Consider the following 55,712-nt stretch of genomic DNA (forward strand, 5'->3'; position numbering starts at 1 on the left):
AGGAACGGACGCTTCCTTTGTACTCACCCTCTCGGGCTTTCCTCCGGGCGCTTCCCTTCGGCATTTCGTGTTTCCAACTCTACCAGATCCGTTTTCCGTTCCGTTCCCGGTTCGGATTTCATTTCCGGTGGCCGTTGAAGGGCCTTGCCTTTCGGCGTGTCCACTACGTTAGCGGATTTCCCTGGCAACTCATAATCGAGTTCCGCGGATTCGAATTTCGGCATGCGGACATGCGAAACAGGACCCCGCTGAGGGGAAGTCGTAGGTAGTGGTTGGCCGCTTCCGGCTGCTGGCTGAATGCCGTACCCGGGTCAAGCGGCTCGGGCTACGTTACGGAAGCACCAACGCCGCGTCAAGTTCGGTGACGTCGAGGTGAATGAGCCCGATAGGGGCTGACCGTAGGGTCGTTGGCCGTCCAGAAGCGCCAGGGGTGCACGCTCCCCTCACCGCCCACTCCTGTACGAGGGCCGCTCCTGACCTGGTCGGGATCCGTAGGTATGCCTGCCAGGACGGTGAGCGGGGCGTCCGTGCCCGCGCAGACGTCGGTTCCGTCGAGGCTGCGGTCCACGTCCAGGGCCGTGGCTAGGCGGGCAGGGCCTTTGGCCAGTTCCTTGTCGTTGCGGGCCGAGAGTCGTCGTTGACGGGTGAGTTCCGCGCCCTCGGTGATCTCGCCGGCTCGCAGCAGCACCGCGCTCGCCAAGCCCTCCGGGCCGCACACCAGGTTCATGCAGTGCCACATGCCGTACGTGAAGTAGACGTACACATGGCCGGGCGGGCCGAACATCACGCCGTTGCGGGCCGTGCGACCGCGATAGGCATGGGAGCCGGGGTCCACCTCCCCCGCGTACGCCTCGACCTCTGTGATGCGCAGCTCGATCGGGCCGTCCGGGGTGTTGCGGACGAGGATGCGACCGAGCAGGTCGGGGGCCACTTCGAGAACGGGGCGGTCGAAGAAGGCTCGGGGCAGGGGCGTACGGTCAGGGGCCGCGATCATGCCGCACGAGGGTAGTGCACCGAACGTGTACGGGTTTGGCGTGGAGGGTGGCCTCAGGGCCGTCGCACGGAGAAGGTGTGGGCGCGAGGGTACGGGCGTGGAACCACGCGCCGTCCGATTGCGTTTGTACGTTGTCGAAGGTCGACGATCAATCGATCGAGTCAAGCCACAGGCGGGGCCTGGGGAGGAGAGTCATGGGGTTCAAGAAGCTGCTGGCGAGTCTGGGTGCCGGTGGGGCCTCCGTCGAGACGGTGCTGACCGAGGCCAATGTCGTGCCGGGCGGTGTCGTCCAGGGCGAGGTCCGCATCCAGGGCGGGAACGTCGACCAGCAGATCGAGGCGCTGTCCGTGGGCCTGCAGGCGCGCGTCGAGGTCGAGGGCAACGACCAGGAGGTCAAGCAGAACATCGAGTTCACCAAGCAGCGGCTCGGCGGCGCCTTCGAGCTGAAGGCGAACGCGGTGCACGCGGTGCAGTTCGGGCTCGACATCCCCTGGGAGACGCCCATCACCCACTTCGCGGGCCGCCAGCTGCACGGCATGAACATCGGTGTGACCACGGAGCTGGAGATCGCCCGCGCCGTGGACTCCGGTGACCTGGACCCGGTGAACGTGCACCCGCTGCCCGCGCAGCAGGCGATCCTCGACGCCTTCGGTCAGCTCGGCTTCCGCTTCAAGAGCGCCGACATGGAGCGCGGCCACATCCGCGGCACCCGGCAGAAGCTGCCGTTCTACCAGGAGATCGAGTTCTTCCCGCCGGAGCAGTACCGCGGCCTGAACCAGGTCGAGTTGAGCTTCGTCTCGGACGACCGCGAGATGGACGTCGTCCTGGAGATGGACAAGAAGCCGGGCCTGTTCAGCGAGGGCAGCGACTCGTACAAGTCGTTCAAGGTCGGGCTCAACGACTTCCAGGGCACGGACTGGGCGGCGTACCTCAACGAGTGGCTGTCCCAGGTCGGCAGCAAGCGCAACTGGTTCTAGGCTCGACAACGGCGAGCGATCGCCGACATGGACGTACTGGAACCGATCAGGAGGTGCCCACGTGACCGAGGTCAAGAGGCCGCCGCTGCCCCATGACTTCCACCCGGCCGTGCCGTCGTTCACGGTCGTGAGCGCGGACTTCGAGCCGGGCGCGGTGCTCAAGGACGACCAGGTGTACGCCGCCGGGAACACCTCGCCGCACCTGCGGTGGGAGGGCTTCCCGCCGGAGACGAAGAGCTTCGCCGTGACGTGCTTCGACCCGGACGCCCCCACGGGCAGCGGGTTCTGGCACTGGTCCGTGTTCGACATCCCGGCCTCGGTCACCGAGCTGCCGGTGGGCGCCGGCAGCGGCAAGTTCGAAGGACTCCCGGAGAGCGCCGTCCAGGTGCGCAACGACTACGGGACGAAGGACTTCGGGGGCGCAGCCCCGCCGCCCGGTGACCCGGCGCACCGCTATGTGTTCACCGTGTACGCGGTCGACCAGGAGAAGCTCGGCCCGGACTCGGACGCCTCGCCCGCCGTCGTCGGCTTCAACCTGCGGTTCCACACACTGGCCCGCGCACAGGTCGTCGCGGAGTACGCGGCGCTCGCCGACAGCTAGCGAGCTCCGGCGCGCGCCCCGCGCGATTGCTCACAGCTCAGCGTTCATTGAACGTTTGCCCGCCTCTGGTCTTGGAAGTGATCAGAGGCGGGCATCTTTTATTGCGTTGTCCTACCCGGCGCGCCCGGCCAGAGTTGATCCAAGCCCGCCAAGGGGTGGGCCGGTGCACACGGGAGGTGGGCGAGATGCGGGACACGCTGGTGCTGAACGCGAGCTTCGAGCCGCTGTCGACGGTGACGCTGAACCGCGCCGTCGTCCTGGTTCTGCAGGACAAGGCCGTCGTCGAGCAGGCCCACCCCGCGCTCCGCGTGCGTGCCGCTGCCGTCGAGCTTCCGGTGCCCCGGGTGATCAGGCTGTGCAGGTATGTCCGGGTGCCCTTCCGAAGACGGGCTCCGTGGTCACGGCGCGGTGTCCTGGTGCGTGACCAGCACCGGTGCGCGTACTGCGGCAGGCGCGCGACGACCGTCGACCACGTGGTGCCGCGCTCCCAGGGCGGCGCGGACTCGTGGCTGAACACGGTGGCGTCGTGCGCGACGGACAACCACCGCAAGGCGGACCGCACGCCGGAGCAGGCCCAGATGCCGCTGCTGAGGCAGCCGTTCGAGCCGACACCGGCGGACGCGATGCTGCTCACGCTCGGGCGCGAGGACTTCGAGGCACTGCCGGATTGGCTGGCACAGCCGGCCGCGTGACCGACGGCGCCGCCTGTACGACTGTGGGGCCGACCTCCCGGAAGAGGTCGGCCCCACAGTCGTACGCGTATGGATCCCGGGACGCCGGCCGGGGCCGGTCGGTCGCCGTCAGTCGTCGGTCAGTCGATCGGGGGCTGCTCTCGGCGCTCGACGCCACCGGTGCTCTTCCCACCGCCGCCACCGCCGAGCGGGCCGAAGTTGCCGAGTGCGCCGCCGAGGCCCTTGAGGGCGTCGCCGATCTCGCTGGGGACGATCCAGAGCTTGTTCGCGTCGCCCTCGGCGATCTTCGGGAGCATCTGGAGGTACTGGTAGGAGAGGAGCTTCTGGTCCGGGTCGCCCGCGTGGATCGACTCGAAGACCGTACGGATGGCCTGGGCCTCGCCCTCCGCGCGCAGGGCCGCGGCCTTGGCCTCACCCTCGGCGCGCAGGATCGCGGACTGCTTCTCGCCCTCGGCCCGCAGGATCTCGGACTGCCGGACACCCTCGGCCTGGAGGATCGCGGCGCGCTTGTCACGGTCGGCGCGCATCTGCTTCTCCATCGAGTCCTGGATGGAGGTGGGCGGCTCGATCGCCTTCAGCTCGACGCGGTTGACGCGGATGCCCCACTTGCCGGTGGCCTCGTCGAGGACGCCGCGCAGCGCCGCGTTGATCTCCTCGCGGGAGGTGAGGGTCCGCTCCAGGTCCATGCCGCCGATGATGTTGCGCAGCGTGGTGACGGTGAGCTGCTCGATCGCCTGGATGTAGCTCGCGACCTCGTACGTCGCGGCGCGGGCGTCGGTGACCTGGTAGTAGATGACCGTGTCGATGTTCACGACCAGGTTGTCCTGGGTGATCACCGGCTGCGGCGGGAAGGGGACGACCTGCTCACGCAGGTCGATGCGGTTGCGGATGGAGTCGATGAACGGGACGACGATGTTCAGGCCCGCGTTCAGGGTGCGTGTGTAGCGGCCGAAGCGCTCCACGATCGCCGCGCTGGCCTGCGGGATGACCTGGATCGTCTTGATCAGGGCGATGAAGACCAGCACCACCAGAATGATCAGGACGATGATGATTGGTTCCATCGTGGTTCCCCGTACCCTTCACGCTTCGCTGTTTCCGGAAGATCTTGAGATCTCGCCGGTCGAGTCTGTCAGAACGCCGCGCGGACCGTGGGGCGTTCGGATCACCTGACGTCACTGACCGCGAGCCACAAGGCCGTTGAGCCCGTGATGGGGCGTCACATGACGACGGCCGTCGCTCCGTCGATCTCGACGACGTCCACCTCCTGGCCCGCCTCGAAGCTCTGCTCGGTGTCCAGCGGCCGCGCCGACCAGACCTCGCCCGCGAGCTTGATGCGCCCGCCGGAGGAGTCGACGCGCTCCAGGACGACCGCGGATCTGCCCTTCAACGCCTCGACCCCGCTGATGAGTTCGGGGCGCTGCGCGCGGTGCCGGGCGGCGATCGGGCGTACCACCGCGATGAGGGCGACCGACACGACGGCGAAGACCACCGCCTGCATCGCCACTCCCCCGCCGAGGCCCGCGGTCACGGCGGCGGCGACCGCGCCGACGGCGAGCATGCCGAACTCCGGCATCGCGGTCAGCACCAGCGGGATTCCGAGGGCGACCGCGCCGATCAGCCACCACACCCATGCGTCCATGTCCACATGGTCAATGGTATGACCGCGTGGCCCCATACCGACAGGGCGTGCGCGATCAGCTGAGCGGCAGGCCCTGGGCCGACCAGCGTTCGCCGCGCTGCTCGACGACCAGCGGCAGGCCGAAGCAGAGCGAGAGGTTGCGCGAGGTGAGCTCCAGCTCGAGCGGGCCCGCGGCCATGACCTTGCCCTGACGGATCATCAGGACGTGGGTGAAGCCGGGGGCGATCTCCTCGACGTGGTGCGTGACCATGATCATGGAGGGGGCGATGGGGTCACGGGCGAGGCGGCCGAGGCGGCGGACGAGGTCCTCCCGGCCGCCGAGGTCGAGGCCCGCGGCGGGCTCGTCGAGGAGCAGCAGCTCGGGGTCGGTCATCAGGGCGCGGGCGATCAGCGTGCGCTTGCGCTCGCCCTCGGAGAGGGTGCCGAACCTGCGGTCCAGGTAGTCGCTCATGCCGAGGCGGTCGAGGAAGGCGCGGGCGCGCTTCTCGTCGATGTCCTCGTAGTCCTCGTGCCAGCCCGCGGTCATGCCGTACGCGGCGGTGAGGACCGTCTGGAGGACGGTCTGGCTCTTGGGGAGCTTGTCGGCCATGGCGATGCCGGCCATGCCGATGCGGGGGCGCAGCTCGAAGACGTCGACCTTGCCGAGCTGCTCGCCGAGGATGGTGGCGGTGCCCTTGCTCGGGAAGAGGTAGCTGGACGCGACATTGAGGAGGGTGGTCTTGCCGGCGCCGTTCGGGCCGAGGATGACCCAGCGCTCCCCCTCCTTCACCGACCAGGAAACCTGGTCCACCAGAGCCCGGCCCTCTCGGACCACGGATACGTCCTTAAGCTCCAGTACATCGCTCATGAGCGCGTTGTCTCCCATTGCAGTCTCGGCTGTCGCTCGCGTGACCCGCGTCTGTGGACGCGGCCCCCGGATAAAACCTACGCCACCGGCCGACCGTTCCCGTGCCGAGCCCGGTCCTTAGGCTGTGGGCATGCTCTCGGAACCACGTTCAGGACGCTTGGCCGCTTGGGGAAACGCCCTTTTGGCCGGACTTGTTTCACCGGACGACGCGGTGCACGCGATCGTGGGCGGCGACTCGGTGCACCGGGTCGAGGGGCTGCCCGGCGAGTCCGCGCCGGTGGGACTGACGCTCGCGCTCGGGCGGCTGCGCGCGCTCGGTGTGACGGGGCTCCGGGTGGCGCTGCCCGCGCCGGGGCATCCGCTCGGCCTGAGCGGGCCGCCGGCCTTCAACGAGCGCGCCTTGGAGGCGGAGGAGGCGGTCGTCGCGACGGGTGCGCCGTACGGGCTCGTGCCCGAGGTGTACGAGGCGGGGCCCGAGGGCGCCGCCGACGCCGAGGACGTCCATGTGGAGGTGGTGTGGCACTGCCTGCCGGTGCGGGAGGCGCCGCCCGCGGACGTGCCCTCCCTTGGCGAGGCGGAGCGGGAGCTCGCGGACGCGCTGCGGGAGACGACGGAGGTGCTCGCGCGGCTCGACGTGGCGGCGTCGGGGCCGGTCGCGGAGGCGGCGATCGACGCGTACCGGGCGCGGGCCGAGCGGGGGCGCGAGGTGCTCGCGCCGGGGTATCCGCCGCGCGCGGTGCGGGTGTTGGAGCTGGCGCAGCGGGTCGGGCTGCTGATTTCGGTGGCGTACGAGAACGGGCACGGCGGGGCCGTGAGCGCCTCCGAGATGGGTGCGCGGGCACAGGCCTTGCGGCCGGTGGAGCGGGTGGCGCGGCGGGCGCAGGTGGCGGCGTACAACGCTTATGTGGAGGAGCGGGAGCGGGGCTGAGGCTTCGGCTTCGGCTTCGGCTTCGGCTTCGGCTTCGGCCATTGTTCGTCGGTCGGGTGGTGGTGGGACGGCTCCCGTCGCGCGGTAGCGGCGGTGGATGGCCGAAGGCCCCGCGGACCGGTGTGGTCTGCGGGGCCTTCGCCTGGCGGGCTGTGTGGTCAGCGGTTGACCGAGTCGTTGGCCAGCGCCGGGTTCAGGATGCCGACCACGTTCACGCTGTTGCCGGTGACGTTGACCGGGACGTGGACGGGGGCCTGGACCAGGTTGCCGGAGCCGATGCCCGGGGACTTCTTGGCGCTGCCGTCCGCGTGCGCGTCGGTGGCGGAAGCGGCACCGGCGGAGGCGCCCGCGGCGAGACCGGCGACGGCTACGGCCAGGGCGGCCTTCTTGGCGATGTTCATGGGACGTGTTCCTCCTGTGACGGGGAGACCCCGGCTGCGGGGTCGAGGGGGATGTGCGGCGCGGCGGCGGTGATGCCGGGGAGGCCGGGTGGTGCGGCGGTGCGGAGAACGCGACCGGCCCCTGCCCGCTGGTGCGCAGCGGGGCCGGTCGCCGCGACGCCGATCGCATGACCGTGATCGGCGGATCGCGCGGGGTGCGATCAGACGTTCTCGCAGACGTTGCCGAACGTCGGGTTCAGGATGCCGACGACGGAGATGGAGTTGCCGCAGGCGTTCACCGGGACGTGGACCGGGGCCTGGACCAGGTTGCCCGAGACGATGCCGGGGGAGTTCTTGGCCACGCCGTCGGCGTTGGCGCCACCGTGGGCGGAGGCCATGCCGGCACCGGCCGCGAGCAGCCCACCGGCGACCATCGTGACAGCAGCGGCCTTCTTGAGGTTCTTCACTTCTGCGTTCCTCCTGAGCGGAAGCCGCGGCCAGCCGCCGCAGCACGCACTGGAGAACGGCGGGGCGCCGTGGGGGATGCGCCGAACGGGGGACATCCACACGACGGTATGAATCTCAGCCCGGAACGCGACGATCCGTGCTGACAGCCGCTCCGGCCCCGAGGACCTGCGGAGTTCAGCCCGCGACGCCGTGCCGCACGGCCCAGAGGGCGGCCTGGGTGCGGTCGGCGAGGTCCAACTTCATGAGGATGTTCGACACATGGGTCTTGACGGTCTTCTCGGAGAGCACGAGCGCGCGGGCGATCTCGCGGTTCGACCGGCCGTCCGCGATCAGGCCGAGCACCTCGCGCTCCCGCTCGGTGAGGGAACCGCCCCTCCCCTGCGTGCTGTTGGCCTCCTCCTGGGAGAGGAGGGCGCCCGCCACCTCGGGCTGGAGCAGGACGTGTCCGGCGTGCACGGAGCGGATGGCTCCGGCGAGGGCGTCCGGGTCGACGTCCTTGTACACATAGCCCGCCGCGCCCGCGCGCAGGGCCGGGACGACCGTGCGCTGCTCGGTGAAGCTGGTGACGATCAACACGCGCGCGGGGTTGGCCAGTTCACGGAGCTTGCGCAGTGCCTCGACGCCGTCCATGCCGGGCATCTTGACGTCCATCAGGACGACGTCCGGCTTCAACTCCTCGGCGCACGCGACTCCTTCGGCGCCGTCGGACGCCTCGCCGACGACCTCGATGTCCTCCTGGATCTCCAGGAACGTACGCAGACCGCGGCGGACCACCTGGTGGTCGTCGACCAGCAGCACCCGGATCCGGGCCTTCGAATTGCGCTCGGCGTCAGCCACCGGGGACCTCCATCTCGATCGTCGTGCCCTTGCCGGGCGCCGACTCCACGGTCAGCCGTCCGCCGACCCCGCCTGCCCGGTCCCGCATGGAGACCAGGCCCAAGTGCCGCCCGGCGCGCCGGATCACGCGTGGGTCGAATCCCTTGCCGTCGTCCGTGACCCGCAGCACCGCTCCGGGACCGCGCTTCTGCAGGGCGACGGCGACATGCTCCGCGTCCGCGTGCCGCAGCGCGTTGTGCAGGGCCTCCTGGGCGACCCTCAGCATGGCTTCCTCCTGGGCCGCGGGCAGGGCGCGCACGCCGCTGCTCTCGAAGGTGACGGCGGCGGAGTGGGCGCGGTCGAGGACCTGCGAGTGCGTACGCAGGGTGGCCACCAGGCCGTCCTCGTCGAGTGCGGCGGGGCGCAACTCCACGACGGCGGCGCGCAGTTCGTCGGCCGCCTCGGCCGCGAGGGCGGCCACCTGCTGGAGCTCGCCCTTGGCGCGTGTCGGGTCGCGGTCCACCAGGGCGGCGGCCGCCTGGGCGGTCAGGCGCAGGGAGAACAGCTTCTGGCTGACCGCGTCGTGCAGTTCGTGGGCGAGGCGGGAGCGCTCCTCGGCGATGGTCAGCTCGCGGCTGCGCTCGTACAGCCGGGCGTTGGTGAGGGCGATCGCGGCGTGCTGGGCGAGGATCGAAAGGAGTTCCTCGTCGTCCGCGTCGAAGCCGCAGCCGCCGGCCGGCTTGGGGCACCGCTTGTTGGCGAGGAAGAGGGCGCCGAGGGTCTCGTCGCCGTACCTGATCGGGAGGCCGAGGAAGTCGGACATGTCCGGGTGGGCGGACGGCCAGCCCTCGAAGCGGGGGTCCTCGCGCACGTCGGCGAGGCGCTCGGGCTCGGCCTTGCACAGCATCGCGGCGAGGATGCCGTGCTGGCGGGGCAGCGGGCCGATCGCCTTCCACTGCTCTTCGCTGACGCCGTCGACGACGAACTGGGCGAAGCCGCCGTGGTCGTCCGGGACACCGAGGGCCGCGTACTCCGCGTCCAGCAGCTCGCGGGCGGAGGCGACGATCGTCTTGAGGACGTCGCGCACCTCCAGCTGGCTGCTCATGGCGAGCAGCGCGGAGCTGACCGCGTACAGACCGGATCGGGGTCCTTGACTCATGGGCCAACCGTACCGGCGGGGTGTGACAGCGCGTATCCGACCTGTGGCGGCAGGGCTCTAGGACCCGGGGACTAGGCCCTGCGGACGGCCTAGGGCGAAGGGACCTCGCACGCTGCTCCCGCCGTCCGAGGCGCCCGGCGGGGGTGCGTTCCTAGCGTGGAAGCCGGTACCGCCACGAGGGCACTGAGGGTCACGAGGGGACGGTTGTCATGCCGGTAGCGATCATCACGGGGGCTTCGAAGGGTCTGGGGCGGGCGCTGGCCGCGGCGCTCGCCGGGCGGGGCTGGGACCTCGTCCTCGACGCGAGAACGCGGGCGGTGCTCGACGACACCGCGCGGGAGCTGGCCGGGCACGGCGGGCGGGTGCGCGCGGTGCCCGGGGACGTGCGGGACGAGGGGCACCGCGCGGAGCTTGTCGCGCGGGCTCGCGCCCTGGGCGGCCTGGATCTGCTCGTGAACAACGCGAGCGCGCTCGGCGCGGAGCCGCTGGTCCGCCTCGACGAGCTCCCCCTGGAGGGGCTGCGGCGAGCCCTGGAGACGAATGTGGTGGCCGCGCTCGGTCTCGTACAGCAGGCGCTGCCGCTGTTGCGGGCCTCGCGCGCGGGAGGCGGCGCGGTGATCAATGTCAGCTCCGACGCGGGCGCCGAGGCCTACGAGACGTGGGGCGGGTACGGGGCGTCCAAGGCGGCGCTGGACCAGTTGTCGGCGGTGCTCGGCGCGGAGGAGCCGGGGCTGCGGGTGTGGGCCGTCGATCCGGGCGACATGGGCACGGACCTGTACCGCGCCGCCGTTCCGGATGACGCGGATCCACGGCCGCTGCCGCACACGGTGGTGCCGGCCTTCCTGCGGCTGCTCGACGAGCGGCCGGTGAGCGGGCGCTATGACGCTCCTTCCTTGCTGGTGGCGTCATGACGGTCGCGGTGCGGGTGCCCGAGGGGCTGCACGCGGCGCTGCCGGTCGAGCAGCGCGGCCGGGGGCTGCGCAGGGACTCGGTGCGGCTGCTTCTCTCGCGCGGGACGCAGGTGTCGCACCACGTCTTCAGGGAGCTGCCGGACCTGCTGCGCGCCGGGGACCTGCTCGTGGTGAACACCTCGCCGACGCTGGCCGCCGCGGTGGACGGGCGGCTGCCGCACGCGCGCGTGGACGAGGACGCCGTCCACGCGCGCGTGGACGAACAGAAGGGGCACGCGCGCGTAGTGGTGCATTTCTCGACGCTCGGCGAGGACGGCCGGTGGGCCGTCGAGATGCGGGATCCCGAGGCAGGCGGTACTACACGCGCGCGGGCGGGCGGGCCCGCGGGAGAAGTAGTGGAGCTCCCCGGGGGCGTACGTCTGGTGTGCGAGGAGCCGCTGAGCGCGGACAGTGGGCGGCTGTGGTGGGCGCGGGTGTCCGCGGACGTGCCGCGCCTGCTGCGGCGGCACGGGCGGCCCATTCGCTACTCCTATACGGAGCGGGACCAGCCGCTGTCGGCGTACCAGACGGTGTTCGCGCTGCCGTCGGCCGACGGCACGGGCAGCGCGGAGATGCCGAGTGCGGCGCGGCCGTTCACCGCGCGCCTGGTGGCACGCCTGGTGAGCCGGGGTGTGCAGTTCGCGCCGGTCCGGCTGCACACGGGGGTGGCGTCGCCCGAGGTGCACGAGCCGCCGTACCCGGAGCGCTTCGAGGTGCCGGAGGCGTCGGCGCGACTGATCAATGCCGCGCGGGCGGGAGGTGGCCGGGTCCTGGCGGTGGGGACGACCGCGGTGCGGGCCGTGGAGTCGGCGGTGGGGCCCGACGGGGTGGTCCGGGCCGCGGCGGGGCGTACCGATCTGGTGGTGACGCCGGAGCGAGGGGTGCGGGTGGTGGACGGGCTGCTCACGGGCCTGCACGAGCCGGAGGCGTCGCATCTGCTGATGCTGGAGGCGGTGGCGGGGAGGGCCGCGGTGGAGCGGGGTTATGCCGAGGCGGTACGCCATCTCTACCTGTGGCACGAGTTCGGCGACGTCCACCTCCTCCTTCCGGACGAGTTTGCTCACTGAGAGCATTGCTCTCGCAACTGATGGTGAGACTGTTACGCGCCCGATGTGAGCCCGCGCATAGGACACACATCACGTACGAAGCTCCCTAGTGGACGTGAGGGCCCCGTAAGGGAGGGTTAAAAGCGGGCATCGGGGGCGGCAGTGCACCCCCTGATCCACTACCCGGGATCGTACGTCACTCCTTTGCCACAGAATTTTGCGCCCGCTAAGAATTGCTCCCGTCGCTCGAACGCCGCGGTCCCGCACCGCGGCGTTTTGCCGGAAGCAATCTGTCCCCCGCCGGTGCAGAGCGGCCTCCCGATTTACGAAGAGGTCCATCCCCATGTCCAAGCACGCCCCCTCTGGTCATAGTCGCTCCACCCTGACCAAGACCCAGAAGTTCTCGATCGCCGGTGTCGCCACCCTCGGTGCCGCCGCTCTCGCGTTCTCGATCGTGCCGGGCAGCTCCGAAGCGCAGACCACGCAGGCCGGTGCCCTCGGCACCCACTCCGCCGCCTGGTCCGTGCCCGTCGACGCCCAGCAGAGCGTCAGCAAGCAGCAGGCCAACGCCAGCAAGCAGGCCAAGGACGCCGTTGCCGCGAAGGCCGCCGCCGACAAGAAGGCCGCGGCCGACGCCGCCGCGAAGAAGGCCGCGGACGACCGCAAGGCCAAGGAGGCCGCCAGCCGCGCGGCCGCCCGCAAGCCGGTCTACACCAACAACCTCGACGGCTGGATCCGCCAGTCCCTGGACATCATGAAGTCCAAGGGCATCCCCGGCTCGTACGACGGCCTGCACCGCAACATCATGCGGGAGTCCACGGGCAACCCGAACGCCAAGAACGGCTGGGACATCAACGCCATCAACGGCACCCCGTCGATCGGCCTGCTCCAGGTCATCCAGCCGACGTTCAACGCGTACCACGTCGACGGCACCTCGACGAACATCTACGACCCGGTCGCCAACATCACGGCCGCGGCCAACTACGCCGCCGACCGCTACGGCTCGATCGACAACGTGAACGGCGCCTACTGAGTCGTACCACCGGACCTCTTCAACCGAGGCTCACAGACGCCGAAGGGCGGCACCCCGTGCGGGGTGCCGCCCTTCTCGTGCGCGTACGCGGTGTCTACTTGCGCATGACCTCCGGCTCGTGGCGGCGCAGGAAGCGGGCCACGAAGAAGCCGCAGAGGGCGCCGAGGGCGAGCAGGGCGGCCATGTCCATCATGTAGGCGCTTGCGTCGTGGTCCCACAGCGGATCCGTGGCGCCCGGGTCGTCCGGGTTCGGGCTGATCCGGTTGAAGTCCAGCGTCGCGCCGGCGGCGGCGACGGCCCAGCGCGAGGGCATCAGGAACGAGAACTGGTTGACGCCGACCGTGCCGTGCAGGATGAACAGGCAGCCGGTGAACACGACCTGGATGATCGCGAACATGACCAGCAACGGCATGGTCTTCTCCGCGGTCTTCACCAGGGCGGAGATGATCAGGCCGAACATCATCGAGGTGAAGCCGAGGGCCATGATCGGCAGGGAGAGCTCAAGGAGCACCTGGCTGCCCAGGACCAGGCCCTTCTCCGGGATCTCACGGGTGGAGAAGCCGATCACGCCGACGAGCCCGCCCTGCAGCACGGTGATCGCGCCGAGGACGATGACCTTGGACATCAGGTACGCGGACCGGGACAGGCCGGTCGCGCGCTCCCGTTCGTAGATCACCCGTTCCTTGATCAGCTCACGGACCGAGTTGGCGGCGCCCGCGAAGCACGCGCCCACCGCGAGGATCAGCAGGACCGTGGTGGCCGTGCCATTCGGGATGATCTTGCCGGTCTTCGGGTTCACCACCGGCAGCAGGCCCTTGTCCGGGTCGATGAGCAGGCTCACCGCGCCGAGTACCGCGGGCAGGATCACCATCAGTGCCAGGAAGCCCCGGTCGGAGACGATCACGGACACATAGCGGCGGATCAGGGTGATCAGCTGTGAGCCCCAGCCCTGCGGCTTGGGCGGGCTGATCGACTGCGGCGGCGGCATGTGTACGGACTGCGCGGCGACGGCGTCGATGTCCGCGGCGTACATCTGGTAGTGCTGCGAGCCCTTCCAGCGGCCCGCCCAGTCGTAGTCGCGGTAGTTCTCGAAGGCGGAGAAGACGTCGGCCCAGGTGCTGTAGCCGAAGAAGTTCAGGGCCTCCTCGGGCGGGCCGAAGTACGCCACCGAACCGCCCGGCGCCATCACGAGCAGCTTGTCGCAGATGGCCAGCTCGGCCACCGAGTGCGTGACGACGAGGACCGTGCGGCCGTCGTCGGCGAGGCCGCGCAGGAGCTGCATGACGTCGCGGTCCATGCCCGGGTCGAGGCCCGACGTGGGCTCGTCCAGGAAGATCAGCGACGGCTTGGTGAGCAGCTCGAGGGCCACCGACACGCGCTTGCGCTGGCCGCCGGACAGGGACGTGACCTTCTTGTCCTTGTGGATGTCCAGCTTCAGCTCGCGCAGGACTTCGCCTATGCGCTGCTGGCGCTCCTGCTCGCTGGTGTCCGCGGGGAAGCGGAGCTTGGCGGCGTACTTGAGCGCCTTGTTGACGGTCAGCTCCTTGTGCAGGATGTCGTCCTGCGGGACCAGACCGATGCGCTGACGCAGCTCGGCGAACTGCTTGTACAGGTTCCGGTTGTCGTAGAGGACGTCGCCCTGGTTGGCGGGCCGGTAGCCGGTGAGCGCCTTGAGCAGGGTGGACTTTCCGGAGCCCGAGGGGCCGATGACCGCGATCAGCGACTTCTCCGGGACGCCGAAGGAGACGTCCTTCAGGATCTGCTTGCCGCCGTCGACCGTGACGGTCAGGTGGCGCGCGGAGAAGGAGACGGCACCGGTGTCGACGAACTCCTCGAGGCGGTCGCCGACGAGGCGGAACGTCGAGTGGCCGACGCCGACGATGTCGTTCGGGCCGATCATGACCGTGGACGACTTCGCGATCGGCATGCCGTTGACGTACGTGCCGTTGTGCGAGCCCAGGTCGCGCAGCTCGAAGCGGCCGTCGGGCGACGCCGTGAACTCCGCGTGCAGACGCGAGACCTGGAGGTCGGAGACCACCAGCTCGTTCTCCAGGGCGCGGCCGATGCGCATCTTTCGGCCAAGCGAGAACTGGTGGTACGTCGTCGGGCTGCGGTCGCCGTAGACCGGCGGGGCCCCCGCCGCGCCGCCGGATCCCACGCCCGCGCCCGGGCCCTGCTGCTGCGGAACGTGGCCCTGGCCCTGACCTTGCTGCGGCCAGGCCTGCTGTTGCTGCGGCATCTGCTGCTGGGGCGCCTGCTGCTGCATCTGTTGCTGCTGAGGCGCCTGGTAGTGCGGCGCCTGATGCTGCGGCGGTGCCTGATGCTGCGGCTGCTGGGCCTGCCCGGCCCAGCCGGGCGCGCCCTGCTGACCGGCCTGGCCGGGAGCGTGCTGCGGCGGCGCGTGCTGCGCCTGCGCTCCCGGCGCGGACATGGCCGCCGCGGCGGCGCCGGAGGCGCCACCGGAGAGGACCAGTTGCGGTCCGTCGGTCGCGTTGCCCAGGTGGACGGCCGATCCCGGGCCGATTTCCATCTGGTGGATCCGCTGCCCCTGCACAAACGTGCCGTTGGTGGAGCCGTGGTCCTCAATGACCCAACTGCGGCCGCCCCAGCTGATCGTCGCGTGGCGCCAGGAGACCCTGGCGTCGTCCAGCGCGACGTCACCCTGCGGATCACGCCCAAGGGTGTATGCCCTGGACGAATCAAGCGTCCAGGTCCTGCCATTCAATTCCAGTACGAGTTCCGGCACTCCATGCCCCACTGAGTTGTCCCCCGAGTTGCCCCCATCATGGGGAGTCTAGGGATGTCGAACATCGGGAGGAACTATTTCAGGCGGAGGCCTCTGACCGAAAGTCGGGCCTTGTGAAGACTGCGTACGGGCCACTATGACTGCCCCGTTGACGGGGCAGATACCGCCCCGGAGAGTAGTAAGGGCTCTCAGCGAGTACGGATAGCGTGCATGTGCGCGCATGCCACTCATGTCGCTCATGTCAGCGATGCCTGTCATGTCTGTCATGTGTTTCATGCGCCCCACGAGTTCCTTCGCGCGCGTTCGTCACCAAGAGAGCGATGCGCGCTGCGAGCTCGGGGGGTCCCATGGAGACCGGCCGGTACGAGGACGTGCGGGAGGGTGTGCCGCGGCGGGTGCCCTGGGGGGATGTGCTGATCTCCGCCGTCGCCGCGGTGAGCTGGGCACTCATCGGCATGGCGGGCACGGCCGCGCTTGGGCTGCATCTGCTCGGCGCGGACGCGGCGGGGTCGCTCGGGCCGATGACCGCGGCTGCCGTCGCGCTGGGCGTCGGCGGATCCATCACCCCTTCCGGTGATGTGTCGGCCTTCGGCCTCAAGGGCGCGGAGGCGACGACGGCGATCGAGGTGACACCGCTCGGGGTGAGTCTCGTGGGCGCCGTGTTGCTCGCCCACTTCTTCTTGCGTTCCTTGCGCAGTGCGGGAGTTGTGATCTCTCCGGCCGAACTGGCCGCCCGCGCGGGCGCGGTGATCGTCCTTTTCCTCACCATGCTCGGCGGTCTCGCCTGGGCCGGACACGATGTCATCACGATCGACGGCAAACAGCTCGGCATCGACAAGGGAATCGACAAAGGCCTCGACAAAGGTCTGGACAATCTCCCCGGAGGTATCGCCGACCGGATTCCCGACGGCTTGAAGGACATCGGCGGCATCGGGGACATCGGCGGGCTGCTGCCCGACCGCCTGAATGATCTTGTCGAGGCGAAAGCCGCGGTGGGTTTCACCGTCGACACCGGGGCCACGCTGCTCGGCGGCGCGGTCTGGGTCGTCGTCGTACTGCTCATCGCCATGCTCGCCTCCCGCCGCACTCCGCTGCCGCCCGGACTCGGCGTCCTGCACCGCGTGGTGCGGCCCGCCGCTTCCGCGCTCGTCACGGTGGTGCTGATGGCCGTGGTCGCCGGGGTCGCGGCCGCGGGGTACGCGATGATCGGCGACGAGAATCCGAAGCGGATCGCGGGCGGCGCGCTGCTCGGCACGCCGAACGGTGTGTTCCTCGGGCTGCCCGTGGGGCTCTTCGTTCCGTACGACGGCGAGGTGTCGGGCCCGCTGGCGCGGTTCCTCCCCGACCCCGTGGACGATCTCCTGAGCGGCGACACGAACAAGCCACTGACGCTCGGGCGGCTCGCCGAACTGGACGGCCGGGTGTGGCTGCTCGCGGTGGCCGCGGTGCTGATGATGCTGTTCGCCGGGGTGCTTACGGCAGTGCGGAGCCCGTTGGTACGGGACGTGGGCGCCGTCGGCTTCGCCGTCCGCTGCGGGCTGTGGCTCGGCCTCGTCACCGCCGTCGCCCTGCCCCTGATGGCCTGGCTGACTGCCGTGTCGGCGGACGCTTCGATGTCGGTCTTCGGCTTCGACGCGTTCGGGGCGGGGCTTGAGCTGCACGGGAGGCTGGGGATGGCGGTGCTTCTCGGGGCCGTGTGGGGGGTGGCCGCGGGGGCGGCGGGGGCGTTGCTGGCGCGGGCTACGGGCGCGGCCGGCGGGCAGGCGGCGCCGTTGGCGCTGGCCCTGGCAGGGGTGGCTCCCGCCGGGGTCGGGCGGGACTCGGAGCCGGCGTCTCCTGTGCCTGGTCCCTACCGGGAGAGCACGCCTTACCGGCCGCCTCGGGCGGAGACGAATCCTTACCTGCGGGTGCCGGAGGAGGTACGGGACCGGGGGGTCGGGCCGGCGGGTTCGCCTGGCGGCGGGGCGGCTGGGCCTTCGGGTGCGGGGGCCAGGCGGGGTGCGCCTCTGCCTCCGCCTCCGTCGACGGGCGGTCCGCCGCCGCGGGCGGGTGGGGTGCCTCCGCAGGCGCCTACGGTTGCGGGGCCGGTGCTGCCGCCGTCCGGGGAGCCCCCCAAGCGGGGACGCCGCGGGCGCCGCGGGGAGGCGGGCTGGCCTCAGTCACCGCCTCCACCATCACCTCCGCCACCACCTCCGGGGCGGAAGGGCTGAGCGCGGGCCGGGGGTGTGGCGTAGGGCTGGGGCACGCCCCTACCCGCGCGGCATCGGCCCCGCCGACCTGGGCTGTGCCCCTCCGCACGTTGTAACGGCTCGGCCTTGAGGTGTGCCCCTCCCCACGCTGTAAACGGCACGGTCGACCTGGGCTGTGCCCACCCGTTGCCGCCCCTGGCGGCCCAGATGCCCACAGCGGAGGGGGCGGGCGGCCTCTCGCGGCACCGGAGGCCCGGCCTGCCCGTGGGGGCGGGTGGCCCGGTCGGGCGGCTCCGGCGTGAGGGTTGATGTTCCGGTGAACGGGTGGGAGAGAGCCGTCGCGGCAGCGGTGGGAGAGGGCCGTGCCCACCGTGCCGCAGGCGAAGGAACCCCGTAGCCCGGTAGGTGAACGTGGCCCCATTCGCCGGAAACCGCAGGGCAACGGGAGCCCCAGCGTCCGGGGGGAGGCCGTCCGAGGGCCGGACATCCCCACCGCCGCACAAGCGCGGCCAGCTACCGTGGGGATCACCATGAGTGCCTCGACGCCACCCACGCACCCCGACGCGCCCACGCCGGAAGGCGCCCGCGCACCCGAGCCGGAGGGCACGCCCACGCCCACCCCGGCACCGGCCCGGGAAGCCGCCCCGACGGCCGCCCCGGAAGCCACCGCAGAAGACGCCCCCGTCGGCCAAGGCGCCCACCTCGGCCAAAGCCTCGGCGAAGGCGCCCACGCCAGCCTCCCCACCCTCCTCGTAAAGATCTTCGGCAAGGACCGCCCCGGCATCACCGCCGGCCTCTTCGACACCCTCGCCGCGTACTCCGTCGACGTCATCGACATCGAGCAGGTCGTGACCCGTGGCCGGATAGTGCTGTGCGCCCTGGTCACCGCGCCGCCGGCCGGCATGGAGGGCGATCTGCGGGCCACGGTCCACAGCTGGGCGGAGTCCGTGAAGCTGCAGGCCGAGATCATCTCGGGCCGGGGCGACAACCGCCCGCGCGGCCTGGGCCGGTCCTTGGTCACGGTGCTCGGCCACCCGCTCAAGGCCGAGTCGACGGCGGCGATCGCCGCCCGCATCACGGGCACGGGCGGCAACATCGACCGCATCTTCCGCCTCGCCAAGTACCCCGTGACAGCGGTGGAGTTCGCCGTCTCCGGCACGGAGACCGAACCCCTGCGGACGGCGCTCGCGACGGAGGCGCACGCCCTCGGCGTGGACGTCGCGGTGGTGGCCGCGGGCCTGCACCGCCGCGCCCAGCGCCTGGTCGTGATGGACGTCGACTCGACCCTCATCCAGGACGAGGTGATCGAGCTCTTCGCCGCCCACGCGGGCTGCGAGGAGGAGGTCGCCGCCGTGACCACGGCGGCCATGCGCGGCGAACTCGACTTCGAGGAGTCCCTGCACGCCCGCGTCGCCCTGCTCAAGGGCCTGGACGTCTCGTCCGTGGACAAGGTCAGGACCGAGGTCCGGCTGACCCCGGGCGCCCGCACCCTCATCCGCACCCTCAAGCGCCTCGGCTATCAGGTCGGCGTCGTCTCGGGCGGCTTCACCCAGGTCACCGACGACCTCAAGGAGCGTCTCGGCCTGGACTTCGCCCACGCCAACACCCTGGAGATCGTCGACGGCAAGCTCACCGGCAGGGTGACCGGCGAGATCGTGGACCGCGCGGGCAAGGCGCGGCTCCTTCGCCGCTTCGCCGCCGAAGCGGGCGTACCGCTGGAGCAGACCGTGGCGATCGGTGACGGCGCCAACGACCTGGACATGCTCAACGCCGCCGGCCTGGGCGTCGCCTTCAACGCCAAGCCGATGGTCCGCGAGGCCGCGCACACCGCTGTGAACGTGCCCTTCCTCGACACCGTCCTGTACCTCCTGGGCATCACCCGCGAAGAGGTCGAGGCCGCGGACATGCACCTGGACCACGACTAGGGCGCGCTCCCCCGGACACGGCACAGAGCCCGGCGCCCCCTCGGCGCCGGGCCCTCTCATGGGTCGGGAAAGCTGGTCTGCCGTTACTCCGACGGCGCCCAGTAGTCCACCAGGGTCGCGGTGCCCGGCTCCAGGGCCTTCCACGATCCGGTGTACGTCAGGACGGCGTAGGCCGACGTCGGGAAGCCGCGGCGGTTCATCCGCACCTGGGCGTCGCCCTCGGCTTCACCTGCCAGGACGTCGGCGAGGCCGTGGACTCCCGGGTTGTGGCCGATCAGGATGAGGTCCCGCACGTCGTCGGGGGTTTCGTTGAGCACGGCGATCAGCTCGCCGGGTGAGGCTTCATAGATCCGGTCCTCGTACACCGTCCGAGGCCGCTCCGGGAGCTCATGGACGGCGAGCTTCCAGGTCTCGCGGGTCCTGGCGGCGGTCGAGCAGAGGGCCAGGTCGAAGGCGATGCCGGTCGCGGCGAGCTGGCGGCCGGCGACGGGGGCGTCCCGGCGGCCGCGGTCGGCGAGCGGGCGCTCGTGGTCGGAGATCTCGGGCCAGTCGGCCTTCGCATGCCGGAAGAGGACAATCCTGCGGGGTTCTGCGACGCTCATACATTCCAGCTTCGCATGAAACACGCCACCGGGCGCAGGGAGTTGACGGGCTCCGCCAGCAAGGGTGACGGGGCTTTCGTCACGTGACGCACGAGGTGGGGGCCCTGCCGACGCCGCTCCGGGCGCCGCGCACGCCCTCGCTCACGATCTTCGGGCCGGTCCAGGGGGGCAGGGACCGGAAGGCGTCGCGCCGGGGATCAGGCCGCGATGCGCAGCAGGTCCCTGACTCGCTCCAGCAGGTCCGACACCGCGGGCTCGCTGCTCGCCGCGTGGGCATCGGCCGGGTTCAGTATCAGCAGGAGCAGGGCCGCGAAGGCGATGGCGGGCAGCGCGATGGCCCACCAGGGAAGCTGGATCTCGATGCCGGCCGGCTTCGCCTGGTCCGCCGGGTCGCGTCGAGTGTGCGCACGGGCCGACATGCCGCCTCCATGGTCTTCGAGTGCTTCGCGCCGCGTCTTCGCGGCCACATCTCGAAGGTACGGAGTCCGGCTCCCTCAACCCATCCGGTGATCCACCCAGTTAACCCTGACACTGACCCCCTAGGGGATGGTGGTGCTAGCCCCACCATCCGGTCGACGCGGGGGTGAGCCCCGCCTGCTGAGGGGTCGTCAGGGCGAGGCCACCGTCGCGACGATTCCGATGATCACGGTGATGGCCAGCATCGCGCCGAGCACGATCAGGAGCTTCTTCTGGCCGTTCTGGGGGTTCGGGTCGAGCACTGGCATGGGCCAAGTCTCGCACCCCGCGCGCGGACCGCGACCGTCGGGGTCAGGCCCCCGCCGGAGCGGCCGCCGCCTTCGCCGCCACCTCGTCCTCGACGGTGCGGTCGCGGCCCGCCAGGATGCCGACGGCGATCTGCGGCACCATCAGGCACGCCATGAGCGCGATGGGCAGGCCCCAGCCGCCGCTGTGCTGGTAGAGCACGCCGACGAGCAGCGGGCCCGGGATCGAGATCAGATAGCCGGTGCTCTGCGCGAAGGCGGAGAGCTTGGCCACGCCCACGCTGCTCCTGGCGCGCATGCCGACCATCGTGAGGGCCAGCGGGAAGGCGCAGTTGGAGACGCCGCACAGCAGCGCCCACGCCCAGGCGCCGCCCGCCGGGGCGAAGTACAGGCCCGCGTACCCGGCGAGGCCGCAGGCGCCGAGGGCGACCACCACGGGACCCTGGTGGGACAGTCGCGTCGCCACGCGCGGGATGACGAAGGCGAGGGGCACGCCCATGGCCATCGTGACGGCGAGCAGCACACCGGCCTCGCCGGCCGGCACGCCCGCGTCCCGGAAGATCTGCGGCAGCCAGCCCATGGTGATGTACGCGGCGGTGGCCTGGAGGCCGAAGAAGCAGGCCAGCGCCCAGGCGGTACGGCTGTGCGTGATGCGCATGCCCTCGTCCTCGCGCGGAGCGGCCGACGGCTTCCGCCCGGTGGCGGCACCCTCCCGCCCGGTGGCGGCACCCTCCCGCCCGGCGGCGGCCCGCTCCTGCCCGGCCACGGCCGGGTCCGCACCACGCCGGCGGGCCAGCGGGATCCACGGCACCACGGCGACGACGGCGAGCGCCGCCCACACGGCGAGTCCGGTGCGCCAACTGCCGCCCAGGGCGTCGGTCACCGGCACCGTGACGGCGGCGGCCAGCGAGGTGCCGAGCGCGAGGGCCATCGAGTACAGGCCGGTCATCGAGCCGACGCGGTCCGGGAACCAGCGCTTGACGATCACCGGCATCAGGACGTTGCTGACGGCTATGCCCATCAGCGCGAGCCCACTCGCGGCCAGGAAGCCGACGGTGCCGCCAAGGAAGGGACGTATCAGCAGGCCCGTGGCGATGGCCGCCATGCCCGCGCACACCACGGCGCTGGGGCCGAAGCGCCGGGCGAAGCGCGGCGCGAGGCTCCCGAAGACCGCGAAGCACAGCGGCGGCACGGAGGTGAGGAGGCCGGCCAGGGTGCCGCTCATGCCGAGCCCGTCGCGCACCTCTTCGAGGAGCGCGCCGAGGCTGGTGATGGCGGGCCGCAGGTTGAGGGCCGCGAGGACGATGCCGACGACGACCAGCCGCGTCGCCCACGCGCGCGTGGCGGACGCTTTCTCGGCCGCGGCGGCCGCTGCGGCGGACTCCGCGTGGGCCTGCCCGTTGCCGCCCCCGGCACCGGTGCGGGCCACCGGGACCTCGGAGCCCGCCGACGTCACCGCCATGGCCTCCGTAACCGCCGTCGCCTCCGTAGTCGTCGCCTTCGTAGTCGTCATCTTCGTGGTCGTCGTCTTCGCTTCCTCGCTCGCCATGAGAGCCATCATAGAATCATGGGATGATTGGCTGTCCAATCCATTGAGCCCGCGGCCCCCTGCCGCGTGCTCCGCCCGACCGCCCGTCCGCTCGTCCGCTCGTCCGAAGGAACGTCATGCCCCTGACCACGCCTCGCCGCTCGGCCCTCTCCGAGCAGGTCATCTCCGAGCTGCGCAACCAGATCTCGTCCGGCGAGTGGCCGGTGGGCTCCCGTATCCCGACCGAGCCCGAGCTGGTCGAGCAGCTCGGTGTGGCACGGAACACGGTGCGCGAGGCGGTCCGCGCCCTGGCCCACAACGGCCTGCTCGACATCCGGCAGGGCTCGGGCACCTATGTGGTCGCGACCAGCGAGCTGGCGGGCGTGATGCAGCGCAGGTTCGCCGACGCGAGCCCCCGGCACATCGCGGAGCTGCGCGCCACGCTGGAGTCGAGCGCGGCGAAGCTGGCCGCCGAACGGCGCACCGACCGCGATCTGCGGCAGCTCGACACCCTGCTCGCGCGCCGCGAGGAGGCGTGGGCGTCGGGCGACGCCGAGGCGTTCGTGGCGGCCGACACGACGCTGCACCTGGCCGTGGTGGCCGCGTCCCACAACGACGTCATGACGGCCATGTACGCGGACCTCGGCGAGGTGCTGCGGGACTGGCTGCGCGAGGACATCGGCCGTGAGCTGACCCCGGAGGCGCACATGGACCACAGCCGGCTCGTGGAGGCGATCCGCGCGCGGGACGCGGAGGCCGCGGCGGCGGAGGCGGCGAGCTATCCGTACCTGTGCCGCCCGGAACGCCTCGCGGCGGACGGCTGAGGCTCGACCGGCTGACGGTTAAGGCTCCACGGCTGACGGCTGACAGCCCCCCCCCCCCCCCCCCCCCGGCCCTCAGCGCTGATGGCTGACCCAGACCGACCGGATCTCCTTCCAGCACCGCCCGGTGAGCCGCACGGTCGCGGCAGGTCCCGCCGCGACCGGATGGCTGTCGCTGTCGACGTCCCACCAGCGGTCGCACTCGACGTGCAGCCGGACCCGGTCGGTCTCGGGGTAGGGGTTGTGGCAGTACGCGACGGCGGTGGACCCCTGGACGCTGCTGCGGCACTCGGCGCCGAACGGCCGGTCGTCGGGCGCCGGTTGCGCGGGTTGCGCCGGTTGCGCCGCCTCACCCCCGCGCCCGCCCTCGGCGCGGTGGGTCACGGCCCCGCCGGCCCCGTGCGACACGGCGTCGTAGGGCAGGGCGACCAGGAGGGCGAGGGCGGCGAGCACCGCACCAGGTGACCAGCGCACACTTCAGGGTGCGCGGTCCGGGCCCGCCCCCGCCCGGTCAGACGGCCGAACGGGCGACGCCCCGCCTCCCGCGCACTGCGGGAAACGGGGCGTCGGCCACGTACAGAGAAGACGCACGACAACCAAAGAAGACGTACGACAACGTACGAAGATCCTGCTCAGGCACCCATCATGTGGACGCCGCCGTCGACGTGCACGACCTCGCCCGTCGTCTTCGGGAAGAAGTCCGACAGGAGGCCGACGACGCCGCGGCCCGCGGGCTCCGGGTCGGCCATGTCCCACTCCAGCGGGGAGCGGGTGTTCCACACGTCCGCGAGCTCCTCGAAGCCCGGGATGGACTTGGCGGCCATGGACTTGATCGGGCCCGCCGAGACCATGTTGACGCGGACGTTGCGACCGCCCAGGTCACGCGCCAGGTAGCGCCCGGTGGACTCCAGGGCGGCCTTGGCGACGCCCATCCAGTCGTACTTCGGCCAGGCGATCGAGCCGTCGAAGGTGATGCCGACGACCGAGCCGCCGCCGCGCTTCTCCATCAGCGGGAGCAGCGCCATGGTGAGCGACTTCAGGGAGTACGCCGAGACCTGGAGGGCGGTCGAGACGTCCTCCCACTCCGCCTCCAGGAAGTTGAAGGCGCCCTGCGGGCCGAAGGCGATCGAGTGGACGATGCCGTCGATGCCCTCGTCGTCGCCGAAGTACTCGTTGACCCGCGCGGCCAGCGAGTCCAGGTGCTCCTTGTCGGTCACGTCCATCTCGATGACCGTGGTGGGCTTGGGCAGCCGCTTGGCGATGCGCTCCACGAGCGTGACACGGCCGAAGCCGGTGAGGACGACCTCTGCGCCCTGCTCCTGGGCGACCTTGGCCGCGTGGAAGGCGATGGAGCCCTCCGTGAGGACGCCCGTGACGAGGATGCGCTTGCCGTCGAGAATTCCGCTCATGGTGATCAGTGACCCATGCCCAATCCGCCGTCAACCGGGATGACGGCTCCAGTGATGTACGAGGCGTCGTCCGACGCGAGGAACTTCACCGTGGCGGCGATCTCCTCGGGCTTGGCGTAACGGCCGAGCGGCACCTGCGACACGATGTTCGCGCGCTGCTCGTCCGTCAGCACCTGGGTCATGTCCGTGTCGACAAACCCGGGCGCGACGACGTTGAAGGTGAGGTTGCGCGACCCGAGCTCCCGGGCGAGCGAGCGCGCGAAGCCGACAAGGCCGGCCTTGGAGGCGGCGTAGTTCGCCTGGCCCGCCTGGCCGAGCAGCCCGACCACGGAGGAGATCAGCACGACGCGGCCCTTCTTGGCGCGCAGCATGCCGCGGTTGGCACGCTTCACGACACGGAAGGTGCCGGTGAGGTTGGTGTCGAGGACGGACGTGAAGTCCTCCTCGGACATGCGCATCAGGAGCTGGTCGTTGGTGATGCCCGCGTTGGCGACCAGGACCTCGACCGCCCCGTGCTTCTCCTCGATCTCCTTGTAGGCCTGCTCCACCATCTCGGAGTCGGTGATGTCGCACTTGACAGCGAGGACGCCCGCCGCGGTGAGGTCCTTGGGCGGCTCACCCGAGCGGTAGGTGATCGCGACCTTGTCGCCGGCGTCGGCGAACGCGCGGGCGATGGCGAGGCCGATGCCCCGGTTTCCTCCAGTGACGAGAACCGAGCGGCTCAACGGATCACCCTTTCCTTGGCTGTGTGGTCTCCCGAAAACCTATCGGTACCGTGCGCCATACGGAGAATCGGCGACCGACAGTGGCGTAGATGAGTCGCTGTTGGATCCCTACAGAAAGGTGTGGCCACCGTACGGTTCGCGCGCCATGATCGGACAGACCGGCCACGGACACCGGCAGCACGTCTGCAGTGCATCTGCAGCACACCGGCAGCACATCGGCGACAGACATCTGGCAGCACTGGCGACAGCAGGGAGACATTCCGTGCCTCATTCCATCGATGAAGCCTTCACGGCGTTGCCGCTGAGGGCACTCGCCGACGCCGCGCTGGCCCGCGCGCGGGCGCTTGGCGCCGAGCACGCGGACTTCCGCTTCGAGCGGGTGCGCAGCGCGGCCTGGCGGCTGCGGGACGCCAAGCCGGCCGCGTCCTCCGACACCACGGACCTGGGCTACGCGGTGCGGGTGGTGCACGGCGGGACGTGGGGCTTCGCGTCGGGCGTCGACCTGACGATGGACGCGGCGGCGCGCGTCGCCTCGCAGGCCGTCGCGATGGCGAAGCTCTCGGCCAAGGTGATCAAGGCGGCCGGGTCGGACGAGCGCGTGGAGCTGGCCGGTGAGCCGGTGCACGCGGACAAGACCTGGGTGTCGTCGTACGAGATCGACCCCTTCTCCGTGCCGGACGAGGAGAAGACGGGGCTGCTCGCGGAGTGGAGCGCGCGGCTGCTCGCCGCCGAGGGCGTCGCGCACGTCGACGCCTCGCTGCTCACGGTGCACGAGAACAAGTTCTACGCGGACACGGCGGGCACGGTGACCACCCAGCAGCGGGTGCGCCTGCATCCGCAACTGACCGCCGTCGCCGTCGACGAGTCCAGCGGCGAGTTCGACTCGATGCGCACCGTCGCGCCGCCGGTCGGCCGCGGCTGGGAGTACCTCACCGGGTCCACCTGGGACTGGGCGGGCGAACTCGAGCGGATTCCCGGGCAGTTGGCGGAAAAGATGCGGGCGCCGAGCGTCGAGGCGGGCCAGTACGACCTCGTCGTCGACCCCTCGAACCTGTGGCTGACGATCCACGAGTCCATCGGCCACGCCACGGAGCTGGACCGCGCGCTCGGCTACGAGGCGGCGTACGCGGGCACCTCGTTCGCGACCTTCGACCAGCTCGGCAAGCTCGCGTACGGCTCGTCCCTGATGAACGTGACGGGCGACCGCACGGCCGAGCACGGGCTCGCGACCATCGGGTACGACGACGAGGGCGTGGCCGCGCAGTCCTGGGACCTGGTCAAGGACGGCACCCTCGTCGGCTACCAGCTGGACCGGCGCATCGCGAGGCTCACCGGCTTCGACCGCTCCAACGGCTGCGCGTACGCGGACTCCCCCGGGCACGTCCCGGTGCAGCGCATGGCGAACGTCTCGCTGCAGCCGGATCCCGGCGGGCTCTCCACGGAGGACCTGATCAGCGGCGTGGACCGGGGCATCTATGTGGTCGGCGACCGGTCCTGGTCGATCGACATGCAGCGCTACAACTTCCAATTTACGGGTCAGAGGGCATACGCGATCCGGAACGGCCGCATCACCGGACAGGTCCGGGACTTTGCATACCAGGGGATCACCCCCCAGTTCTGGGGCTCCATGGAGGCGGTCGGAGGGCCCCAGACCTACGTCCTGGGAGGGGCTTTCAACTGCGGAAAGGCCCAGCCGGGACAGGTCGCCTCCGTGTCCCACGGGTGCCCGTCCGCACTGTTCCGGAGTGTGAATATCCTCAACACTGCGAACGAGTCCGGCCGCGACTGACTGAGCATCAGGGCGAGGCCGAAGTCTGCACCAGATCGACACGCGGTCACGGCGAACCTCTACGCCACGTCGTCCCAGTCCTCGATGTCTCCCTCCGAGGGAGTCAGCGAGGGCGGGACGATGAGGCCTTTAAAGGGCTCCAGCTTCAGCCCCAGGCGGTTGTGCATGGTCCGGGCTCCCCGATCCATGGCCCTGCGCACGAGGTGCCCGTAGACGAGTTCCGTCGTCCTGGTGGTGCGGTGCCCGACCCATGCAGCGATCTCGAACAGCGGGATGTCGGCATGGATCGCTTCGGAGACGAAGAAGTGCCGGAAGCTCTTCGGCGTGTACTTCGGAGTCCCCGCCAGCTTGGCCGCCGCCTTGAACTGGTCGAGGAACCAGTCATAGGACGGGTGGCGATCATTCAGCCTGGGGGATTCGAAGAACCAGCCCCGGTCGCCCCACGTGCCGAACGTGTCGATGTGATCGTTGAAGATCTCGTTGATCGATTCGGGCACCGGAGTCTGTCGCGCTTGATCAAAGGTGCGGTGCTTCGTGCCCCTCTTCACGCCGCGCCGATAGCCGGAGATCTCTTGGCAGCCGTAGGCGGAGACCTGGTGATCCACAGCGAGGATGCTGCTCTCCCAGTTCACTGACTCGTCGGACAGCGCCAAGGACTCGCCGGGACGCGTCCCGCAGCCCGCCATGGCCCAGAAGCCAGCGCGGATGAGCTTGGGAGATTCCGCGATGATCCCCAAGACCTCTTCCATGGTCGGGATGTCCTCGTCCGTGACGGGCGTCATCTGCTGACCGGAGCGCCGCCGGGGGTTCGCCTTCTTGCATGGATTGCGGCCGATGATCTCCGCCGCTACCGCGTAGTTGAAGACGGACGACAGGACGTTCTTGCGTCCGTTGATCCCGGACTCCTTGTAGCCCCTCTCCTTCTGGTCGGCCTCCCACTCCTGGATGGTCGACGGGGTGATGCCGCCGACGGGCTTGCTCCCGAAGAACGGCCCGTAGTGGTTGTCGTAGACGCTCTGATAGTTCCTCTTCGAGGACTCTTCGAGGGTTCCCGCCTCCACCCACTCGTGCCAGATCGCTTCGAACGTCCTCTGCCCCGCCTTGGGGTTGATGTACGTCCCCAGGTCTTTGTCCCGCTCGACCTTGACCGCGAAGGCCTCCGCGTCGGCTTGCTTCTTGAACGACACCTGTCGCGGCTTGCCTGCCCTGCCCCCGGGCTCCCGGTACGTGACTCGGTACGGCTTGTGGGGGCACGTCGGCTTCTTGCGCCGGGGGCAGGTGCAGTCTTCTCTCTTGATGGTCGCCACGCTTATTCACCCTCCACATGTTGATTGGTTAGCGGCTCATTGCGGAAGCTAGCCAGCCCTCATCCGAGCGTCAACCCAGTTGTGTAGATCGCGAGTTCGGAACCGAACGTGCTTGCCGACCTTCAGGTACGGGATGCCCCAGCGCCGGTACGAGTCCATGAGCACCCGCTTTGTCACCCCCAGTTCGACAGCCGCCTCTTCCGGCGTCATAAGGAGGTTGCTACCGCCCCTCACGGCATCTCCTCCCGCCCGTACGCCCTGTCGTCCTCTAGGGCCTCCGCGTAGAGCCGTCGGGACTGCGTGAGTTCTTCGGCGATGCTTGCGGCGAGCAGGGCAGCGCCGGGGGTGTAGCCCGAGCCGACGTAGCGCCATGACGCCTCCGTGACCGTGTCAGGGTCGTCGAGCGGATCGGGCCCGCCCCGTTGATGGTCAGCACGCTGGGCACGCAGAGCCGTGTACGTGGTCGAGTAGCGCCGAGACTTGGTGAGCACGTGGCCCCGATAGCCGAGCGTGTGAGCCCACGCCCGCAGCCGCAGGTGCCGCAGCTCCGCGAGGCCGCCCAGGCGCCAGCAGGTACCCATGAGGGCTCGCACGTGCCCCGAGACAGCCGCCGCTCGGATCTCATGCAGCCCTGAGACAGCGTGATCGAGTCCGGTGCCGGTGTCGGCGGCTCCTTTGGTGACGTACTTGGCCACGTACGCGGCCACCGCGTCATCCGAGAGCCCTTGATCATCACCAAAGGCCCGGATGGGACGTACGTCCAACTGCGCGCCGAAGCCCAGCAGTTCGGTCCCGTAGGCATCGGATTCGGGCACCCGAACGCTTGCCGCACCAACCGCCGCCGTAACCGCCTCTGCGAGGAGTTCCTCAGTCGCCCACTCCGGGGGCTGGTCCTCCGGTCCGGCCGGACCATCGAGGCGTACCACTGCGTGGAAGTGCACGGCGGCGCGTTGCTGGTACTCAGCGACCTTCGCGAAAGACACCACCACGTGTGCGCCGAGTCGCGAGCGGGGGATGCCTGCCACTGTGGCCAGGTGACGGCGCACACCGGTAGTGAAGCGGTCCCATAACCGCCCGGCGTGCGCGTGCCACAGCACATGGCCGACGTAGTCATAGCAGTCCACGCACAGCGGTAAGCCGACCAGCGAGTCACGATCGGTGTGCGCCAAGTCGCACCCTTGCGGACGCCCGTGCTCGCAGCGCGGGTCTTCGCGGCGCGGTCGACAACGCTCGCCGTCAGCCGCACGGTGCACCGAGCCGAAGCCTGGTGCTGTCAGCGTGACGAACAGCCGGGGCCGCTCCCTCACCGCATCCGGCACGCTCTTGCCGCCAACCAGGCCGGAGCGGACGAGCTGGTAGGTGTCCCCGGCATGCAGCCATGAGCACGGGGCGCAGACGCTCCCTCGCCGGTTGCGACAGCGCAAGGCCAGCCGCTCACCCGGTTCCTGGTCAGTCGAGTACGAAGCCAGCACCTCACCCGATGTCGCCTCACAGGTGACGGTAGAACCGGCCAGGTAAACCGGATGGGCACATCCGCCTATGGCCTTGATTTGCTCCAACCACCGGGCGAAATACGGCTCATGGACCAACCGTATGAGATCACGGTCCTCTTCTGAGAGGGCCTGTAGCCGTTGCTCCCGCGCCAGTTCGGCGGATCGAGACAGCGCAGTCGCACTGCGCTGCAATGCGGGTTCGGGGCGGGAATTGATGCCAAATTCGGCAGACATAGCGAGACCTCCATAGCCTCAAGTCGGGAAGTAGGTAGCGGATGTTCATGGGAACTCCTCTAGTTCGTCTGACTGGACGTCAACAGGTCACGCGCCCGAGTCAGGCGCACAGCAACTTGCCCATTCAGGCTACGCGTCGATGCTCGTGACTACCCTCGAATATTCCCTTGCGCACGGAGGCCGGGCAGCCTCTCAGCTCCCTTGGTCCTATGGGAACTTCCGGCCGAACGAGCGTGGCGGAGAGTTTCTTTACTTACTCAAGGGCGCGCCTGCGGCGCGCCGGGCGGCTCTTCGGCCGCCTCGGCCGGGCGTGCGGCCTTCGGCCGGTCCCGTCCGGTCGGCCAAGCCGCCCTCACAGCACAGGCCGAGATTGAGGTTCAAGCCCGTTGGCCGGGGCCGACGGCCTACGAGGCTTTAGGCAGCCGCCATGGGGCGAGCCTCTAAGATCGGGGGCCCGATCGGGCCAGTGTGGGCAGGCAAGGAGCCAGCCCGATTCGCGGCCAGCGTAAGGGCCCCCGATCACTCGCCCCATGGCAGCTCCCGCCCAAAGCCTCTACGGCCGGCGGCGCGTTCACCTGCGCCGATCCACCAACTCAGGCTCAGCATGCGACACCCCCTGCCCTGGCCGTCCTGACGCCAGGAGAGCCGAGGAGGGGGCTGCTGATCTAGAGGAAGACGGCTCCGCAGGAGCAGCGCCACCCGCCACCCGGCAGGGGCACCTTGGGCCCGTTGCATTCCTCATGCGAGTTCTGCAAGATCACAGGGCTTCCTCCCATATGCCGTTGCACTTGGGCAGCTATTTCCCTCTGCTTGTGGAAGTTCGCGAGTGCCTTGAGTTGCCTCTTCTGCCAGGGAGTCGCTGGGCGCAGAGACAGCCGGTTCGCAACGACCTCAAAGCCGCTGGGCCGGACCAGGGTCACGCGCCTCCCATCCAGGTGCTTGATCTTCCACGGCAGCCCAGTCCCCCGGTCATAGACTGCCGCTCCGACCTCTGGCGTCCATTCCGTTGGGGATGCCATCACCCCTCCTTACCGCAGGAGCACCGCTGATCTCTCGGGCCGTAGTTCTTCGGCTTACGGCATGCAGGGCAGTCCTTAAGGACTCTCAGCGGATTCGTCATTCCGACCGCCCCATTCGACCGGCATCCGATGCTGCGACCAAGGCGTTTCCGAGCAGCTTCGCCGCATGAACGTTGCAGGCGCCCAGAACGATCAGAGGCACCACCCTGCTCTCATCCAGGCGCAGTCCAGGCAGGTTGATCCCCAGTTCATCGAGGGCCTTGCGGAGCTTCGCCTCAGCGTCCGCCGCCATCACAGACACGCTCTTCCCCTCATCCATAGCCTTCCCCTGAGCTCGATTCGGTTGACAGTCAGTCAACTCGCCTTGGATGCATGGGAACTTGCACAGTGTTTGCACAGCGGGGGTGCGGGCACCCGGTGTAGCTGTGACCATGGCTGGCAGGACCTGAATCCGCGAGGAAGACTGAGCCCATGAGCACCACGACGGTTGATCCGGCGCCGGGCGCGAACCTGGCCACGCTCCGTAAGGAACACGGGTGGACTCAGCGGAAGCTAGCCCGAACCGCTGGAATCTCTGAGTCGCTGCTGTCCAAGATCGAGGTAGGGGACAGAACCCTGACCCCGGAAGTGGCCACGTCTGTGGCCACACCGATGGGGCTGACCATGGACGAGGTGTTGGGCAAGGCCACTGTCGAGCGTCACGACGAGGCCCCGCTCTCGGCTCTCCGCTCAGCCATCCGGGACTACGACCTGCCGGACGGGCGAACGGTCGAAGAGGGCGCTGTCACCGAGGGTCTCAGGGCGGCGGACAGCCGCCGACGAAAGGTCGACGTAGCCACCCTCAAGAGGACCCTTCCAGGGCTCCTGAGGGACGCCACAGTCCACGCTCACACCCGGAACACCCCAGAGGCCTGGATGGTCCTTGCCGACGTCTACAGCTCCGTCTACTGGCTGGCTGCGCGGCACAGGTGGATGGACATGGCCGAGCTGGCAGTCACCCGTCAGCGCTGGGCCGTGGGGCAGAAGCCGAACCCTCTCGGCATGGCAGTGGCCGCCCGCGACCGCGCCGGAACATACCTCAACTTCGGCGATATCGAGCGAGGGCTGACGTTGGTTGATCGAGCCATTGCAGATGCCCAATCCAACCTCTCTGGCCAAGATCGAGACATCGCCGTCGCCATCCTCAACCTCAGGGGCATGACCCTGGCCGGACGCTTGAAGGACAAGCGGGAAGCCAAGCGGGAAGCTCAGCGTCACATCGACTCCGCCCACAACGCATGCATCGGAATGCACGAGGACATCAGCGTTCACGGACTCACCATCGGCCCGCAGAATACGTTCACTCATGAGCTGGCTACCTGTGTCGACCTCGGGAAACCCCATGACGCTCTCTCGCTGACGGACAATCTCAGCCGAGCGCTTCAAGGCTTGCCCCCCACTCGCATCGCCCCGACGTACATCAACACGGCGAGGGCGCAGCTTGACACTGGGGACCGGGACGGCGCACTGGAGAACTTGTGCAAGGCGTGGGAGGTCGCCCCTCAGATGGCACGCATCCACCCCATGGGCCGTGAGGTCTTCCGCGTCGTGTCCTCACTGCACCGACGCAGCAACGCCAAGCTGATGAAGCTGTCGAAGATGTCCGGCATCGAGGTCTGATCCACGGCCGGGAAATTACCCTTGATCTGCTCGAACCGGTGGCAGAGGCTGTCTCTTGCGCCCATCGCCCGGAGCCGGGTCCTAGGCTCTGCGAGACGGCCCAGCCGGGCTCTGTGGAGGTCGACACCAAGTCGTCACCAGACCCCGCACAGTCCGGTTTCAACCGGTATGAATAGGGATTGAGGGTAGCCCGTGAAACAACGCCTGACCTGCGCAGACCTTGATCACGGAGGTATGCCCTCCGCACCCACGGTGAACTTCCAGTTCACCGGACAGCGCTTCTACAAGATCGAGAACGGGCGCCTCACCGGGCAGCTGCGGGACGTCGCCTACCAGGCCACGACCACCGACTTCTGGGGCTCGATGACGGCGGTCGGCGGCCCGCAGACGTACGTACTCGGCGGCGCCTTCAACTGCGGCAAGGCCCAGCCGGGCCAGGTCGCGTCCGTGTCGCACGGCTGCCCCTCCGCCCTCTTCAAGGGCGTCAACATCCTCAACACCACGCAGGAGGCCGGTCGATGAGCCGCACCGCAAAGCCGCACGAGATCGTCGAGCGCGCCCTGGAGCTGTCCACCGCCGACGGCTGTGTGGTGATCGCCGACGAGGAGTCGACGGCGAACCTGCGCTGGGCGGGCAACGCGCTCACCACCAACGGCGTCACCCGCGGCCGCACCCTCACCGTCATCGCCACCGTCGACGGCAAGGAGGGCACCGCCTCCGGCGTCGTCTCGCGCTCCGCGGTGACCGCCGACGACCTGGAGCCGCTGGTGCGGGCCGCCGAGGCCGCGGCGCGCTCGGGCGGGCCCGCCGAGGACGCGCAGCCGCTCGTGACCGGCGGCTCCGCGTCGCCGGACTTCACGGACGCGCCCGCCGAGACCTCCTCGGCGGTCTTCGCGGACTTCGCGCCCGCGCTCGGCGAGGCCTTCGCCCTCGCACGGGCGGGCGGCCGCGAGCTTTACGGCTTCGCCAACCACGAGCTGACGTCCAGCTATGTCGGTACGTCGACGGGGCTGCGGCTGCGGCACGACCAGCCGAGCGGCACGCTGGAGCTGAACGCGAAGTCGCCGGACCGCACGCGTTCGGCGTGGGCGGGCCGGGCGACCCGTGACTTCAAGGACGTCGACCCGGGCGCCCTGGACGAGGAGCTGGCGCGGCGCCTGGCCTGGGCCGAGCGGCGGGTGGAGCTGCCGGCCGGGCGGTACGAGACGCTGCTTCCGCCGACCGCCGTCGCGGACCTGCTGATCTACCAGCTGTGGTCGTCGGCGGCCCGCGACGCGGCGGAGGGCCGCACGGTGTTCTCCAAGCCGGGCGGCGGCACCCGCGTCGGCGAGCGGGTCGCGGAGCTGCCGCTGACGCTGCGCAGCGACCCGAACGAGCCGGGCCTGGAGGCGGCCCCGTTCGTGATCGCGCACGCCTCCGGCGACGACGCGTCCGTGTTCGACAACGGACTGCCGCTGGCGCCCACCGAGTGGATCCGCGAGGGCGAGCTGGCGCGGCTCACGACCACCCGGCACAGCGCGGGCCTGACCGGCCTGCCGGTGGCCCCGGCGATCGGGAACCTGATGCTCCAGGGCGGCTCGGACCGCTCGCTCGACGAGATGGTCGCGGCCACCGAGCGCGGCCTGCTGCTCACCTGCCTGTGGTACATCCGCGAGGTGGACCCGGCGACGCTGCTGCTCACCGGTCTGACCAGGGACGGCGTGTACCTGGTGGAGAACGGCGAGGTGGTCGGCGAGGTGAACAACTTCCGCTTCAACGAGTCGCCGGTGGACCTGCTGTCGCGGGCCAGTGAGGCGGGTCGTACGGAGAAGACGCTGCCGCGCGAGTGGGGCGACTGGTTCACCCGGGCCGCGATGCCCGCGCTGCGGGTGCCGGATTTCAATATGAGTTCGGTCAGCCAGGGCGTATAACCTCGGAGACCGCACCCGTATCCACGCAGAGGTGCACGCACACCGCACCCCCGAGGTGCACGTTCCAAGAACACCCGAGGAGACACGAGACCCGTGACGGACATCGTCGACGAGCTGAAGTGGCGGGGACTGTTTTCCCAGTCCACCGACGAAGAAGCACTGCGCAAGGCGCTCGCGGACGGTCCCGTCACGTTCTATTGCGGCTTCGACCCGACGGCGGCGAGCCTGCACGTCGGGCATCTCGTGCAGGTCCTGACCGTGCGCCGCCTGCAGCAGGCGGGCCACCGCCCGCTCGCGCTCGTGGGCGGCGCCACGGGCCAGATCGGCGACCCGCGGCCGACCGCGGAGCGCACCCTGAACGACCCGGAGACGGTCGCGAACTGGGTGGCGCGGCTGCGCTCGCAGATCGAGCCGTTCCTGTCCTTCGAGGGCGACAACGCCGCGGTCATGGTCAACAACCTGGACTGGACCGCGGGCATGTCCGCGATCGAGTTCCTGCGGGACATCGGCAAGCACTTCCGCGTGAACAAGATGCTCACCAAGGACTCGGTCGCCCGCCGCCTGGAGTCGCAGGAGGGCATCAGCTACACGGAGTTCAGCTACCAGCTGCTCCAGGGCATGGACTTCCTTGAGCTGTACCGGCGCCACGGCTGCACCCTCCAGCAGGGCGGCAGCGACCAGTGGGGCAACCTCACGGCGGGCATCGACCTGATCCACCGCCTGGAGCCGGACGCGACCGTGCACGCGCTCGCGACGCCGCTGATGACCAAGGCGGACGGCACCAAGTTCGGCAAGACCGAGGGCGGCGCCGTCTGGCTCGACCCGGAGATGACGACGCCGTACGCGTTCTACCAGTTCTGGCTGAATGTGGACGACCGGGACATCTCGAAGTACCTGCGCATCCTCAGCTTCAAGTCCCGCGAGGAGCTCGAAGAGCTGGAGCAGCAGACCGAGGAGCGGCCGCAGGCGCGCGCCGCGCAGCGCGCGCTCGCCGAGGAGCTGACCGCGCTTGTGCACGGCGCCGACCAGTGCGCGGCCGTGATCGCCGCGTCGAAGGCGCTGTTCGGCCAGGGCGACCTGGACGGGCTCGACGAGGCGACGCTCGCGGCGGCGCTCTCCGAGCTGCCGCACATCCAGGTCGCCGAGCTCGGCCCGGTCGTCGACCTGTTCGCCGAGGTCGGCCTGGTCGCGAGCAAGTCGGCCGCGCGCCGCACGGTCAAGGAGGGCGGTGCCTACGTGAACAACGCGAAGGTCGCCGCGGAGGACGCCGTCCCGGCCCGCGAGGACCTGCTGCACAGGCGCTGGCTGGTGCTGCGCCGGGGCAAGAAGAACCTGGCGGCGGTCGAGGTCACGGCCTGAGCGGACAGGTCACGGCACGTACCGTCGGCCTGACTCGACGCACGCACGCATACGGGAGGGGCCGGTCCACCCGGACCGGCCCCTCCCGCGCCGCGACCGCCGCCAGGCCGTCTGTGACCGCCGTCAGGTCGTCTGTTTCTTCCCCTTGATCATGCTGTACGCGGCGTCGCCGAGGCCCACCACCACGAGCGCCGCCACCAGTTGGAGGGCGTGCCGCCCCCAGTCGATGCCCTTGGTCTCGTCGATGCCGAAGCCCGCGGCCATCCAGTTGCCGAGCACGGCGCCGATGATGCCGAAGATGGTCGTCAGCCACAGCGGACTGTGCTGCTTGCCCGGGAGAATCGCCTTGGCGATCAGGCCAAGGACGAATCCCACGATGATTGCCCACAACCAGCCCATAGCTGCCTCCTCAGACGGCTCGACATGAGCATTACGCTCAGTGTCGGCCCATCCGCCATACGGCGCATGTCGGGCACCTCCATACGTGGCGCGACGCACGCCCCACCAGGAGGCGGACCTGCCCCCGGTCTACGCGTCTGCGCATGCGCGGCGTAACGTGGTGGAGCGTCCAGGCCGGGGAGAGCCTGGCAAAAAGGGCAGGCGGTGGAACGTGATGCGGAAGCAGAGCGGCGTCGAGGTCTTCCGGATCACGGGGGCCCGGCAGGGGCTCGCGGACGACATTCGGGGGCGGCAGCGGCGGTATGTGATCTCGATGTCCGTCCGCACTGTTTCAGTCATTGCCGCCGCGGTGCTCTGGAACGTCGAGCGGCACGTCGCTCTGGTCGCTCTGGTGCTCGGCATCCTCCTTCCGTACGTCGCCGTGGTGATCGCCAACGCCGGCCGGGAGAACACTCCTTCGCTGCCGTCAACCTTCGTACCGGCACCGTCGCGTCCGATGCTGCCGCCGACGGCGTCCCGCGAACGGGACGCGGAACCCGTCCCGGAAGACGCGGCAGGGGCCGCGCACAAGGCTCCGGGCGCACCTTCACCCGAACAGAGCTGACCGTCGACGTTACGCCAAGCTCAAGAAATGCTCAGATCAATCATGTAGTTCCGGTGCCAGGCGGCCACTCCCCCGTGACATACTTCGTACGCGCTCCGCATCCCCCGTCGGAGCGACAGACCGACGCCGGGCAGCTCCCCCCGTGGCTGCTCGGCGTCGCCTTGTTTGGGATGAGTACGTGAGCGACGAAACACCGATCTGTTCCGCCAAGGGCTGCCGCGACGCCGCGGTGTGGGTGCTGGCGTGGAACAACCCGAAGCTGCACACCCCCGAGCGGCGCAAGACGTGGCTCGCGTGTGACGAGCACCGTGAGCACCTCTCTCAATTCCTGGGCGTACGGGGCTTCTTGAAGGACGTCGTGCTCCTGAGCGAGTGGGAGCAGCCGGAGGGTTCGGCCTAGCCGAAGGCCCCGCCCGGCCGGCTAGCCGCCGATCGCGGACATCGGGCGCTCGGGCTGCAGGAACGACGGGTCGTCGAGGCCCGAGCCCGCCTTCTTGCCCCACATCGCGAGCTTCCAGATGCGGGCGATCTCCTCGTCCGCGCTGTCCTCGGCGCGCAGCGCGACCCTGAGGTCGGTCTCCTCCGTGGCGAACAGGCAGGTGCGCACCTGGCCGTCGGCGGTGAGGCGGGTGCGGTCGCAGGCGGAGCAGAACGGGCGGGTGACGGAGGCGATCACGCCGACGCGGTGCGGTCCGCCGTCGACGAGCCAGCGCTCGGCCGGGGCGGAGCCGCGCTGCTCGGAGCCCTCCTCGGTGAGCTCGAAGCGGGTGCGCAGCGAGGTCAGGATGTCACCGGCCGTGATCATGCCGTCACGCTTCCAGCCGTGCTGGGCGTCCAGGGGCATCTGCTCGATGAAGCGCAGTTCGTAGTCGTTCTCGACGGCCCAGGCAAGGAGGTCGGGGGCCTCGTCGTCGTTCAGGCCCGGCATCAGGACCGTGTTGACCTTGACCGGGGTCAGGCCCGCGTCGCGCGCGGCTTCGAGGCCTTCGAGGACGTCGTGGTGGCGGTCGCGGCGGGTGAGGGTCTTGAAGACGTCCGGGCGCAGGGTGTCCAGGGAGACGTTGACCCGGTCCAGGCCCGCTTCCTTCAGGGCCTTGGCGGTGCGCTTGAGGCCGATGCCGTTCGTCGTCAGGGACATCTTGGGGCGGGGCGCCAGGGCGGCGCAGCGCTCGACGATGCCGACGAGGCCGGGGCGCAGCAGCGGCTCACCGCCGGTGAAGCGGACTTCCTCGATGCCGAGGCTCGTCACGGCTATGCGGATGAGGCGGACGATCTCGTCGTCCGTGAGCAGATCCGGCTTGGCCAGCCATTGCAGGCCTTCCTCCGGCATGCAGTAGGTGCAGCGCAAATTACAGCGGTCGGTCAGTGAAACGCGCAGGTCAGTGGCTACTCGGCCATAGGTGTCGATGAGCACTGCGGCCCCCTCCCCGGCGGTTGGATGCTGATGTTTCCGACTGGTTCCGACCTTACGCCAGACCTCTGACAACACCATGGGCTATTTGCCACGAGGAACGGTGCGGCCGCGTCGTAGGACTCTACGACGCGGCCGCTACAGGCAGATGAACAATGTCCGGTCAGTGGGCCCCTACGCCGGTGAGGGACTTGACCTCCAGCTCCGCGTACTTGCCCTTGTCCGGCTCCTCCTTGGAGAGGATCGAGCCGAGCCAGCCGAGCAGGAAGCCCAGCGGGATGGAGATCAGGCCCGGGTTCTCCAGCGGGAAGAAGTCGAAGTTCGCGTCGGGGAACATCGAGGTGGGCTTGCCCGAGACGACCGGCGAGAACAGCACGAGGCCGACGGCCGCGGTGAGGCCACCGTAGATGGACCAGAGCGCGCCCTGCGTGGTGAACCGCTTCCAGAACAGGCTGTAGAGGATCGTCGGCAGGTTCGCGGAGGCCGCGACCGCGAAGGCGAGGGCGACCAGACCCGCGACGTTCAGGTCGCGGGCCAGGGCGCCGAGCGCGATGGAGACGATGCCGATGAACACGGTCGACCAGCGGGCCGCCTTCATCTCTTCCTTCTCGGTGGCCTGGCCCTTGCGGATGACGTTCGCGTAGATGTCGTGCGCGAACGAGGACGACGAGGCGAGGGTCAGGCCCGCGACGACCGCGAGGATGGTGGCGAAGGCGACCGCCGAGATCACGGCGAGCAGGATGGCGCCGCCGGCCGAGTCACCGCCGCCGCCGATCTCCAGTGCGGCGAGCGGGGCCGCGGTGTTGCCCGCCTTGTTCGACGCGATGATGTCGCCGGGCTTGAGCAGGGCGGCGGCGCCGAAGCCGAGGACGATCGTCATCAGGTAGAAGGCGCCGATGATGCCGATCGCCCAGTTCACGGACTTACGGGCGGCCTTGGCCGTGGGCACCGTGTAGAAGCGGATCAGGATGTGCGGCAGGCCCGCGGTGCCGAGGACCAGGGCGATGCCGAGCGAGATGAAGTCCAGCTTCGAAGTGCCGGTGGCGCCGTACTTGAGTCCGGGCTCCAGGAACGCCGACCCCTTGCCGCTGTTGGAGGCGGCCGAGCCGAGCAGGTCGGAGACGTTGAAGTTGAACTTCAGCAGGATCAGGAAGGTGATGAGCACGGTGCCCGTGATGAGCAGGACGGCCTTGACCATCTGCACCCAGGTGGTGCCCTTCATGCCGCCGATGGTGACGTAGACGATCATGAGGACGCCGACCAGGGCGACGATGAGGATCTTGCCGGCGTCGGTGGTGATGCCGAGCAGCAGCGAGACGAGGACGCCCGCGCCCGCCATCTGCGCGAGCAGGTAGAAGATCGACACGACGATGGTGGAGGTGCCCGCGGCCGTACGGACCGGGCGCTGGCGCATCCGGTACGCGAGGACGTCGCCCATCGTGTAGCGGCCGGAGTTGCGCAGCGGCTCGGCGACCAGGAGCAGCGCCACCAGCCAGGCGACCAGGAAGCCGATGGAGTAGAGGAACCCGTCGTACCCGAAGAGGGCGATGGCGCCCGCGATGCCGAGGAAGGACGCGGCGGACATGTAGTCGCCGGAGATCGCAAGGCCGTTCTGGAAGCCGGTGAACTGGCGGCCGCCGGCGTAGAAGTCGGCGGCGCTCTTGGTCTGCCGACCCGCCCAGACGGTGATGACGAGGGTCGCGACGACGAAGGCCGCGAAGAGGCTGATGATCAGCGGCCGGTGCTCGGAGGCGTCGGATGCCGCCGCCAGGTCGATGACGGCGGTGTGCGCGGGGCTCATGCGTCGCCCTCCATGCGGGACTTGATCGCCTCGGACTTCGGGTCGAGCTTCGACGCGGCGTGGCGCGAGTAGAACCAGGCGATGAGGAAGGTGGTCAGGAACTGCCCGAGACCGAGCACCAGGGCGACGTTGATGTTGCCGAACAGCTTGGTGCCCATGAAGTCGCCCGCGTAGTTGGAGAGCAGGACGTACAGGAGATACCAGGCGATGAAGGCGATGGTGAGGGGGAAGGCGAACGAGCGGTGGGCGGCGCGCAGTTCGCCGAACTCCGCACTCTGCTGCACCTCGACGAACTCCTCCGTGGAGGGAGTACGGCGCGTGGGTTCTGGGCCGCCCTTCGGTGGCGGCGGTTCGGTGGCCACGGAGTCTCCTCGTGGTGCGGGGGCGGTGGGGACGGAAGCGGTGCGGTCCATGTGATCGGTGTGTTCTCTGCTCTCGAAGCGCTTGAAGTGACGCGGATCACGTGTGCCGCGGATGGTGATGCTAAGCCCAGGGGACGTGATCCGACAGGGGCTGATATTGGTTCTGTCCACTGTTCAACGTCACGACGGCGCGCCCGAAGCGGTCGAACTCCGCCTTTTCCCGCTTTCTGCGGGAAGCCATTGCTGGCCTGGGAGTTCGGGGGATAACTTCACCCTGCACCACTCGTCATGCACCTGCCCGAGCACCAGCAGTGTTCGGGCAGTTCCGTATCCGGATGATGTGGAGATCCCATGGCTCATCTGCGCTCCTCGCGCACGTCGCGCTCCAGACGACTGGCGCTCGCGCTGCCTCTCGGCGTCGTTCTCGCCGCGGCGGTCGGCTTCGCGCCCGGCGTCGCGACCGCCGCCCCGCTGGACGCCCCCGGTTCCACCACCGCGCGGGCCGCCGACACCGCGGCGGCGGCCAAGCTGGCGTACGTCGTCAACACCCGTACCGACGCCAAGACCATCGCCGCCGTGAAGAAGGCGATAGCCAAGGCCGACGGCACGGTCGTGGTCACGTACAAGAAGATCGGCGTGATCGTCGCGCACTCGGCCAATCCGGACTTCGGCAAGCAGTTGCGCGCCGTGCGCGGTGTGCACTCCGCGGGCGCCACCCGCACCTCCCCGCTCACCCCGGCCGCCACGACGCAGGAGGGCGCGCCGACCTTCCTGTCGAAGGCGCAGCAGCGGGCGGCGAAGGAGCAGGCTTCGAAGGAGCAGGGCAAGTCCCTGCCGCAGGGTGCCGCTTCGGGCAAGGGCGCCGCCCCGGCCCAGGAGCCCCTTGAGGCCGACCAGTGGGACCTGCGCTCCATCGGCGCCGACAAGGCCGCCAAGATCAACCCGGGCAGCAAGAAGGTCACCGTCGGCGTCATCGACACCGGTGTGGACGACACCCACCCCGACCTCGCGCCCAACTTCTCGGCGAAGCAGTCCGCGAGCTGTGTCGGCGGCAAGGCCGACACCTCCGCCGGTGCCTGGCGGCCGGCGAAGCCGGACCACTACCACGGCACGCACGTCGCGGGCGAGATAGCCGCCGCCCGCAACAACGTCGGCGTCGCGGGTGTCGCGCCCGGCGTGCAGGTCGCGGGCATCAAGGTGGCCGACCCGGTCAGCGAGCTGTTCTTCCCGGAGAGCGTCGTCTGCGCCTTCGTGTTCGCCGCCGACAACGGCATCGAGATCACCAACAACAGCTACTACGTGGACCCGTGGCTCTACAACTGCAAGGACGACCCGGACCAGCGGGCCATCCTCGACGCGGTGAACCGGGCCCAGCTGTACGCCCAGAAGAAGGGCACCCTGAACCTCGCCTCCGCGGGCAACTCCAACCACGACCTGGACGCGGACGAGATCGTCGACACCTCGAGCCCCGACGACTCCACGCCGGTCACCCGCACCATCGACCCGCACAAGTGCCTCGACGTGCCGGCCCAGCTCCCGGGCGTCGTCACCGTCAGCGCGACGGGCGTGTACAACGCCAAGTCGTACTACTCCACGTACGGCAACGGCGTCGTCGACATCGCGGCCCCCGGCGGCGACCGGCGCTACCAGCTGCCGACCGACACCCCCTCCAAGGACGGCGGCATCCTCTCCACGATGCCGGGCGGCCAGTACGCGTGGCTGCAGGGCACGTCCATGGCGTCCCCGCACGCGGCGGGCGTCGCGGCGCTGCTGAAGTCCACGCACCCCAAGGCGGGCCCGGCCGAGCTGCAGCGACTGCTGAAGCGCCAGGCGGACAACCCCGGCTGCCCGACCAAGCCGTACGACCCCGACGGTGACGGCAAGGTCGACGCGGTGTGCAAGGGCGACAAGAACCGGAACGGCTTCTACGGCCACGGGATCGTCGACGCGCTCGACGCCGTCAAGAAGTGAGGGCCCGATGACCAGTCACTCCCACACCCCCCTCGCTCGGCGCGCGCTCGCCCTCCCCCTCGGTGTCGCCGTGGTGTCGGCGCTCGCCTTCCTGCCGGGCACGGCCTCGGCGCAGCCCGACGCTCCCGCGGCTCCGGCGGCCGCGGGCTCCGGTGTCCTCGCCGCCGCCGCTGACGGCTCGTCGATGAGCTACGTCGTCAACGTCCGCACCGGTCAAGGCGGTTGGGCGTCGAAGTACGTCAAGAAGGCCATCGCCAAGGCCGGCGGCAAGGTCGTGATCTCGTACGACCGCATCGGCGTCATCGTCGTCCACTCCGCGAATGCCGACTTCGCGAAGACGATCCGCAAGGTCAAGGGCGTGCAGTCGGCCGGTGCCACGCGCACGGCGCCGCTGTCCGCGCAGACCAGCGACGACATCGACGAGTCACGGCCGCTCTCCGCCAAGGAGGCCAAGGCCGCGAAGACCGCCGCCGGCCGGGCCGCGGGCGACCAGGACGAGCTGGAGCCGCTCCAGTGGGACCTGCCCGCCATGAAGGCGGACCAGGCACACAAGGTGTCCCTCGGCAGCCCGAAGGTCACCGTCGGCGTCCTCGACTCCGGTGTCGACGACACGCACCCGGACATCGCGCCGAACTTCGACAAGCGCGCGTCCGCGAGCTGTCTGGGCGGCGTGCCCACGCAGAAGGACAACGCGTGGCGTCCGGTGGCCAAGGAGAGCGACCACGGCATGCACGTGGCGGGCACCATCGCCGCCGCGAAGAACGGCACCGGCGTCACCGGCGTCGCGCCGGGCGTGAAGGTCGCGAGCCTGAAGGTGGCCGAGCCCGCCACGGGCCTGTACTACACGGAGGCCGTCGTCTGCGGCTTCATGTGGGCGGCCGACCACGGCGTGGACGTCACGAACAGCAGCTACTACACGGACCCGTGGCTGTTCAACTGCCGTACCGACGAGGACCAGAAGGCCCTCGTCGACGCGGTCGGGCGGGCCACCCGCTACGCGGAGCGCAAGGGCGCGGTGAACGTCGCCGCGGCCGGCAACGCGGAGACGGACCTCGCCCAGGACGAGATCGTCGACGAGTCGAGCCCGAACGACACGACCCCGGTGAAGCGGACCATCAAGACCGCGGACTGCTTCGACATCCCGTCGCAGCTGCCGGGCGTGGTGACCGTGTCCTCCACGGGCGCCAAGAACATCAAGTCGTCGTTCTCGAACTACGGCAAGGGCGTCGTCGACATCACGGCGCCGGGCGGCGACTCCACGGCGTTCCAGAAGCCGCAGCCGCCCGCCACCAGCGGACTGATCCTGTCGACGCTGCCGGGCAACAAGTTCGGCTACAAGGCCGGTACGTCGATGGCCTCACCGCACGCCGCGGGCGTGGCCGCGCTCATCAAGTCCTCGCACCCCAAGGCCTCGTCGGCCCGGGTGAAGGCCCTGCTCTACCGGCAGGCCGACGCGATGACGTGCACCGACCCGTACGACATCGACGGCGACGGCAAGATCGACGCGGTGTGCGAGGGCGGCAAGAACAAGAACGGCTTCTACGGCGTGGGCATGGCCGACGCGCTGGACGCCGTGCGGAAGTGATGGCGTACGCGAGTGGCGCCTGGCTGAGGCGTCCGTGACGCCTCAGTGAGGTGTGTGAGGGCCGGGTGGTCGAGGACCACCCGGCCCTCTCGCGTGCACATGCCATCCCTAGGATGCGGTCCATGTACGCGTACCAGGACTCGTCATTCGTCTACTCGGGCCACGAGGGGTGGCGGCCCGAACCCGCCCGCTCCACGGCGCGGCTGTGGCTCCGATTCGTGTTCACGGTGCTGCTGCTGCCGCTGTGGTGGCTGCTGCTCCTGGTGCTGATGGCGGCGACCCTCGTCGTCGCCGTGTTCGCGGAAATCCTCACGATCATCCCCGGCTTCGAGCGCGGCGCCGAGCGCGCGATGGACGCGACCCTGGGCAAGATCTCCGTCTGGCCCCGCTGGACCGTCACCTGGCCCGAGCTGCGGCACGAGGGCGACGCCGGCTTCTACCGCGCGCGGACCGACGCATACCTCGACAAGTGGACGAAGCAGGCGTCGGCCCCGAAGGCGCCGAAGAAGGCCGGTCCGCCCGCCGAGTGCGAGGTGCCGCTGCGCAAGTACCGCGGCGCGGGCGGCACGTACGTGATCGAGGCGGCGACCGCGCGGGGATGGGAACTGCGGCCGTCGGACCCGGCGGAGGAGATCCGGCTGTGGTGGTCGGCGGCTTCGTCGCCGGGGGCTACGGGGCCGCAGGATGCCTACCCCGGGGCGAGGCACGCGTGACGCACTCGTCGTGGGCCGATGATGCCGGTGGTTCGCCCTTGAGCGGTGATTCGCCGTTGAACGGCAGTTCGCCCTTGAGCGGTGCCGAGGTCGCCTGGGCCGCGCTCGGGGGCGATCCCGCGCTGCTCTCGCGGCTCTCCCCCGTCGTACGTGAGGACACCCTCCCCGCGAGGCTGCCCGTGCGGGCGCTCGCCCGCTCCTGTGTGGGCGTGTGCGCGCTCGCCGCCGCCGAGTTGGCCGCCCTGCGCACCGGGCGGGACGTGCCGCACGCGCGCGTGGACGACGGTTCCGTCGCCGCCGCGTTCACCAGTGAACGGCAACTGCTCGTGGACGGGCGCGCGCCGGTCACGTTCGCGCCCCTGTCGCGGTTCTGGCGGACCGCCGACGGCTGGGTGCGTACGCACGCCAACTACCCGCACCACCGGGCGCGACTGCTGGCCGCGCTCGGCCTCGGGGACGGCGAGGCGTCCGAGGACGATGCCGCGGTGAAGTCCGTCGGCGCACGGCTCGCGGAGCTGTCCGCCTTCGAGGTCGAGGAATCGGTGTACGCCGCGGGGGGCCTGGCCGTCGCCCTGCGCACGCCGGACGAGTGGGCCGCGCATCCGCAGGGGGTGGCGGTGGCCGGGCTTCCTCTGGTGGGCCGGGAGCGGCTCGACGTCGGCGGTCCTGGCGAGGTGGCGCCACTGCCGCCGCTGCCCGGTGGTACGGACCCGCTGCTGCCCGCGGCCGGGCTGCGTGTCCTGGACCTCACCCGGGTCATCGCCGGGCCCGTGGCGACCCGCACGCTCGCCCTGCTCGGCGCCGACGTGCTCCGCGTCGACCCGCCGCACCTGCCCGAACTCCCCGACCAGCACGCCGACACCGGCTTCGGCAAGCGGTCCGCCGCCCTCGACCTCCGCGACCGCGCGGACCGGCGCGCCTTCGAGGACCTGCTCGCCGGGGCCGACGTGGTGGTGACCGGCTACCGGCCCGGCACGCTCGACCGGTTCGGCCTCGCCCCAGACGCGCTGGCCGAGCGCCGGCCCGGCCTCGTGGTCGCCCAGCTCTCCGCGTGGGGCACGAGCGGGCCGTGGTCCGACCGCCGCGGCTTCGACAGCCTGGTGCAGGTGGCGTCCGGCATCGCGGTCGCCGAGGGCTCGCCGGAGAGCCCGGGCGCGCTGCCCGCGCAGGCGCTGGACCACGGCACGGGGTATCTGCTGGCGGCGGCGGTGCTGCGTGCGCTCTCCGAGCGGGCGGCGGGCGGCGCGGGCACGGGCGGCACGGTGCTTGTGCGGCTCGCGCTGGCGCGGACGGCGGCGTGGCTCACGGGGTGGCCGACGTACTCGGCGGAGCCCTGGCTCACCGGGATGGACGGTGGCCGGGGGCGGCTGCGGTACGCGCGTCCGCCGGTGGCCTTCGCCGACGGGCCTGTGAACTGGGAGAATCCGCCGGGCAGTTGGGGCGGGGACGCGCCCGTGTGGCGCTGACCCGGCGCGTTCGGCCGGAATCACAGCCCACCAGTTGTTTGCCCGGACTTGCCCGGGAGTGCGACGACTGGTGAAGATCTTGTGGTGAGCTCCATACGACCGTCAGTGGAACCAGGAGGCGAGTCGACGGCAGACCAGGCCGCCGTCTCCCCGCACGCGGGCACCGCCGAGTACGTGGCTGCTTCCCCGCCCGCGCCCGGCGCCGAGCATGTTGCGGCCGCCGCGCCGCAGGTGCCCGCCGCCGAGTACGCGGCCGCCTCGCCGCGTATGCCCGCCGCCGAGCACGCGGCCGCCACCGCCCCCGCGCCCGCCACCCAGCACGCGGCCGCCTCCCCGCACGTCCCCGCCACGCACCGTCACCCCGCCTCGGGCCGCCGTGCCGTCGCCGTGCTCGTCCTCGTGGCCGTCGCGGCGGTGGTCCCGCTGTTCGGGCCCACCGCCGTCCTCGACGGCACGGGTGAGGCCGAGGCGCCGGGCACGCCGGGCATCACCTTCCTGCGGACGGTGCTGTTCGCGGCGATCTGTGTGCAGCTGGGCGAGATCTTCGTACGCCGGCTCGCGCGCCGAGTGCCGGGGGCGCCGGCGTCGGTGCCGCCCGGGTGGGGGTGGTGGGCCGCCGCCGCGGGCTGTGTGGCGGCGCTCGGGCTCGCCTCGGTCGTGGCCAGCGGCAACCTCGTGCCGCACCAGCCGTCCGACCTGGACGTCGGCGGGCTCTACCAGTCACGGGACGGCCGCCTCGCGCTCCTTGAGGTCAACGCCTTCGTCGTGGCCGCCCTCTGCGCGCGTTCCCGCCGCCCGGGGGGCGCGGTGCTGCCGCTGGCCGCCGTGATCGTGGCGGAGGCGCTGCGCGCGCACCCGCCGACGGAGGACACCGCGCTCGTCGGCTCCGGGCTCACGCTGGTGCACCTGACGTGCGCGGCGCTGTGGGCGGGCGGTCTGCTCTACGCGCTGCGTACGCTGCGGCGCTGGCGAAATGACGCCCCGGAGGCGGGCATTGCCGTACTGGGGCTCTACGCGCGCGTGGCCGCCGTCCTGTTCGCCGCGATCACCGCGACGGGCATCCTCAGCACGCTGCGCCGCATGCCGCCGGACACCGTGGTGGACCAGCTCACAGACACGGCCTACGGGCGCACGCTGCTCGCCAAGGTGCTGCTCGTGGCCGTCGTCGCCGTGCTCGCGCTGCTCGCCCGCCGCCGCCTGAAGCGGTCCCCGGCGGCCTCGCTCACCCCGTACGCCCCCGCGCGCGCCGAGGTGGTCGTCCTCGGCGCGGTGGTCGCGATGTCGGCGTTGCTCACCGCCGTGCCGTTGCCGATCCGCTGGTGAGTACGCCTCTGGTCAGCAGGGTCTGTGCCGCGAGGTAGGTCAGCATGATCCAGAAGTCGGGGCGGGGGGCCTGCGGCCAGTTCGCCACGTCGGTGGCGATGAGGGTGTCCGACAGCAGGAAGAGGCCGCCGCCCGCCGCGGCCGCGAGGCCGAGGGTGGTCGCTCCGAAGGCCATCGCGGTGAGGAGCAGGCTGTAGCCCGCGACCGGGATCCGCATGTCCGACGGGAGGTCGGGCCACAGGAGCGCCACGGTGACGATCAGGGCGGAGGCGTACGTCCCGACGACGAAGGCGCCCCGGGCGCGGGCCGTGCCGTAGCCCTCGCCGTGTCGGCGGAACAGCGCCAGGTAGCAGACGTGGCCGACGGCGAAGGCGCCCATGCCCGCCAGGAAGACGGGGTCGGCGTCGGCCAGGAGGAGGGTGTCGCCGGCCCAGCCGCAGAGGAGCGCGGCCGTGAGCAGGCGGGGGCCACGCCTGAACGTCACGTACGCCGCAAGCAGGGGCATGAGCAGCGGCTTCAGGACGATGTGGCCCACGTCGGACCCGGCGGCGAGGCTGGCCAGGTCGCCCGCCGCGGCGAGGGCGAAGGCCACGAGCGTCCAGGTGCCGTAGCGGTCGCGCGGGGTGGGCGCAGGCGCATCGGCAGCCGCGACCGTGGGCACGGCCGGGGAGGGAGGGCCTTGCTGCGCCTTGTTCACGCGGCGTTCTCCGGCGTCCGCTCCTGCGCCACCGGAACCTCGGTCGCCGCCGCGGGCCGACCGGTGCCTGTAGCGTGCTGCGGCTGCCATCCCGGCCCCCGGAACACCCGTCCCGCCCGTTCGCCCCAACTGGACGCCCCCTTCAGGTCCTTGGCTATCGCCGCGTACTCGTGGGTGGCCACGCGCAGGGGGTTGTAGGTGGTGATGTTCTTCGTCAGGCCGTAGACGGGGCGGTCCGTCTCCGCCACCCAGGAGCCGAACATACGGTCCCAGATGATGAGGATGCCGCCGAAGTTGCGGTCCAGGTAGCCGCCCTGGGAGGCGTGGTGGACGCGGTGGTGGGAGGGGGTGTTGAAGACGTACTCGAAGGGCCGGGGCAGCTTGTCGATGCGCTCGGTGTGGATCCAGAACTGGTAGACGAGGTTCGTCGCGGAGCAGAAGGCGAGCGCGGCCGGATGCACGCCGCAGGCGATGAGCGGCAGGTAGAACGGCCACACCGTGAGGGTGGTCCAGGGCTGGCGCAGCGCGGTGGTGAGGTTGAACTTCTCGCTGGAGTGGTGCACCACGTGGCAGGCCCACAGGACGCGGATCACGTGGTGGCCGCGGTGCGACCAGTAGTAGAAGAAGTCCTGCGCGAGCAGCATCAGCGGGATCGTCCACCACAGGACGGGCACGTGCAGCGGCGTCACCGCGTACAGCGCGGTGTAGATCGCGACGATCGGGATCTTCCAGAGGAAGTCGAAGGCGAGGCTGCCGAGCCCCATGGTGATGCTGGTGGCGGCGTCCTTGGTCTCGTACCCGGCGGCGTCCTCGTCGGGGTGGACCCGGTGGCTGATGATCTCGATGACCGTGAGCAGCACGAACGCGGGGACGGACCACAGCACGACATCGGGCAGGTTCGGGGACATGCGTGCACCGTAGAACGGCCGTTGAGCCGCCGCTAGAGGTTGTTACTGATAAGTATTACCGCGGGTACGGCCCTGGTTTTTGGTGATCTCCGCCAAAGTCACACCCCGGCCGCCCCCAGCAGTGCCCCGGCACCGTACGTCACCGCCATCGCCAGCGCCCCGCCCGCCACGTTCCGCACGACCGCGGGCCGGACCTGTGCCGATCCCAGCCGCGCGCTGCTGAAGCCGGTGAGGGCGAGCGCGCCGAGGACCGAGAGGACGGTGACGCCGAGGCGCCAGTCGGCGGGCGGCAGGACCATGGCGAGCAGCGGGAGCAGCGCGCCCGCGGTGAAGGCGAGAAAGCTCGCCCAGGCGGCGTGCCAGGGGTTGGTGAGCTCGTCGGGGTCGATGCCGAGCTCCACGCGCGCGTGGGCGCGCAGGGCGTCGCGTTCGGTGAGCTGTGCGGCGGCCTCGCGGGCCACGTCGCGGCTGAGCCCGCGGTCGGCGAGCAGGTCGGTCAGCTCGGCGAGTTCGGCCTCGGGCTGCTCGCGCAGTTCGCGCCTCTCCAGGGCCAGGGCTGCCTTCTCCGAGTCGCGCTGGGTGGACACGGAGACGTACTCGCCCGCGGCCATCGACATGGATCCCGCGAGCAGCCCCGCGAGGCCCGCCGTCAGGATGGTGGCGCGCTCGCCGGTGGCGCCCGCGACGCCGACGACGAGGCCCGCGGTGGACACGATGCCGTCGTTGGCGCCGAGGACGGCGGCCCGCAGCCAGTTGAGGCGGGCGCCGAGCGCGCCGCCGTGGGCCTCGTCGTGGACCGGCGCGGGGGAACCGCCCCCGTCGGGTGCCTGATCGCTCACCCGGGGAGGGTCTCACCCGCGCCGCCGCACACGGGGCACCGGCGCGACCGTCACCGCACCCGCGTCACCACACCCGCACCCCACCCCCCGGAGCGAACACCGGGCTCGTCGCCGCGGCCGGCGGTTCCTTCAGGGGCTCGGCGATCTCGCCGACCGTGGGCCCCACCCGGGCCGCGATCGCGTCCAGCCGAGAGAGGTCGAAGCCGTACACACGGGCCGCGTTGCCGCCCGCCATCGCCGCGACCTCGTCGGCGGGCAGGCCCGCGTAGGCCGCGCGCAGGCCCTCGCGCGAGTAGGGGTGGGTGCCCTCGTCGTGCGGGTAGTCGCTGCCCCACATGATCTTGTCGAGGCCGACGCGGTCGCGCAGCGCCGCCTCGTGCGGCCGCATGAAGCTGGCACCTACGTAGCAGTTGTCCCGCCACACCTCGGAGGGCCCCTTGCCCATGGCCTCGGAGAGACCTGCGCCGAACTTGGACTCGGCGGTGTCCCGGCGCGAGACGGCCGCGACGAGCCGCCCGTGGTAGTAGTCCAGCATCGCGAGCACGCCCGGGATCCAGCCGGAGCCCTGCTCGGTGAGGACCAGCTTCAGCTCCGGGTGGCGCCGGAACGCGCCGCCGAACATCAGGTGCCACAGCGCCCGGTGCGAGAACCACGTCGTCTCCACCATGAACACCGCGCGCGCGGCGGGCTCGTCGCCGAGCGGCGGCGACGCCGAACCCGCGTGGTGGTTCACGGGCACGCCGAGCTCGGCGCAGACGGCCCAGATCGGGTCGTACGTCTGCGAGTACAGCTCGGGAAGGCCCGACCCCGGCGGCGTACCGGGCACGAGGACCCCGCCGGTGAGCCCCGCGCCGACCGACCGGCGGATCTCCGCGACCGCCTCGTCGACGTCGTTGAGGAGGATCTGGAAGACGCCCGCCCTGCGTCCGGGCGCCGCCGCGCAGAAGTCGGCGAGCCAGCGGTTGTGCGCGCGCAGGCCCGCCCAGCGCCGCTCGTACTCCTCGCGGGTCGGCGCCGGGGCCATCAGGGACGCCGAGGGGAAGAACGGCGGGATGGTGTTGGGGAAGACGACCTCGGCGACGATGCCGTCGGCCTCCAGCTCGGCGACGCGGCGGTCGGAGTTCCAGTTGCGGTCGGCGGTGTCGGCGAGCAGGTCCTCGTACGGATTGACGTAGGTGGCCGCCCAGGCGTCGAAGGCGTCGTGGTGGCGCTTCTCCAGGTACGGCTTGTAGTCGAGGAGGTCGGCGCCGGCGTGGCAGTCGGCGGAGACGACGGTGTAGCGGTCGGTCGCGGCGTACGTCCTGGTGTCTGTCATGGGGTCACCCCGAGCGTCGGGAAGTCGTGGTCGGTCAGCCAGTGGCGGCCCACCTCGCGCGAGCGCGCCCAGGACGCCGTCACGGCCTCCTGGTCGTCGGCCTGGCCGAGGTCGGCGGGGGTCGGGCCGATGCGGCGGGCCAACGGCGCGAGGCGCTCGGTGTCGAAGCCGAAGACCTCGGCGGCGGCCAGGCCCAGCATGCGGCGGGTCTCCGTCACGGGGATGTCGTGGAAGGTCTTCGCGAGCCACGCGCGCGTGTCGGGCCAGGTGCCCTCGGGGTGAGGGAAGTCGCTGCCCCACAGGATGTTGTCGACGCCGATCTCGTAGCGCTGGGCAAGCTCGCGGCGCTTGGTGTTGGTCGCGCAGACGAAGATCTGCCGGTCCAGGTACTCGTGCGGCGGGCGCTTCAGCTCGGCGAACGGCGACAGCTTCTTGCCGCCGTGCGCGCCCAGGTAGAGGCGGTCCATGAACCACAGCAGGTTCGGCAGCCACCAGCAGCCCGACTCCGCGACCCCGAACCTCAGCCCCGGGTGCCGCTCGAAGACCCCGGACCACAGCAGGAACCACAGGGGCCGCGCGGGCCACCACGTCACTTCGGAGACGTAGATCCCGAGATGGTCGCCGTACTCGTGGCGGGGCGCCGCCCCGGAGTGCGTGAGCACGGGCATCGCGCACTCGGCGGCCGCGGCCCACACGGGGTCGTAACGCCGGTCGTGGTAGGGCGCCTTGTCGACCCACATGGAGGGGATCATCAGGGCGCCGAGCCCCGACTCCTTGGCGCGGCGCACCTCCGCCACCACCCGGTCGACGTCTCCGGTGACGGGCAGCAGGGCGACACCGCAGTGCCGTTCGGGATGCTGGGACACGAAGTCGGCGAGCCACCGGTTGTGCGCCTGCGCGCCCGCCATGCCGAGCTCGGGGTCCTGGTCTCCGGAGAGGCCGAGTCCCACGCCGAAGGGCGCGGCGGTCTGGCTGTCCACGGCGTCGGCGTCGGGGAAGACGACCTCGGCGGCCACCCCGTCGCCGTCCAGCTCCTTCAGCCGCTGCCCGGCGTCCCAGCCGCCCTTCAGGCCCTCCTCGTTGTCGCTGAACCACTTGGCGGCGAAGGCCTCGTTGCGGATGCCGAGCCGCGTCATCTCCTCACGGCGCCGCTCGCGCCCGGCGAGGAAGTCGTCGAAGTCCCGGTGGAACCGGGCGTCCAGATAGGGCCGGTACTCCTCGGTGGGCAGGCCGGCGTGGCAGTCGGAGGAGATGATCAAGTACGGATCGTGCTGAGCCGTCATCGTCAACTCGCAATCCATCAGTCCAGGATGAAGCTTTCGAGGTACGAGGGGTTGGCGCGCTCCAGCATCGAGCGGGAGCGCGCGCGGATCTGCCGGTCGCTGTGCTCGCTGTCGGGGAGCATCCAGAAGCGGTCGGCGCGGAGGCCGTCCAGGACGTGCTCGGCGACCTCCTCGACAGGAGTGAAGGCCACCTCCTGCCCGGCCTCCCGCATGGCCGTCTCCCACTGGCCGAGGCTGCGGTAGGGCGCCCTGCGGGGGCGGGACTTGGCGTACCGCTCGGGGCGGTTGCGGTGCGACTCCCACAGGCCGGTGCGCAGCATGTGCGGGCCCGGGAACAGCACGGAGGCGCCCACGCGCGCGTGCTCCGCCTTCAGATGCGCGTACAGCGACTCCGTCATCGTCACGACGGCCGCCTTGGTCACCGCGTACACCGAAGCGGTGGGCAGCGGGGCGATGCCGCCGTCCCCGGAGGACGTGTTGACGACGTGCCCCTCCTCGCCGCCCGCGAGCATCCGCGGCACGAACGCCTGGATGCCGTGGAAGACCCCCCACACGTTGACCTCGAAGGCCCACCGCCAGTCGTTCGGCTCGTGCTCCCACATCCGGCCCTCGGCGCCGGAGCCGACCCCGGCGTTGTTGCACAGGACATGCACGGCACCGAACCTGTCGTACGCGTCCTCGGCGAGCGCGAAGACCTGCTCGCGCACGCCGACGTCGACCACGCGCGCGTGCACCGTCGCCCCGTCCGCGCGCAGCCCGGCCGCCGCCTTCTCCAGGGCGCCCTCCTCGACGTCGGCGAGCACCACCGCCAGGCCCTCCGCCGCGAACCGGCGCGCGAGAGCGAGCCCGATGCCGCTCGCGGCGCCCGTCACGACGGCGATCTGTCCGGCGCGCAGCTCCATCTCAGACGCTCCCCTCGGGCGGCCCGTCGAGGATCTGCCGCGGGTCGTCGTAGCGCTGGTGGATGTACGGAAGCAGCGCCTGCGCGCTCACCCGCTCCACCACCCGGCCGCGCTGGTCGCTCGTCTTCTCGCCAATGGTGATCTCCACAAGGCGGCGTACGTGGAGGTCGGCGACGGGGTCGTACATCGACTCCCGAAGCACCACGTCCCCGGTGACGCTCTCCAGCTTGCGGACCCGCTCGTTGCGCACGCAGTGCACGAGCACCGGATCCGCGTCGAAGCCCGAACCGTCCACACCGGGAAGGAACTTGAAGTAGAAGTCGGTCTTCGGCGCGGGCTCCGGCAGCGGCAGGGAACCGCTCACGGCCCCCCGCACCTCCACGAACGCGATGCCGTGCCGGGCCATGGCGGCCCGCACCACCAGGCCGTCCCGCTCGACGGTGACCTCGCCCAGCTTCTTCGGCTCCCCGAAGACCTCACGGCCGCCGGTCAGGGCCCGCTCGTGCGTCATCGGCATCACCAGCGGATACCAGCCCGCCACCCCGCCGTGCTCCGCGGCGACGGCCACCGAGCCCGCGCCCAGGGGGTAGCCGGCCAGGTCGACCTTGCTGATGTTGGCCCGCACCAGAGGGCGCGCCGTGGGTTTCAGGGGCGGCGGCAGGACGGCCGCCACCACGTCCGGATCGCTCTCCCACACGGCGACCACGCCCGTGGACCAGATGTCGGGGAGCTTGCTGCTCGCGGTGCGCGTCGCGGCGATCTCCGCCTCGGTGCGCGCCCCGTAGCGTACGCGTGCCATGCCGTACCACCCTTCGCTGACGGTCCTGCCAGAGACTTGCGGGGGTTCTGTAACACAGTTACAACAGGAGCCGTGAAGGGTAAAGAGACGCGTACCCGCCTCGACCGCGAAACGGTTCTCGCCACCGCGGCGGACCTCGTCAAGCAGCACGGCCCCGCCGCCCTCACCATGCGCAAGCTCGCCGCCGAGCTCGGCACGGCCGTCACCTCGATCTACTGGCACGTCGGCAACCGCGAGTCGCTCCTCGACGCCCTCGTCGAACGCACCGTCGCCGACCTCGGCGAGATCCAGCCGACGGGCCGCACCCCCGCCCGGCGCGCGGCCTCCGTCGCGCGCGCCCTGCGCCGTCAACTGCGCGCCCACCCGCACCTCGTCGCGATGGTCCACGAACGCGGCCTGACCGACCGGATGTTCCTGCCCGCACAGCAGGCCCTCGCCCATGAGATGTACGCCGCCGGGCTGCGCGGCGCCCGCGCGGCCGACGCCGTGCGCGCCGTCCAGGTGCATGTCGTCGGCCACGTCCTGGTGGAGCGCAACCGCGAGCGCGCGCCGGTGCAACGCCCCGGCGAGCATCAGCTGTGGGAGGCGCGGACGGCCGGTCAGGACCCGGCCCTCGCCCGCGCGCTCGCCCGGCCCCTGGACGCGGAACGGCTGTTCACGCTGTCGGTGCGGGCGCTGGTGACGGGGCTGCTCGGGGCCGCGGGCGAGGTGGCCGCCGGGCTCGGGGACGAGGTGGCCGCCGGGGGCGCGGACGGGGCGACGGGCACCGACGAGAACGCGACGGCTTCCGGCCCTGGGAACTGACTGTCAGTCGCGGCCCGTATCCTCATGGACCATGCTCGAAGACCGCACGACCGCATCCCGGACAGAGGGGCCGGCGACGCCGACGGCCGCAGGGACGGGGACGACCGACGCGACGCCGCCGGGGCCCACGGCCCCCTGGCCGACCGCCTACCCCTCGGGGTACGCGGTGGTCGACGTCGAGACCACCGGCCTGTCCAGGGACGACCGGATCATCTCGGCAGCGGTCTACCGCCTGGACGCCACGGGCGAGGTCGAGGACCACTGGTACACGCTGGTCAACCCGCAGCGCGACCCGGGCCCCGTCTGGATCCACGGCCTGACGAGCGACAAGCTCGCCGACGCCCCGCTCTTCGCGGACATCGCCGAGGAGTTCGCCACCCGCCTCGCGGACCGCGTCCTCGTCGCGCACAACGCCGTCTTCGACTGGTCGATGATCGCCAGGGAGTACGCCCGCGCGGAGCGCACCGCGCCCGTCCGCCAGCGCCTGTGCACCATCGCGCTCTCCAAGGAGCTCGGCCTGCCGCTGCCCAACCACAAGCTGGAGTCCCTCGCCGCCCACTTCG

54 protein-coding genes and 1 pseudogene (1 of these 55 running past the window's edge) are annotated in these 55,712 nt (G+C 70.6%); 24 read left to right on the forward strand and 31 right to left on the reverse strand.

Going from position 1 to position 55,712, the window contains the following annotated elements:
- Positions 1 to 352: 352 nt before the first annotated feature.
- Positions 353 to 994 (reverse strand): DNA-3-methyladenine glycosylase, encoded by a 642-nt coding sequence (locus IEY91_RS23560; RefSeq protein ID WP_189175606.1) that lies wholly within the window; start codon positions 992 to 994, stop codon positions 353 to 355.
- A gap of 194 nt (positions 995 to 1,188) precedes the next feature.
- Here IEY91_RS23560 and IEY91_RS23565 point away from each other — a divergent pair, with 194 nt between their 5' ends.
- From IEY91_RS23565 to IEY91_RS23575, 3 genes are all read left to right on the forward strand, one after another.
- Entirely contained in the window at positions 1,189 to 1,971 is a 783-nt protein-coding gene (locus IEY91_RS23565; RefSeq protein WP_189175607.1) for a sporulation protein, read from the forward strand.
- Between the two features lie 61 nt (positions 1,972 to 2,032).
- A complete protein-coding gene (locus IEY91_RS23570) occupies positions 2,033 to 2,572 on the forward strand; it encodes a YbhB/YbcL family Raf kinase inhibitor-like protein (protein ID WP_164326123.1) in 540 nt (179 codons plus the stop codon).
- Between the two features lie 185 nt (positions 2,573 to 2,757).
- Complete coding sequence (locus tag IEY91_RS23575) at positions 2,758 to 3,264, forward strand: HNH endonuclease (protein ID WP_164326122.1); 507 nt, start codon at positions 2,758 to 2,760, stop codon at positions 3,262 to 3,264.
- 119 nt (positions 3,265 to 3,383) lie between these two features.
- On the opposite strand, the gene IEY91_RS23580 is transcribed toward IEY91_RS23575, so the two are convergent.
- The 3 genes and pseudogenes from IEY91_RS23580 to IEY91_RS23590 all read right to left on the reverse strand — a co-directional run.
- Positions 3,384 to 4,325 carry an SPFH domain-containing protein gene (locus tag IEY91_RS23580; RefSeq protein ID WP_189175608.1) on the reverse strand — a complete coding sequence of 314 codons (942 nt, stop codon included), beginning with the start codon at positions 4,323 to 4,325 and terminating at the stop codon, positions 3,384 to 3,386.
- 155 nt (positions 4,326 to 4,480) lie between these two features.
- On the reverse strand, positions 4,481 to 4,909 hold the full coding sequence (locus IEY91_RS23585; protein ID WP_189175609.1) for an NfeD family protein: 429 nt from the start codon (positions 4,907 to 4,909) through the stop codon (positions 4,481 to 4,483).
- Between the two features lie 316 nt (positions 4,910 to 5,225).
- Positions 5,226 to 5,768, reverse strand: a pseudogene (locus IEY91_RS23590) (ABC transporter ATP-binding protein); the annotation flags it as partial.
- Between the two features lie 112 nt (positions 5,769 to 5,880).
- On the opposite strand from IEY91_RS23590, the gene IEY91_RS23595 reads away from it, so the two are divergent.
- Positions 5,881 to 6,678 carry an Rv1486c family protein gene (locus IEY91_RS23595; protein WP_189175610.1) on the forward strand — a complete coding sequence of 266 codons (798 nt, stop codon included), beginning with the start codon at positions 5,881 to 5,883 and terminating at the stop codon, positions 6,676 to 6,678.
- 158 nt (positions 6,679 to 6,836) lie between these two features.
- On the opposite strand, the gene IEY91_RS23600 is transcribed toward IEY91_RS23595, so the two are convergent.
- From IEY91_RS23600 to IEY91_RS23615, 4 genes are all read right to left on the reverse strand, one after another.
- The gene (locus IEY91_RS23600) at positions 6,837 to 7,079 is read right to left on the reverse strand and encodes a chaplin (protein ID WP_164326117.1); all 243 of its coding nucleotides are present in this window, start codon (positions 7,077 to 7,079) and stop codon (positions 6,837 to 6,839) included.
- Positions 7,080 to 7,279: 200 nt separating this feature from the next.
- A complete protein-coding gene (locus IEY91_RS23605) occupies positions 7,280 to 7,525 on the reverse strand; it encodes a chaplin (protein WP_189175611.1) in 246 nt (81 codons plus the stop codon).
- Positions 7,526 to 7,700: 175 nt separating this feature from the next.
- Entirely contained in the window at positions 7,701 to 8,363 is a 663-nt protein-coding gene (locus IEY91_RS23610; RefSeq protein ID WP_229697188.1) for a response regulator, read from the reverse strand.
- Positions 8,356 to 9,501, reverse strand: a complete 1,146-nt coding sequence (locus tag IEY91_RS23615; RefSeq protein ID WP_164326115.1) for a GAF domain-containing sensor histidine kinase — start codon at positions 9,499 to 9,501, stop codon at positions 8,356 to 8,358. The genes IEY91_RS23610 and IEY91_RS23615 overlap by 8 nt, the downstream gene beginning before the upstream one ends.
- 209 nt (positions 9,502 to 9,710) lie before the next feature.
- On the opposite strand from IEY91_RS23615, the gene IEY91_RS23620 reads away from it, so the two are divergent.
- The 3 genes from IEY91_RS23620 to IEY91_RS23630 all read left to right on the forward strand — a co-directional run bounded on the left by IEY91_RS23620 (position 9,711) and on the right by IEY91_RS23630 (position 12,530).
- Positions 9,711 to 10,412: an SDR family NAD(P)-dependent oxidoreductase gene (locus tag IEY91_RS23620; protein ID WP_189175612.1), complete on the forward strand. Its 702-nt coding sequence runs from the start codon at positions 9,711 to 9,713 to the stop codon at positions 10,410 to 10,412.
- Positions 10,409 to 11,518: an S-adenosylmethionine:tRNA ribosyltransferase-isomerase gene (locus IEY91_RS23625; protein ID WP_189175613.1), complete on the forward strand. Its 1,110-nt coding sequence runs from the start codon at positions 10,409 to 10,411 to the stop codon at positions 11,516 to 11,518. Before IEY91_RS23620 ends, IEY91_RS23625 begins: the two co-directional genes overlap by 4 nt.
- Before the next feature lie 322 nt (positions 11,519 to 11,840).
- Positions 11,841 to 12,530 carry a transglycosylase SLT domain-containing protein gene (locus tag IEY91_RS23630; protein WP_164326112.1) on the forward strand — a complete coding sequence of 230 codons (690 nt, stop codon included), beginning with the start codon at positions 11,841 to 11,843 and terminating at the stop codon, positions 12,528 to 12,530.
- Positions 12,531 to 12,624: 94 nt separating this feature from the next.
- Here the strand turns inward: IEY91_RS23630 and IEY91_RS23635 are convergent, their stop codons facing one another.
- Positions 12,625 to 15,276, reverse strand: a complete 2,652-nt coding sequence (locus IEY91_RS23635) for an ABC transporter ATP-binding protein/permease (RefSeq protein ID WP_373288003.1) — start codon at positions 15,274 to 15,276, stop codon at positions 12,625 to 12,627.
- A 347-nt stretch (positions 15,277 to 15,623) separates the two neighbouring features.
- Here IEY91_RS23635 and IEY91_RS23640 point away from each other — a divergent pair, with 347 nt between their 5' ends.
- On the forward strand, positions 15,624 to 17,486 hold the full coding sequence (locus IEY91_RS23640) for a streptophobe family protein (RefSeq protein ID WP_189175811.1): 1,863 nt from the start codon (positions 15,624 to 15,626) through the stop codon (positions 17,484 to 17,486).
- 509 nt (positions 17,487 to 17,995) lie between these two features.
- Positions 17,996 to 19,390 carry a phosphoserine phosphatase SerB gene (gene serB / locus IEY91_RS23645; RefSeq protein WP_229697189.1) on the forward strand — a complete coding sequence of 465 codons (1,395 nt, stop codon included), beginning with the start codon at positions 17,996 to 17,998 and terminating at the stop codon, positions 19,388 to 19,390.
- 83 nt (positions 19,391 to 19,473) lie between these two features.
- On the opposite strand, the gene IEY91_RS23650 is transcribed toward serB, so the two are convergent.
- From IEY91_RS23650 to IEY91_RS23660, 4 genes are all read right to left on the reverse strand, one after another.
- Positions 19,474 to 19,992: a SixA phosphatase family protein gene (locus IEY91_RS23650; protein WP_164326109.1), complete on the reverse strand. Its 519-nt coding sequence runs from the start codon at positions 19,990 to 19,992 to the stop codon at positions 19,474 to 19,476.
- Positions 19,993 to 20,189: 197 nt separating this feature from the next.
- Positions 20,190 to 20,411, reverse strand: coding sequence for a hypothetical protein (locus tag IEY91_RS23655; RefSeq protein WP_164326108.1), 222 nt, complete (start codon positions 20,409 to 20,411; stop codon positions 20,190 to 20,192).
- A 189-nt stretch (positions 20,412 to 20,600) separates the two neighbouring features.
- Positions 20,601 to 20,717 (reverse strand): SGM_5486 family transporter-associated protein, encoded by a 117-nt coding sequence (locus tag IEY91_RS42380; RefSeq protein ID WP_106967776.1) that lies wholly within the window; start codon positions 20,715 to 20,717, stop codon positions 20,601 to 20,603.
- Positions 20,718 to 20,760: 43 nt separating this feature from the next.
- Entirely contained in the window at positions 20,761 to 22,227 is a 1,467-nt protein-coding gene (locus IEY91_RS23660; protein WP_373288011.1) for a CynX/NimT family MFS transporter, read from the reverse strand.
- Between the two features lie 152 nt (positions 22,228 to 22,379).
- On the opposite strand from IEY91_RS23660, the gene IEY91_RS23665 reads away from it, so the two are divergent.
- Positions 22,380 to 23,066, forward strand: coding sequence for a FadR/GntR family transcriptional regulator (locus IEY91_RS23665; RefSeq protein ID WP_189175615.1), 687 nt, complete (start codon positions 22,380 to 22,382; stop codon positions 23,064 to 23,066).
- Positions 23,067 to 23,138: 72 nt separating this feature from the next.
- Here the strand turns inward: IEY91_RS23665 and IEY91_RS23670 are convergent, their stop codons facing one another.
- From IEY91_RS23670 to fabG, 3 genes are all read right to left on the reverse strand, one after another.
- The gene (locus IEY91_RS23670; RefSeq protein ID WP_229697191.1) at positions 23,139 to 23,537 is read right to left on the reverse strand and encodes a hypothetical protein; all 399 of its coding nucleotides are present in this window, start codon (positions 23,535 to 23,537) and stop codon (positions 23,139 to 23,141) included.
- Positions 23,538 to 23,695: 158 nt separating this feature from the next.
- On the reverse strand, positions 23,696 to 24,472 hold the full coding sequence (gene fabI, locus IEY91_RS23675) for an enoyl-ACP reductase FabI (protein ID WP_164326105.1): 777 nt from the start codon (positions 24,470 to 24,472) through the stop codon (positions 23,696 to 23,698).
- 5 nt (positions 24,473 to 24,477) lie between these two features.
- A complete protein-coding gene (fabG, locus tag IEY91_RS23680) occupies positions 24,478 to 25,197 on the reverse strand; it encodes a 3-oxoacyl-[acyl-carrier-protein] reductase (RefSeq protein WP_189175616.1) in 720 nt (239 codons plus the stop codon).
- A gap of 262 nt (positions 25,198 to 25,459) precedes the next feature.
- Between fabG and IEY91_RS23685 the strand changes: the two genes are divergently transcribed.
- Positions 25,460 to 26,986 (forward strand): TldD/PmbA family protein, encoded by a 1,527-nt coding sequence (locus tag IEY91_RS23685; protein WP_189175617.1) that lies wholly within the window; start codon positions 25,460 to 25,462, stop codon positions 26,984 to 26,986.
- 59 nt (positions 26,987 to 27,045) lie between these two features.
- Here the strand turns inward: IEY91_RS23685 and IEY91_RS23690 are convergent, their stop codons facing one another.
- The 4 genes from IEY91_RS23690 to IEY91_RS23705 all read right to left on the reverse strand — a co-directional run bounded on the left by IEY91_RS23690 (position 27,046) and on the right by IEY91_RS23705 (position 31,358).
- Entirely contained in the window at positions 27,046 to 28,293 is a 1,248-nt protein-coding gene (locus IEY91_RS23690) for a tyrosine-type recombinase/integrase (RefSeq protein WP_189175618.1), read from the reverse strand.
- Positions 28,294 to 28,341: 48 nt separating this feature from the next.
- Positions 28,342 to 28,503, reverse strand: coding sequence for a helix-turn-helix domain-containing protein (locus IEY91_RS23695; protein ID WP_189175619.1), 162 nt, complete (start codon positions 28,501 to 28,503; stop codon positions 28,342 to 28,344).
- A gap of 20 nt (positions 28,504 to 28,523) precedes the next feature.
- Entirely contained in the window at positions 28,524 to 30,020 is a 1,497-nt protein-coding gene (locus IEY91_RS23700; protein ID WP_229697192.1) for a replication initiator, read from the reverse strand.
- A 1,116-nt stretch (positions 30,021 to 31,136) separates the two neighbouring features.
- Positions 31,137 to 31,358: a hypothetical protein gene (locus IEY91_RS23705; RefSeq protein WP_189175620.1), complete on the reverse strand. Its 222-nt coding sequence runs from the start codon at positions 31,356 to 31,358 to the stop codon at positions 31,137 to 31,139.
- 152 nt (positions 31,359 to 31,510) lie between these two features.
- On the opposite strand from IEY91_RS23705, the gene IEY91_RS23710 reads away from it, so the two are divergent.
- The 4 genes from IEY91_RS23710 (at position 31,511) to tyrS (ending at position 35,967) form a co-directional block, all read left to right on the forward strand.
- The gene (locus IEY91_RS23710) at positions 31,511 to 32,698 is read left to right on the forward strand and encodes a helix-turn-helix domain-containing protein (protein WP_189175621.1); all 1,188 of its coding nucleotides are present in this window, start codon (positions 31,511 to 31,513) and stop codon (positions 32,696 to 32,698) included.
- 252 nt (positions 32,699 to 32,950) lie between these two features.
- Positions 32,951 to 33,220, forward strand: a complete 270-nt coding sequence (locus IEY91_RS23715) for a metallopeptidase TldD-related protein (RefSeq protein ID WP_373288012.1) — start codon at positions 32,951 to 32,953, stop codon at positions 33,218 to 33,220.
- Positions 33,217 to 34,608, forward strand: coding sequence for a TldD/PmbA family protein (locus IEY91_RS23720; protein WP_189175622.1), 1,392 nt, complete (start codon positions 33,217 to 33,219; stop codon positions 34,606 to 34,608). Before IEY91_RS23715 ends, IEY91_RS23720 begins: the two co-directional genes overlap by 4 nt.
- 93 nt (positions 34,609 to 34,701) lie before the next feature.
- Complete coding sequence (tyrS, locus tag IEY91_RS23725) at positions 34,702 to 35,967, forward strand: tyrosine--tRNA ligase (RefSeq protein ID WP_189175623.1); 1,266 nt, start codon at positions 34,702 to 34,704, stop codon at positions 35,965 to 35,967.
- Between the two features lie 123 nt (positions 35,968 to 36,090).
- Here tyrS and IEY91_RS23730 read toward each other — a convergent pair whose 3' ends face one another.
- Complete coding sequence (locus IEY91_RS23730) at positions 36,091 to 36,366, reverse strand: GlsB/YeaQ/YmgE family stress response membrane protein (RefSeq protein ID WP_164326100.1); 276 nt, start codon at positions 36,364 to 36,366, stop codon at positions 36,091 to 36,093.
- Between the two features lie 214 nt (positions 36,367 to 36,580).
- Here IEY91_RS23730 and IEY91_RS23735 point away from each other — a divergent pair, with 214 nt between their 5' ends.
- Positions 36,581 to 36,970: a DUF3099 domain-containing protein gene (locus IEY91_RS23735; RefSeq protein WP_164326099.1), complete on the forward strand. Its 390-nt coding sequence runs from the start codon at positions 36,581 to 36,583 to the stop codon at positions 36,968 to 36,970.
- Between the two features lie 178 nt (positions 36,971 to 37,148).
- Positions 37,149 to 37,370 carry a hypothetical protein gene (locus tag IEY91_RS23740; RefSeq protein ID WP_164326098.1) on the forward strand — a complete coding sequence of 74 codons (222 nt, stop codon included), beginning with the start codon at positions 37,149 to 37,151 and terminating at the stop codon, positions 37,368 to 37,370.
- Between the two features lie 21 nt (positions 37,371 to 37,391).
- Here IEY91_RS23740 and moaA read toward each other — a convergent pair whose 3' ends face one another.
- The 3 genes from moaA to IEY91_RS23755 form a co-directional block, all read right to left on the reverse strand.
- The gene (moaA, locus tag IEY91_RS23745) at positions 37,392 to 38,384 is read right to left on the reverse strand and encodes a GTP 3',8-cyclase MoaA (RefSeq protein WP_229697193.1); all 993 of its coding nucleotides are present in this window, start codon (positions 38,382 to 38,384) and stop codon (positions 37,392 to 37,394) included.
- A gap of 160 nt (positions 38,385 to 38,544) precedes the next feature.
- Positions 38,545 to 40,182 (reverse strand): monocarboxylic acid transporter, encoded by a 1,638-nt coding sequence (locus tag IEY91_RS23750; RefSeq protein WP_189175624.1) that lies wholly within the window; start codon positions 40,180 to 40,182, stop codon positions 38,545 to 38,547.
- Positions 40,179 to 40,544 carry a DUF485 domain-containing protein gene (locus IEY91_RS23755; protein WP_164326096.1) on the reverse strand — a complete coding sequence of 122 codons (366 nt, stop codon included), beginning with the start codon at positions 40,542 to 40,544 and terminating at the stop codon, positions 40,179 to 40,181. The genes IEY91_RS23750 and IEY91_RS23755 overlap by 4 nt, the downstream gene beginning before the upstream one ends.
- Positions 40,545 to 40,895: 351 nt before the next feature.
- Here IEY91_RS23755 and IEY91_RS23760 point away from each other — a divergent pair, with 351 nt between their 5' ends.
- The 5 genes from IEY91_RS23760 (at position 40,896) to IEY91_RS23780 (ending at position 47,602) form a co-directional block, all read left to right on the forward strand.
- The gene (locus IEY91_RS23760) at positions 40,896 to 42,515 is read left to right on the forward strand and encodes a S8 family peptidase (protein ID WP_164326095.1); all 1,620 of its coding nucleotides are present in this window, start codon (positions 40,896 to 40,898) and stop codon (positions 42,513 to 42,515) included.
- Positions 42,516 to 42,522: 7 nt separating this feature from the next.
- Entirely contained in the window at positions 42,523 to 44,100 is a 1,578-nt protein-coding gene (locus IEY91_RS23765) for a S8 family peptidase (protein WP_189175625.1), read from the forward strand.
- Positions 44,101 to 44,222: 122 nt separating this feature from the next.
- On the forward strand, positions 44,223 to 44,813 hold the full coding sequence (locus IEY91_RS23770) for a hypothetical protein (protein ID WP_229697194.1): 591 nt from the start codon (positions 44,223 to 44,225) through the stop codon (positions 44,811 to 44,813).
- A gap of 74 nt (positions 44,814 to 44,887) precedes the next feature.
- The gene (locus tag IEY91_RS23775; RefSeq protein WP_229697195.1) at positions 44,888 to 46,279 is read left to right on the forward strand and encodes a CoA transferase; all 1,392 of its coding nucleotides are present in this window, start codon (positions 44,888 to 44,890) and stop codon (positions 46,277 to 46,279) included.
- A 267-nt stretch (positions 46,280 to 46,546) separates the two neighbouring features.
- Positions 46,547 to 47,602: a CopD family protein gene (locus IEY91_RS23780; RefSeq protein WP_189175816.1), complete on the forward strand. Its 1,056-nt coding sequence runs from the start codon at positions 46,547 to 46,549 to the stop codon at positions 47,600 to 47,602.
- Here the strand turns inward: IEY91_RS23780 and IEY91_RS23785 are convergent.
- The 7 genes from IEY91_RS23785 to IEY91_RS23815 form a co-directional block, all read right to left on the reverse strand.
- Entirely contained in the window at positions 47,571 to 48,194 is a 624-nt protein-coding gene (locus IEY91_RS23785) for a lysoplasmalogenase (RefSeq protein WP_229697219.1), read from the reverse strand. The two genes, IEY91_RS23780 and IEY91_RS23785, sit on opposite strands and share 32 nt — an antisense overlap.
- A 101-nt stretch (positions 48,195 to 48,295) precedes the next feature.
- The gene (locus tag IEY91_RS23790) at positions 48,296 to 49,207 is read right to left on the reverse strand and encodes a sterol desaturase family protein (RefSeq protein ID WP_229697197.1); all 912 of its coding nucleotides are present in this window, start codon (positions 49,205 to 49,207) and stop codon (positions 48,296 to 48,298) included.
- A gap of 98 nt (positions 49,208 to 49,305) precedes the next feature.
- Positions 49,306 to 50,046, reverse strand: coding sequence for a VIT1/CCC1 transporter family protein (locus tag IEY91_RS23795; protein WP_189175627.1), 741 nt, complete (start codon positions 50,044 to 50,046; stop codon positions 49,306 to 49,308).
- 64 nt (positions 50,047 to 50,110) lie between these two features.
- Positions 50,111 to 51,361, reverse strand: coding sequence for an amidohydrolase family protein (locus IEY91_RS23800; protein ID WP_164326091.1), 1,251 nt, complete (start codon positions 51,359 to 51,361; stop codon positions 50,111 to 50,113).
- Positions 51,358 to 52,644, reverse strand: coding sequence for an amidohydrolase family protein (locus IEY91_RS23805; protein ID WP_164328643.1), 1,287 nt, complete (start codon positions 52,642 to 52,644; stop codon positions 51,358 to 51,360). Before IEY91_RS23805 ends, IEY91_RS23800 begins: the two co-directional genes overlap by 4 nt.
- A gap of 17 nt (positions 52,645 to 52,661) precedes the next feature.
- A complete protein-coding gene (locus IEY91_RS23810; protein ID WP_189175628.1) occupies positions 52,662 to 53,546 on the reverse strand; it encodes an SDR family NAD(P)-dependent oxidoreductase in 885 nt (294 codons plus the stop codon).
- Position 53,547: 1 nt separating this feature from the next.
- Complete coding sequence (locus IEY91_RS23815) at positions 53,548 to 54,345, reverse strand: acetoacetate decarboxylase family protein (RefSeq protein WP_189175629.1); 798 nt, start codon at positions 54,343 to 54,345, stop codon at positions 53,548 to 53,550.
- Positions 54,346 to 54,417: 72 nt separating this feature from the next.
- Here IEY91_RS23815 and IEY91_RS23820 point away from each other — a divergent pair, with 72 nt between their 5' ends.
- Positions 54,418 to 55,149 carry a TetR/AcrR family transcriptional regulator gene (locus tag IEY91_RS23820; protein WP_189175630.1) on the forward strand — a complete coding sequence of 244 codons (732 nt, stop codon included), beginning with the start codon at positions 54,418 to 54,420 and terminating at the stop codon, positions 55,147 to 55,149.
- 31 nt (positions 55,150 to 55,180) lie between these two features.
- A protein-coding gene (locus IEY91_RS23825; RefSeq protein ID WP_229697198.1) for a DEDDh family exonuclease crosses the window boundary here: on the forward strand, positions 55,181 to 55,712 show its 5' end (the start). It continues 632 nt past the right edge of the window; the window shows 532 of its 1,164 coding nt (coding positions 1-532); its start codon is at positions 55,181 to 55,183; its stop codon lies off the right edge, out of view.

Source organism: Streptomyces lasiicapitis (assembly GCF_014646335.1).
GTDB lineage: Bacteria > Actinomycetota > Actinomycetes > Streptomycetales > Streptomycetaceae > Streptomyces > Streptomyces lasiicapitis.

Bases quoted from the DNA above. Each gene is read 5' to 3' on its own strand.
- IEY91_RS23735 (WP_164326099.1), top strand. From the start codon at position 36,581: ATGCGGAAGCAGAGCGGCGTCGAGGTCTTCCGGATCACGGGGGCCCGG.
- fabI (WP_164326105.1), bottom strand. From the start codon at position 24,472: ATGAGCGGAATTCTCGACGGCAAGCGCATCCTCGTCACGGGCGTCCTC.
- IEY91_RS23805 (WP_164328643.1), bottom strand. From the start codon at position 52,644: ATGACGGCTCAGCACGATCCGTACTTGATCATCTCCTCCGACTGCCAC.
- IEY91_RS23700 (WP_229697192.1), bottom strand. From the start codon at position 30,020: ATGTCTGCCGAATTTGGCATCAATTCCCGCCCCGAACCCGCATTGCAG.
- IEY91_RS23765 (WP_189175625.1), top strand. From the start codon at position 42,523: ATGACCAGTCACTCCCACACCCCCCTCGCTCGGCGCGCGCTCGCCCTC.
- IEY91_RS23625 (WP_189175613.1), top strand. From the start codon at position 10,409: ATGACGGTCGCGGTGCGGGTGCCCGAGGGGCTGCACGCGGCGCTGCCG.
- IEY91_RS23730 (WP_164326100.1), bottom strand. From the start codon at position 36,366: ATGGGCTGGTTGTGGGCAATCATCGTGGGATTCGTCCTTGGCCTGATC.
- IEY91_RS23575 (WP_164326122.1), top strand. From the start codon at position 2,758: ATGCGGGACACGCTGGTGCTGAACGCGAGCTTCGAGCCGCTGTCGACG.
- IEY91_RS23665 (WP_189175615.1), top strand. From the start codon at position 22,380: ATGCCCCTGACCACGCCTCGCCGCTCGGCCCTCTCCGAGCAGGTCATC.
- IEY91_RS23800 (WP_164326091.1), bottom strand. From the start codon at position 51,361: ATGACAGACACCAGGACGTACGCCGCGACCGACCGCTACACCGTCGTC.
- IEY91_RS23770 (WP_229697194.1), top strand. From the start codon at position 44,223: ATGTACGCGTACCAGGACTCGTCATTCGTCTACTCGGGCCACGAGGGG.
- IEY91_RS23565 (WP_189175607.1), top strand. From the start codon at position 1,189: ATGGGGTTCAAGAAGCTGCTGGCGAGTCTGGGTGCCGGTGGGGCCTCC.
- IEY91_RS23780 (WP_189175816.1), top strand. From the start codon at position 46,547: ATGCCCGCCGCCGAGCACGCGGCCGCCACCGCCCCCGCGCCCGCCACC.
- IEY91_RS23750 (WP_189175624.1), bottom strand. From the start codon at position 40,182: ATGAGCCCCGCGCACACCGCCGTCATCGACCTGGCGGCGGCATCCGAC.
- IEY91_RS23705 (WP_189175620.1), bottom strand. From the start codon at position 31,358: ATGGATGAGGGGAAGAGCGTGTCTGTGATGGCGGCGGACGCTGAGGCG.
- IEY91_RS23810 (WP_189175628.1), bottom strand. From the start codon at position 53,546: ATGGAGCTGCGCGCCGGACAGATCGCCGTCGTGACGGGCGCCGCGAGC.
- IEY91_RS23615 (WP_164326115.1), bottom strand. From the start codon at position 9,501: ATGAGTCAAGGACCCCGATCCGGTCTGTACGCGGTCAGCTCCGCGCTG.
- IEY91_RS23660 (WP_373288011.1), bottom strand. From the start codon at position 22,227: ATGACGACTACGAAGGCGACGACTACGGAGGCGACGGCGGTTACGGAG.
- IEY91_RS23620 (WP_189175612.1), top strand. From the start codon at position 9,711: ATGCCGGTAGCGATCATCACGGGGGCTTCGAAGGGTCTGGGGCGGGCG.
- IEY91_RS23760 (WP_164326095.1), top strand. From the start codon at position 40,896: ATGGCTCATCTGCGCTCCTCGCGCACGTCGCGCTCCAGACGACTGGCG.
- serB (WP_229697189.1), top strand. From the start codon at position 17,996: ATGAGTGCCTCGACGCCACCCACGCACCCCGACGCGCCCACGCCGGAA.
- IEY91_RS23655 (WP_164326108.1), bottom strand. From the start codon at position 20,411: ATGTCGGCCCGTGCGCACACTCGACGCGACCCGGCGGACCAGGCGAAG.
- IEY91_RS23720 (WP_189175622.1), top strand. From the start codon at position 33,217: ATGAGCCGCACCGCAAAGCCGCACGAGATCGTCGAGCGCGCCCTGGAG.
- IEY91_RS23640 (WP_189175811.1), top strand. From the start codon at position 15,624: ATGGAGACCGGCCGGTACGAGGACGTGCGGGAGGGTGTGCCGCGGCGG.
- IEY91_RS23790 (WP_229697197.1), bottom strand. From the start codon at position 49,207: ATGTCCCCGAACCTGCCCGATGTCGTGCTGTGGTCCGTCCCCGCGTTC.
- IEY91_RS23815 (WP_189175629.1), bottom strand. From the start codon at position 54,345: ATGGCACGCGTACGCTACGGGGCGCGCACCGAGGCGGAGATCGCCGCG.
- IEY91_RS23560 (WP_189175606.1), bottom strand. From the start codon at position 994: ATGATCGCGGCCCCTGACCGTACGCCCCTGCCCCGAGCCTTCTTCGAC.
- IEY91_RS42380 (WP_106967776.1), bottom strand. From the start codon at position 20,717: ATGCCAGTGCTCGACCCGAACCCCCAGAACGGCCAGAAGAAGCTCCTG.
- IEY91_RS23710 (WP_189175621.1), top strand. From the start codon at position 31,511: ATGAGCACCACGACGGTTGATCCGGCGCCGGGCGCGAACCTGGCCACG.
- IEY91_RS23580 (WP_189175608.1), bottom strand. From the start codon at position 4,325: ATGGAACCAATCATCATCGTCCTGATCATTCTGGTGGTGCTGGTCTTC.
- IEY91_RS23600 (WP_164326117.1), bottom strand. From the start codon at position 7,079: ATGAACATCGCCAAGAAGGCCGCCCTGGCCGTAGCCGTCGCCGGTCTC.
- IEY91_RS23595 (WP_189175610.1), top strand. From the start codon at position 5,881: ATGCTCTCGGAACCACGTTCAGGACGCTTGGCCGCTTGGGGAAACGCC.
- IEY91_RS23650 (WP_164326109.1), bottom strand. From the start codon at position 19,992: ATGAGCGTCGCAGAACCCCGCAGGATTGTCCTCTTCCGGCATGCGAAG.
- IEY91_RS23695 (WP_189175619.1), bottom strand. From the start codon at position 28,503: ATGACGCCGGAAGAGGCGGCTGTCGAACTGGGGGTGACAAAGCGGGTG.
- IEY91_RS23630 (WP_164326112.1), top strand. From the start codon at position 11,841: ATGTCCAAGCACGCCCCCTCTGGTCATAGTCGCTCCACCCTGACCAAG.